This is a genomic window from Acidobacteriota bacterium (assembly GCA_012729555.1).
Taxonomy (GTDB): Bacteria; Acidobacteriota; UBA6911; order UBA6911; family UBA6911; genus UBA6911.
This window is the reverse complement of the sequence record JAAYCX010000015.1, coordinates 57,672-105,138: the sequence shown is the minus strand read 5'-3', so window position 1 is coordinate 105,138 and position 47,467 is coordinate 57,672. Positions and strand designations below refer to the sequence as shown.

Here is a 47,467-nt window from a genome sequence, read left to right as displayed (position 1 = left end):
GCAACTTCCTGCCCAACTCGCTCGCCGGCCCCGGCCGGTGGAGCCTGGACATGGCGATGGGCAAATCGATCGAGTTCATGGAAGGGAAGAGGATCGACCTGCGCGTCGACGCGCAGAACATCTTCAATCACCCGACTCCGTCGAACAGCTCGATGCAGTGGAACGCCCGCTTCACCTCCATCGGCAACCCGGACTTCGGTCTCAACAGCATCAACCCGTTGGGTTACCTGTCGACCAAGGGCGGGCACCGGACGTTCCAGGCCAAGATCCGGATCAGCTTCTAGCTTTCGGGCTGAACTGAAAGTGTAAACCAGGGGGGCTTCATGCAGGCGCATGAAGCCCCCCTCCTACTTTTCAGGGCACGGTATCCGGTACTTCCCCATCTTCTCGCGCAGGGTCTTCCGGTGGATCCCCAGGTACCCGGCCGCCCGGGTGCGGTTCCCCCCGAAGCGATCGAGGGCGGCGAGGATCTCGCCCCGCTCCACCCGTGCCAGGCGGCCCTCCGGGGCGCCCGGTTCGGGGGTTTCCGGGGGGATGTCCGCCGGCTGCAGGGTCGCGGCGGGAGAGGCCTCCAGCGCGTGCTCGAGCAGGCGGATCAGTTCCCGCACATTGCCCGGCCAGGCGCGCCGCGCGAGCAGATCCAGGGCGGCGCTCGAAAGCGCGCGCGGTCCGCGCCCCTTTTCCCCGGACCGGGTGCGGAGGACGTAATCGGCCAGCGCGGGGATGTCCGCCGGGCGGTCGCGCAGCGGCGGCACCGCGATATGGACGCCCCGGAGCCTCTCGTGGAGCTCTCCGAGGAACGTTCCTTTCCTTACCGCCGGCTGGAGATCGCCCCGCGCGGAGGCGATGAGGCGCACATCGGCCCGGCCGACGCTCCCGGCGCCCGCGCGTTCGCCTTCCATGATGAAGCGCAGCAGGTTCCGCTGCAGCGCCAGGCCGAGACCGGTGATGCCGCCCAGGAAAAGGGTGCCCCCCTCGGCCAGCTCGACCCTTCCCGGGCCGCGTTCCCGCGCGGTGGAAAGGGTTCCGGCGCCGAACACTCCGCTTTCGAAGACGCCTTCCGCGGGTGCGGCGCAATCGACCTTGACGAAGCGGCGGCTGGAGCGGCGGCTCATGCGGTGGATGGTCCGGGCGACCACCTCCTTGCCGACTCCCGGCTCCCCCGTGATCAGCACCGCGGCGTCTCCCGCCGCCGCCTTCTGGATGAGGCGGATGACGGGGGCCATGGCCGGGGAACGCGCGATCAGGGCGGGCAGGGGCGGTTCGCGCTCGAGTTCCCGGCCGATGCAGGCGTCTTCCAGGGCCCGGCGGGAGGAGCGGACCGCCCGGTCCACCGCCGCCGTCACCGTCTCGGGGTCCAGGGGTTCCGGAAGGTAATCGAAGGCCCCCGCCTTGATGGCCGCGACCGCCGCGGGGAAGGACGGCTGCCCGGCGAGGACGATGACGGGGAGGCGGGGCGATTCCGTGCGCAGGTTCGCGAGCGTTTCGAGCCCCGCGGGGCCCGGGAGTCTCAGCCCGAGCAGGGCGGCGTCGAACGATTCCCGGCGCAGGCGGTCCAGGGCGCGGGCCGGGTCTTCGGCGGCCACGGCCCGGTACCCGGCGGCCTCGAGCGCCCTGCGGCAGAGGGTCGAGGCGGCGCCCGCGGCGCCGATGATGAGAACCTTCCCGCTGATGTCGGGCATCCGCTCTCCGCGATGAGGCGTTTCGCCGTGCTCTTTTTTCCGTTATCCTAACCCGTCCGGCGCATTCGTCAATCGCAAATCGTCAGCCGAGCAGCCTCGCGGGAGCCAGCGCCGGCGCGGCCGGGTGGGCGCTCCCCCCCTCGGCGATCCATTCCGCCGCCAGGCGGCCGATGACGGGGGCGCAGGTGATGCCGTGCCCGCCGAGCCCGGCGACCCAGAAGAGCCCCTCGAGGCGCGGATCGGCGCCGATGACGAAGAGGTCGTCAGGCACGAAGGTACGCATTCCCGCCCAGGAGCGGGCGATCCGGGCGTCCGCCAGCCCCGGGAGCCAGCGGGCGGCCTTGACCGCGGTCTTTTCCAGTTCGGCGGGATCGCTGACCTCCCCCTGTTCGGGCGCCACCTTCACCGCGTCGCACCCGCACAGAAGGAGCCCGCCGCTTTCCGGCCGGAAATAGAACTCCTCCCCCACGATCCAGACGACGGGCCAGTGGGGATCGACCTCCGGGAGGGGCGAGGTCACCATCAGGTGCCGGCGGTAGGGGGCGAACGGAAGCGCATAGGGGCCGAAGGTGTCCGCGGCCGCCGCCCACCCGCCGTTGGCGACCACGACCTTGTCCGCCTCGAGGAATCCCTCGCTGGTTTCCACTCCCGCGAGCCGGCCGTCCGCCACCCGCAGGCCCAGGAATTCACGCCCCAGGAGGAGTTCGGCCCCGTTGCGGGAGGCGCCGCGGAGGAAGCCCTGCAGGATGGCGTGCACGTCGAGCACCCCGTCGTCGGCCTTGTGGGTCACGTGCGTGAGCCCCGGTGCCAGGATGGGGATCCGGCCGTACATCACGGAGGGGTCGACCGGCGCCTGCCCGTTTTCGGGATTCGCTTCGCACCACGACCGGAGCGTCGCCGCGTGGTTCGGGCCGGCGGCCAGGTAGACCCCCACCTTTTCGACCAGCGGTTCGGTAGAAAAGCCCGCAGGCGGGTCGAGGTAAAACCGAGCGGAGGTGCAGGCGATCCGGTTCAGCAGCGGTGCGGGGATCATCGTGCGCAGGATGGCGGCGTTGCGGCCGGTCGACTGGGTCCCGGCGATCTTCTCCTTCTCGAGCAGGCGGATGTGGCGCCGGCCCCTCCGGGCCAGGAAGTAGGCGGTCGCGGCACCCGCCATGCCGGCTCCGATAATCACAATGCGGTCATTGCTCATCAGGGACTCCCACTGTCAGTTTTCCCGTCCGGCGCGACCGGCGCCGCCTATCCCGGAATCGGGCATAATACCACCGGCGGGGAAACGCGTAAACTCCGGGAATGAAACCTTCAGGCATTTCCGTGGCGGCCGGCATTCGGGCTGATACAATAGCGGTATGGATGTTCTGAAGGAGTTTCTGCGGCATTTCGGCATAGCGGGGGACGGGCGGCCGCGGCGGGTCCTGGGGGAGACGACCGCCGCCTTTGCCCGGCTCCCCTATGAAAACATCACCAAGATCCTCAAGCACGCCGCATGCGGGACTCCTGAAGAGGCGCGGCGCTCGCCTGCGGAGGTGCTGGCCGACCACCGGGCCTGGGGGGCCGGCGGCACCTGCTTCGCGCTGACGTCGACCCTTCTCCGCCTGGTGCGCGCCCTCGGCTGGCGGGCGGAGGCGATCCTGGCCGACCGTCCCTACGGACCCGACACCCACTGCGCCCTCGTCGTATGGATCGAAGGCGTGCCGCACCTGCTCGACCCGGGGTACCTGATCGTCGATCCCCTCCCGCTCGAGCCGGGCGGGGACCGCGCTTTCACGACGGGGAGGGGGCGCCTGGTCCTCTCGCCCGACCCCGCGGGGGAGCGGATCGGACTCGGCACGATCCGGGGCGGCACGCGGACCCATCGGCTGACGTACAAGCGCGTGCCCGTGGACCGCGCGCGGTTTCACCGGGCCTGGGACGCCTCCTTCGGATGGGAGATGATGCGCTACCCCCTGCTCGTTCGCGCGACGGAGTCCGGGCATGTCTACGTGCGCGGGTCGATGCTGCAGGTCACCCGCGGCGAAGCGACCGAGCGCAGCCGCGTGCCGGAGGGGGAGTGGGCCGCCCGCGTCGCCGCGGAGTTCCGGATGGCGCCGGCGCTGCTTGCCCGCGCGCTTTCCATTCTCGGGGAACGGGGGGGAGCCGATGGCACGGCCGCGCGACGTTGACCCGGTCAAGCTTTTCGTCGCCGTCCTATGGGCGGGCGAGGAGGCGCTCGGCGCGGCGCTCGAGCGTTTGCGCGCCCTGTGGGGGGGTACCGACTTCATCGGGGCGGACCGGCCTTTCGATCTGACCGACTACTACGAACCGGAGATGGGGCCGGGCCTCAAGCGCCGCCTGGTGTCGTTCGAACCGCTGGTTCCCCCCGGCCGGCTGGTCCGGGCCAAGCACGAGTCCAGCGCCGTCGAGGAGGAACTGGCCGCGGGGAAGGGGCGGCGGGTGAACCTGGACGCGGGCTACCTCGATCACCACAAGATCGTCCTGGCCAGCTTCAAGGGGGCGGGGCAGAAGATCTACCTCGGCGACGGCGTCTGGGCCGACCTGACCGCCCGCTACCGCGCCGGCCGCTACCACCCCTTCGAATGGACCTTCCCAGATTTCAGCGACGGGCGCTACGACGGGGACCTCGCGGAGATCCGCGCCCTCTACCGCCGGCAGCTGGCGGCGGTGCGGCGCCTGCGCCCATCTCCGCCTTGACAGGGCGTGACGCCCGATGGAACAATGGGACTGCAGCGCCGGGAATGCGGATCCCGGCATCGTTTGTGTTCTGTCTTGAACCTGGAAAATTCACCGGATGAACTTCCTGCGCGGATCGGGCAAGGAGATTTTCAACCTATCCAGATTCGTTCTGCCCGTGGGGCTCGTGTCGGTGCTCGGGGTCTCCCTGGGGGTCGGCTGGGTCACGCAGCCGGACCGGCTCGCGCGGGGGTATCAGCCGGAGCAGCCCGTGGCCTATTCCCACCTGCTGCATGCCGGGAGTCTCAGGATCCCCTGCCGGTACTGCCACACGGGGGCGGCCAAATCGAGGGTGGCCGGGATCCCGCCGGTCGAGAAGTGCCTGAACTGCCACCGGGTGACGCGCACCGAAGCGCCCGACATCCGCAGGATCCACACCGTCTACGATAGAGGGGAGCCCCTCCACTGGGCGCGGGTCCACGCGCTCCCCGATCATGTCTTTTTCGACCACCGGCCGCACGTGAACGGAGGGGTCGCGTGCCAGACGTGCCACGGGGAGGTGGAGTCGATGCAGCTCGTGCGGCAGGTCATGTCGATGCGGATGTCGAACTGCCTGGCGTGCCATCGCGACCCGGAGGGGGCGCGGGATCCGCGGGAGGCGATCGTCGCCGAGAGCGGTTTCGCACAAGGTCCGGAGCACTGCGCCGCCTGCCACCGCTAGCGCGGGCGTCGGGGTTTCATCGGGGGGTGGGGTGAAAGAGGCATACACGCACGACCGGACACCGGCGCCGGAAGCCTGGGACCCGCTGGAGGGGCTCGACGCCATTTCGCGCCGGCGTTTCCTGGCGCTCCTGGCCGCCTCGGCCGCCCTCCTGCCGGGCGTTTCCTGTTCGAGGGCCGACCGGGGGAGCGTCGTTCCGTATACCCGGACCCCGGGGGAGATCGTCCCGGGGGTTCCCGTCTTCTATTCGAGCACCTTCCAGGAAGGGACCACGGCGCAGGCGCTCACCATCCGCACCCGGGAAGGGAGGCCCATCCATCTCGAGCCGAACCCCCTTTCCCCCGCGCCCGGGTGGCAGGCGGGATTGCGGGCGATGGGGGACCTGCTGGGGCTCTACGACCCCGACCGGCTGCGGGCCCCCTCCCGCCTGGGAATTCCGGCAACCCGGGAAGAGGCGCTCGGGGCGCTCGGGTCCGCCTTCGAGGACGCGCGCCTTCACGACAGGCCGGTCCTCCTGCTGACCGGGGCCGTCATCTCCCCCACCCTGAGGGGACTCCTCGACGATCTCGGCTTCGCCCTCCCCGGCCTCCGGCACGCGGCGTGGGAACCGTGCCGGGCAGGGGCGGAGGCGGGCGCCTTCGGGGCCCTCTACGGCAGGCCCCTGGCCCCCCGCATCCGCGTGGAGCGTGCCGACGTCATCCTGGCGCTCGAGGCCGATTTCCTGGGGGCGGACCCCGGCTCCGCCGAGCATGTCCGAGCCTTCGCCCGGCGCCGCGCCCCCGCCCCGCACGGGGAGGGGATGAACCGCCTCTGGGCCCTGGAGGGGGCGATGACGCTGACGGGGGCCAATGCCGACGAGCGCCGGCGGATGCGGCCGACCCGGATGGCGCGCCTGGTCTTCACCCTCATCCGCCTGCTCCACGAGGCGCACGCGTTCCCGCTCCCCGGGGGGCTCGAGCCGGGAGACCTCGAACCCTTCGGCCCGGAGACGGCCCCCCCGCGCCTCGGCCTGGCGGCGCCGGACCTCGGGCGCCTGGCCGCGGACCTGGCCCGGTCCGGGGCGTCGTCGCTGGCGATTGCGGGCCCCGCCCTCCCCCGGGAGGCGCACGTGGCCTGTCATCTCCTGAACCTCATGCTGGGGGGGGCGGGGCGCACGGTGGAGCTCCGTCCCGCCCCCGGGGGGCTGATCGGGCTCGGGCAGCTCCGGGAACTGCTCGAGGAGGCGGCGGCGGGGAAGTTCGCGGCGGCCGTTTTCTGGGGCGCCAACCCCGCCTACGCCTTCCCCGACACCGAGCTCTGGAAGCGGGCGGTCGCCCGCGTTCCGGCCACCTTCCGGATCGGCCTGTACGAGGACGAAACCGCGCTGGACTGCACCTGGCGCCTCCCGGAGAGCCACTGGCTGGAGTCGTGGGGCGATTTCGATCCCGTCCCCGGGTTCGTCGGCCTGCGGCAGCCCGTGGTCTCCCCGCTCTACGGCACGCTTCAGGGGGAGGAGATCCTCATGGAGGGCATGCGCCGGATGAAGCTGCCGGTTGCGGAGAGCTGGCAGGAGCGGCTGAAATCGCGCTGGCTCCTCGAGCAGTTCCCCCTGGGAAGCCCGGCGTCCTTCGAATCGTTCTGGAATGCGGCGCTCGGCGAAGGGGGCGTCGGGAGGAAGCCGGAACCCTTCGATCCGCCCGCGGCGGACGCGGCGGAGATCCGGAGGGCGGCGGCCGCGGCGGAACGGTCCCTTCCGGACGGCGGGGAGGAAATGGAACTGGTCCTCTCCCCGGGGACGGGGGTGTATGACGGCCGCTACGGCAACAACGGCTGGCTGCAGGAACTGCCCGACCCGGTCACCAAGGTGACCTGGGGAAACCCGGTCCTCCTTTCCGCCGAGGATGCGGACCGGCTTCGGCTCAAGGAGGGGGCGCTCGTGGAGCTCTCCTCGGGCGGCGCCGCGCTCGAGGCCCCGGTCATCGTCCAGCCGGGGCAGGCCCCGGGGGTCGCTTCCATCGCTTTGGGCTACGGCCGGCGCACGGGGAGCGTGGCCGCCGGGATCGGGGTCAACGCGTTCCGCCTGACCGATTCCCGGTCCGGGGCTCCCTGCCTGGTCCCCGCGATCCGCATCCTCCCGGCGGGGAAGCGGAAAAGGGGCGCCGTCATCCGCCGGCAGACGCACCCGCGCATGGAGCCGAGGAGCCCCGTGCGGTCCTGGACCCTGGCCGAATTCGCCGCCGGGGCGGGCCGGGCGGGACACCACGGTGAGGCCCACGCCACGGCGTCGCTGATCCCGAAGCGCGACTACCCGGGGCGGAAGTGGGGCATGGCCATCGATCTCTCCGCCTGCGTCGGCTGCAGCGCCTGCGTCGTCGCCTGCCAGAGCGAAAACAACGTGCCGGTGGTCGGCCCGGAGCAGGTGGCGCTCGGCCGGGACATGCAGTGGCTCCGTATCGACCGCTACTACCAGGGGGACCCGAAAACCCCCCGGGTGCTCCACCAGCCGATGTTGTGCCAGCAGTGCGAAAACGCCCCCTGCGAGATCGTCTGCCCCGTCAACGCGACGACCCACAGTCCCGACGGGCTGAACCAGATGGCGTACAACCGGTGCGTGGGCACGCGCTACTGCTCCAACAACTGCCCCTTCAAGGTCCGGCGCTTCAATTTCTTCGACTACACCTCGATGAAGAGGGAGCCGGAAACCCTGGTGCACAACCCGGAGGTCACGGTCCGTCCGCGGGGGGTGATGGAAAAATGCACCTTCTGCGTGCAGCGGATCCAGGAGGCGAAGCAGCGGGCGAAGGGGGAGGGGCGCCCCCTGGCCGACGGCGATATCCGTCCCGCCTGCGCCGCCGCCTGCCCCGCCTCCGCCATCGTGTTCGGCGACCTCAACGACCCCGGAAGCGGGGTCTCGCGCCTCGCGGCGTCCGGGCGCGGCTACCGGCTGCTCGAGGACCTGGGGATCGGGCCCAAGGTGACCTACCTGGCGGATTTGAGCAACCCTGCCGGGAAGGGGGAATCATGACGGGACCGGCGGCGGGCGCGCGCGCGTCGATCCTGGAGTCCCTGAAGCCCCCCCCGGTGCTCGAGGGCCCGGTCCGCATCGGGGACCTCGACGACCAGCTGCTCACCCCCGTGGGCCGGCGCCCCCCGCTTGCCTGGTTCATCGCCTTCGGCGTCACCTCGACGGCGGCGCTCCTGGGGATCGTCCTCATCCTCTACACGATCGCCACCGGGATCGGGGTCTGGGGGAACAACATCCCGGTCGCCTGGGCGTTCGACATCATCAATTTCGTGTTCTGGGTCGGGATCGGCCACGCCGGCACCCTGATATCGGCCATCCTCCTCCTCTTCCGCGCCCGCTGGCGCAACTCGATTTCGCGCTTCGCCGAGGCGATGACGATCTTCGCGGTGATCTGCGCCACCCTCTTCCCCCTCATCCACGTGGGGCGGCCGTGGCTCGCGTTCTGGCTCGCCCCCTACCCCAACCAGCGCGGGATGTGGCCCAACTTCCGCTCCCCCCTCCTCTGGGACGTTTTCGCCGTCAACACCTACTTCCTCATCTCCCTCCTCTTCTGGTACATCGGCCTCATCCCCGACCTGGCCTCGCTCCGGGACCGGACCGCGCCCGGCGTCCGCCGCTTCGTCTATTCCGTGCTCTCCCTCGGGTGGCGCGGGGCTTCCTCGCACTGGCACCATTACGAGCGGGCCTACCTCGTCATCGCCGGCCTGGCCACCGGCCTGGTCCTCTCCGTGCACAGCGTGGTTTCCTTCGATTTCGCCGTTTCCCTGGTGCCCGGCTGGCACATGACCATCTTCCCCCCCTATTTCGTGGCGGGCGCCGTCTTCGCCGGCTTCGCCATGGTGGTCATGGCCATGGTCGTGGTGCGCTCCACCATGCACCTCGAGCACCTCATCACCGCCTACCACCTCGACATGATGAACCGGGTGATCCTCACCTGCTCCTGCCTGATGGGGTACGCCTACCTCCTCGAGGGGTTCACCGCCTGGTACAGCATGAACCCGAGCATCCATCACACCTTCAGGCAGTACATCGGCGGGACCTACGGCCTGGCGGGCTGGATCACCATCGCCTGCAACGTCGCCATCCCCCAGCTCCTCTGGCTGCGCCGGTTCCGCCGCAGCATCCCGGGGATGGTCTTCGTCTCCCTGGCGGTGACCGTCGGGATGTGGTTCGAGCGCTTCGTCATCATCGTCAGCTCGCTGCACCAGGACTTCCTCTCCTCCTCGTGGCACGTCTACCGCCCGACGCTGGTGGACTACGGCATCCTCGTGGGGTCGTTCGGCCTCTTCTTCACCCTGGTGCTGCTGTTTGCCCGGGTGCTCCCCGTGATCGCCACCACGGAGATGAAAATGGTTCTGCCCGGGGCCCAGCCCCGTTCCGGGAAGGAGGAGCGATGAATCCCGCGCAGGGGCCCTTCTCGGTCCTGGGCCTGTTCGACACCCCCGACGCGCTCCTCGAGGCGATCGGGAAGGTGAAGGGGAGGACGGGCCACCGCCTGGAGGCCTACACCCCCTACCCCGTGCACGGCCTCGACCGGGCGCTGGGCTACCGGAAATCCCCGATCGGGGGGATGGTGTTCGTCATGGGCCTCATCGGGGCGCTTTCGGCCCTGGTGCTCGAGCTCTGGACCAGCGGGCGGGACTACCCGCTGGTGACGGCGGGCAAGCCGGTGTTTTCCTGGGAGGCCTTCGTCCCGATCCTGTTCGAGATCACCGTCCTGTTCGCCGCCCTCACCGCGGGACTGGGGATGCTGCTGCTGCTCAACCGCCTGCCCGGGCTCGGACACCCCATGCTCCGCTCGAGGTCGATGGCGCTCTTGACCCGGGACCGGTTCGGCCTGGCGGTGGAATCGGCCGGGGAACCGCTCGACGCGCAGGCGCTCGCCCTCCTCCTCGAGGAGGCGGGGGCCGCGGCGGTCGAGGTGGTGGAGCGCCCTCCCGCGCCCGGTCCCGCTTCCCCGAAACTCCTGGCGGCCACGCTCGGGGCCATCCTCCTGGCGTGCCTCGCCGCGGCGGGGACGACCTACTGGGGGATCAAGCTCTTTCCCCGCCTGATCCCCATGGTGCACATGCTCGATCAGCCGCGGCTCGACCCGCAGTCGGGGAACCCGTTTTTTGCGGACGGTTCCGGTATGCGGCCCCCGGTGGCGGGCACCGTCAGCCAGGGGGCGCCTCCCGGGCCGCTCCCGAACGAGGAGGAGGCCTCGCGGCTGGTGAACCCGCTGCCGGGGAGCGCCGCGGTCTTCCGGCGGGGACGCGCGGTCTACGACACCCACTGCGCCGTATGCCACGGCCTCCTGGGGAACGGGGAGGGTTTCCTCACGGACGCTTACGGGGCCAGTCCGACCCGTCTCACGGCCGGGGCCGGGCGGGAACTCTCCGACGGCGCGATCTATCACGTCATCGTCACCGGCAAGAACGCCATGCCCCCCTACTCGTCCGATCTCGCCGAGGAGGAGCGCTGGGCGGCGGTGCATTATGTCCGGGTGCTCGAGCGGGCGCTCAACGCGCTCGACACCGATTTCGAGGGGGGGGCGCGGTGAGGGGGGACTCCAGACAGGTGACGATGACGGCGGCCGCCCTGGGGCTCGCGGGGGTGGCCGCGGCCTTCTTCCTCTGCGAGCGGGAGCGGTTCTGGATCAACTGGGTCCTCTGGTTCCTGTTCCTGCTCACGACGGGGCTCGGGAGCCTCTTCCTGGTGGCCCTGGAGCACGTGGTGGGGGCGCGCTGGAGCGTGCCGCTGCGGCGGGTGCCGGAGACGATCGCGGGCCTGGTCCCGCCGATGGGGGGGGCGGCGCTCGTGGGCCTGCTCTCGCTCGGGACCCTCTACCCCTGGGCGTCGGCCGAGGGGCTCCGCGATCCCCTGGTCGCGGGGAAGAGCGCGTGGCTCAACGAACCGTTTTTCGCCCTCCGGGTCGCGGCCTGCGTCCTCCTCTGGACGGTCTCCTACGCGGTCCTGGTGCGCGGGTCGCGGCGTCAGGACAAGACGGGGGACCCCAGGTTCAACCGCCGCGCCCGCCGCTTCGCCCCCCTCTTCATGGTGATCCTGGGGCTCACCGTCACGGTGACGGCCTTCGACTGGATCTCGAGCCTCGAGCCGGTGTGGTACAGCGACATCTTCGGGGTGTATGTCTTCGCCGGCGCCTTCCTCGCCGGGCTGGCGGCCACCACCCTCTTCACCCTTCACCTGAGGGAGGTGGGGCGGCTCGCCGGCGTCGGGCCGGACCACCTTCACAATCTCGGCGGGTTCCTCTTCGCCTTCACGGTGTTCTGGGCCTACATCGGCTTCGCGCAGTACCTGCTCATGTGGTACGCCAACATCCCCGAGGAGGTCTTCTGGTACGGGGAACGCCTCCACGGCGCCTGGGGGGGGATGCTGCTGGCCCTGGCGCTGCTCCATTTCCTGGTGCCGTTCCTGGTCCTGATCCCGCGTGACGCCAAGAGCCGTCCCCGGCTCCTCTTCGGGGTTTCGCTCCTCATGCTGGCCATGCACTGGCTCGACCTCTACTGGATGCTCTTCCCCTCCGTCGCGGGGGCGCCTCTTTTCGGCTGGCCCGAACTTGCCTTCGCCCTGCTCTTTCTCTCCGGGGGGGTCTGGCGGGTGCGCCGCCTGATGGGGCGCGGCGAGGCGATGCCGGTCGGCGACCCCTTCCTGCGCGAAGGCCTGGAGTTCCGGCTATGATCGAGCGATACCTGGACCGGGAGGAACTCCGGCGGCTGCTCGCGGCCCTGGCCGTCGTGCTGGCGGGGCTGTCGGTGGCCGCGCTCTTCGCCATCCTCGTCGTGCCCGGGATGCGCAGCGCCGCCAAACCCGCGACCGAGGCGGCGGTGCGTCCGGTCGCCGGAAATTCGGGCTGGCTCGATCCCACCGAATTCCCCCCGGCCCGGGGGAGGGTCATCCCCCCCGTCGATCCCGACTCCCTGATGGAGCCGACGCCCGAACTGCGCGCGCGCGGAGAGGAGCTCTACGCCGCCCAATGCGTCACCTGTCACGGCCCGCGCGGGGAGGGGGACGGGCCGGCCGCCGGAACGATGAACCCGCGCCCGCGCAACCTCGCGGGGTCGGAAGGTTGGGTCCACGGACGTCATCTTCCCGGCCTTTTCCGGACGCTGGAGGAGGGGATCCCGAAGACGTCGATGACGCCCTACGATTTCCTCTCCCGGAAGGACCGCATGGCCCTTGCCCACCATGTCCTGGCGCTCGGAGGCGCGCCGGCCGAACCGGCCGACCCCGCGGCGGTCGAGGCGCTCGGGGGGGCGCTCGCCTCGGCGGGGGAGCGGGTGCCGAACCGGATCCCGGTCAGCCTGGCGATGGCGCGGCTTGAGGCCGAATTCGGGGCTGCGGAGGGCGGGAACCCGCCGATCGACCTTTCGGTCCCCGGGGGGGAGCTCCTCGGGCGGGTGGTGGCCGACCCGTCCCGGGCTTCCCTGGTCCTCGCGCGCTCCGACCGGTGGCGGGGGAGCGAGGCCGATCTCGCGGAGTTTCTGCTCCCCGGGGTTCCGGGCAACGGGTTTGCGCCCCGCCTGGCCACTCTGACGACGGAGGAGTGGGAGCGCCTCCACCGGGAACTGCTGCGACGGCTCGCGTCCGGGCCGGGGGGTGTGAAATAATGGAGGAGGGGGGGACGGGATGAGGAAGACGGCGGTGTTGCTGGTGCCGTGCCTGCTGTGGATGCTGAGCGTCCCGGCCGGTCGCGGCCAGGTGGAGGAGGGGGGCGAGGTCGGCATCGACGAGAAGCTCGGCGCCCTCGTCGCCCTGGACGTGCCGCTCCGGGACGAAAGCGGCGCGGAGGTCACGCTCGGGCAGTTCGTCGGGCGGCCGGTGATCCTGATCTTCAACTATTTCAGCTGTCCCGGGATCTGTCCCACGATGCTCAACAACATGGTCAGCGTGGTGAACCGGCTCGAGGCGGAGCCGGGGAAGGATTACGACATCGTCGCCGTCAGCTTCGACCCCGCCGATACCCCCGCGCTGGCACGCGAGAAGAAGGCCAACTACCTGAACCGGATGCGCCGCCCTTTCCCCCCGGGAGCCTGGCGCTTCCTGACCGGCACGGGCGGGAACACCCGGAAGGTGGCCGATTCGGCCGGTTACCGATACCTGCGGCAGGGGGAGATGTTCGCCCACCCGGGCGCCATCATCCTGCTGACGCCCGACGGTGTCATCAGCCGCTATATCTACGGCACCAGCTATGTCCCGGCGGACGTGGAGATGGCCATAAGGGAAGCGGCCGGCGGGCGGGTGCGCCCGACCATTTCCCGGGTGCTGGCTTTCTGCTACACCTACGATCCCGAGGGGCGGACCTACGTCCTCAGCGTGACGCGCCTGGCGGGGGGCATCATCCTCCTCCTCGCCGCGCTGTTCGTCGTCCTGATCCTCCGGCGGTCCAGGAGGGGGAAGCGCTCCGCTTCCCGGGGCGGAGACTCTGAATGAGGGCGGGAAACGACCGCAGAGAGGCCTGAGATGTCGAACTATCTGGATACGGGCGGGCGCGGGGGGATCGCGGGCTGGGTCCTTTCCACCGACCACAAGAGGATCGGGATTCTGTACCTGGCCACCATGACGGGCCTCTTCTTCGTCGCCGTCGTCATCGGGGTGCTCATGCGGGTGGAGCAGCTGGTGCTCGACCCGCCGCTCTTCGCGCCGCAGGTGTACAACGCCTTCTTCACGGTCCACGGCGTCATCATGATCTTCATGTTCGTCCTGCCGGGGCTCGGGGCCGTGTTCGGGAACTTTTTCCTCCCCATCATGATCGGCGCCCGCGACGTCTCCTTCCCGCGCCTGAACCTGATGTCGTGGTACGCCTTCGTCGCCGGCACCGTCATCGTCTTCGTCTCCCTTTTCACGGGGGACGGGGCCCCCGACACCGGGTGGACGTTCTACGTCCCCTTCAGCGTCCGCACCGGCACGAACGTCACCCTGGGGCTTTTCGGCGTCTTCATGCTGGGGTTCAGCTCGATCCTGACCGGGCTCAATTTCATCACCACCATCCACCGGCTGAGGGCCCCGGGGATGACGTGGCACCGGATGCCCCTGTTCGCCTGGTCGCTGTACGGGACCGCCTGGGTCCAGCTCCTGGCCACCCCCATCGTCGGCATCACCCTGCTGCTCGTCATCGCCGAGCGGGTGTTCGGCATCGGCGTGTTCGACCCGGCCAAGGGGGGGGATCCGATCCTGTACCAGCACCTGTTCTGGACCTATTCCCACCCGGCGGTCTACATCATGATCCTCCCCGCCATGGGGGCCATCACCGAAATCCTCCCCACCTTCGCCCACCGCACGGTCTTCGGCTACCGGGCCATCGCCTGGTCCTCGATGGCGATCGCGTTCCTGGGCTCGCTGGTCTGGGGCCACCACATGTTCACGAGCGGGATGTCGGAGCAGGCCAACCTCCTCTTTTCCCTCTTCACCTTCCTCGTGGCCGTGCCGAGCGCCATCAAGGTCTTCAACTGGACCTCCACCCTCTACAAGGGGGCCATCGAGGTCCGGCCCCCGATGCTGTACGCGCTGACGTTCGTGTTCCTCTTCGCCATCGGCGGGCTGACGGGGCTGATGCAGGGGGCCCTGGCGGTGAACGTCCACCTGCACGACACCTATTTCATCGTCGGCCATTTCCATTACGTGATGTTCGGGGGGACGGGCATCGCCTTCTTCGCCGCGCTCCTCTACTGGTTCCCCAAGATGTTCGGGAGGACCTACAACGAGAGGATCGCAAACCTCGCCTGGGCCCCCATCTTCGTCGGCTTCAACCTCCTCTATTTCGGCATGCTGGTGCTGGGGTACATGGGGATGCCGCGGCGCTATTTCACCCACCTGCCGCAGTACCACACGGGCCACGTCCTCGCGAGCGTGGGGGGCTTCATCCTGGCGGCGGGGCTGGTGCTTTTCTTCGCCAACCTGGTCGCGGCGCTCCGGAGGGGGAAGAGGGCTGAAGCCAACCCGTGGGGGGGCGTGACGCTCGAGTGGCGCATCGCCTCCCCCCCGCCGGCGGAGAATTTCGACGTCATCCCCGAGATCCGGGGGCGCCCCTACCGCTTCAACCCGGAGGTTTCCGAATGACCACGGCCGCGGCGGCCCATGGCGGGCATGTGGACCACGAAGGCGCCAGGTTCGGGATGTGGCTCTTTCTCTTCACCGAGATTCTGCTCTTCGGGGGGCTCTTCATCCTCTATTCCGCCTACCGGGCGCGCTACCCGAACGAATTCCACGAGGCGGGCGGCCACCTCGACGCCGTGCTCGGCGTCGCGAACACCGTCGTCCTGCTGACGAGCAGCCTCACGATGGCCGTCGCGATCACGGCCCTTCGGAAGGGGCGGCGGCGCGGGGCACTGGCGAGCCTCGCCGGCACGATCGCGCTGGGAGCCCTCTTCCTCGTCAACAAGTACTTCGAGTGGAGCGGGGAGATCGCGCGGGGATTCTACCCCGATTCCCCCCTGCTGGCCGAAAGGCCCCAGGGGGAGCAGATCTTCTTCGGGCTCTACTACAGCATGACGGGGCTGCACGGGCTCCACGTCATGGCCGGCATCGTGCTGCTGGCCGTCATGCTGGCGCTCGTGCTCCGGAACCGGATCACGGGCGGGGATTACCACAAGCTGGAAAACGCCGGGCTCTACTGGCACCTGGTCGACGTGATCTGGGTGTTTCTGCTGCCCCTGTTCTACCTGGCGGCCTGAGGGGGGAGGATGGACCGGACCGGATCGGAAACCCGCGTCATGCCTTACCGGACCCTGGTGCGCGTCTGGCTCGTGCTCCTCGGCCTGACGGGAGCGCTGGTCGCGGCGGGCACGCTGCTGCCTCCCTCCCTGTCGGTGTGGGCCATGCTGGTGATCACACCGGTCAAGGCGGCGCTGATCTTCTACTTTTTCATGCACCTGAAGTATGAAAAACCGCTGCTGACGGGGCTGGTCTTCGTCACCCTGGGGCTGCTGGTCCTGGTCATCGGGCTGCTCTTTTCCGACCTTCTCTACAGGTGAAGCCATGCCGTTCATTCCACAAGCCTCAAGCGCCGCGGGAAGGGTGGATGCGGTCTTTCTCTTCATCCTCGTGCTCAGCGCGGTCTTCCTCCTCTTCATCACCGCCACCCTCGTCTGGTTCGTCATCCGGTACAACCGGAAGCGCCACCCCCGGGGAGTGGACATCGAGGGGAACGGCTGGCTGGAGTTCGCCTGGACGGCGATCCCGACCCTGATTTTCATCACGATGTTCCTCTACGGGTGGACCAACTACAGCTACATGCGCGAGGTCCCGCGCGACGCCATGGTGATCGAGGTCACGGGGAGGCAGTGGGCGTGGTCCTTCCGGTATCCCAACGGGAAGCGCACCTCCCACCTCCTGCTGGCGGCCGACCGGCCGGTGAAGCTCGAACTCCACTCCCTGGACGTGATTCACGGGTTTTTCATCGCCGCTTTCCGGATCAAGCAGGACGTGGTGCCCGGAAAGGTGAATTACACCTGGTTCGTCCCGACGCAGCTGGGAACCTTCGACATCGAGTGCACCGTCATCTGCGGCGTGAGCCACGCGATCATGAACGCCAAGGCCGTGGTCGTCCCGGTCGAGGACTTCGAAGCCTGGTACTTCGGCGAGGAGGACGACATTCCCGCGCGCTTCCTCAAACCCGCTTCCCCCGCTCCCGCCCCGGCCCCGGACCCGGCCATGGCACTGCTCGAGCGCAAGTCCTGCACCGCCTGTCATTCGGTGGACGGAAGCCCCATGGTCGGCCCCACCCTGAAGGGGATCTACGGCATGGAGGGGACGGTCCTGGACCGGGACGGCCGTGAGCGCACCGTGAGGATCGACGACGATTACCTCAGGCGGGCGATCCTGGACCCTGCCGCCGAGATCACCAGGGGATACCCCCCCGCCATGCCCGAAACCGTGATGACGGAGGACGAACTCCGGCGGATGGTGGACTACATCCGGAATCTGCGGTAATGCCCGTTGCTGACCCGCTGCTTAAAAGAAGAGGGCCCCGGCCTGGCGGCCGGGGCCCCATGTTCGCAGCAGGTTCATCAGGCGGGAACGGTCCTGCGGGGACAGGACCGCCGGTTGAGGGGGTGGGTTGGTTCGCGCTTCCTTCATGGGTCACATGCGTGACCTTCGCGTGGGGATGGTTCCCGTGCCCGGCCCCCCCCCCAGGAAAACCGGACCCGGGAACCGTATCCCCACAACCCTGTCCCGGCGGCGATGGAGCCCTCCGGAACAGTTGTTCTTCCCCGGTCTGCGTTTCCATTACACTCCGGAAGGGGGGGCGGGTTCAATTCGTGCAATTACCCATTTTCGTGATGGTAGAAATACCCAGGCAAGGGACGTAAGGGGCGGCGCGCGGGGGGCTTGGAATCCGGCGCGGCGGCATAATCCCCGCTGACGTCCGGTCCGTCCTGTGTTATGCTCGCAGTTTCCAATGAAGGAGAACGTGTCATGACCGATACCAAGATCACTCTTCCGGAATCCGAGATACCTACGCATTTTTACAATATCCAGGCGGATCTCCCGACTCCGCTGGCCCCGGCGCTGCATCCCGGCACCCGGGAGCCGATCGGCCCCCAGGACCTGGCCCCGATCTTTCCCATGGGCCTGATCCAGCAGGAAGTCACCCTGGAGCCTGCGATCGAGATTCCCGACCAGGTGAGGGACATCTACCGCCTCTACCGTCCGAGCCCGGTCTATCGCGCGCGCGCCCTGGAAGTGGCGCTGGATACCCCGGCGCACATCTACTACAAGTCGGAGCACGTCAGCCCGGTGGGGAGCCACAAGCTCAACACGGCCCTCATGCAGGCCTACGTCAACAAGCAGGAGGGGGTCAAGCGCCTGGCCACCGAGACGGGCGCCGGGCAGTGGGGGTGCGCGCTGGCGTGCGCCTGCAAGCTGATGGGGCTGGAGTGCATGGTCTACATGGTGCGCGTCAGCTACGATCAGAAGCCGTACCGCCGGATCATGGTCAACGCCTACGGTGGGACCATCGTCCCCAGCCCCTCCGAACTGACGGAGGCGGGACGTCAGGCGCTGGCCGAAAGACCCGATTCCCCCGGAAGCCTCGGTCTGGCCATCTCCGAGGCGGTCGAGGACGCCGTCAAGCGGGACGACACCAAGTACGCCCTCGGGAGCGTGCTGAACCATGTCCTGCTCCACCAGACCATCATCGGCCAGGAAGCGATGAAGCAGTTGGAGATGGCGGGGGAATACCCGGATTACGTGATCGGGTGTCACGGGGGGGGGAGCAATTTCGCCGGCCTGGCGTTCCCGTTCCTCAAGGGCCGCCTGAAAGGGACGGAGTCGAAGCTGAGGGTGATCGCCGTGGAGCCGCTCTCCTGCCCCACCCTGACCAAGGGGCCGCGCGAGTACGATTTCGGCGACGTGGCGGGCAACACCCCGCTGATGATGATGCACACGCTGGGGCACAAATTCATCCCCCCCCCGGTTCACGCCGGCGGATTGCGTTACCACGGTTCCGCCCCACTGGTGAGCCACCTGCTGGCCGGGAAGTTCATCGAGGCGGAAGCCTACAACCAGGGGGACTGCTTCGCGAGCGCCCTCCGGTTCGCCCAGTGCGAGGGGACCATCCCCGCGCCCGAAAGCGCCCATGCCATCCATAGCGCCGTCGTGCACGCCCTCGAGGCGCGCGAAGCCGGGGAAAAGAAGGTCATTCTCTTCAACCTCTCCGGGCATGGCCACTTCGACCTGGCGGCCTACGAATCCTACCTTTCCGGCAAGATGGACCTGAAGGCCTGATGTTTCGACCCCGGGATCCGGGCCGCGGCCCGGATCCCGGTTCATCCCCTAGATATGACGTTCCGGTTTCCGGCTGTTGCCGTCCTCTCTACTCTCCTGCTGGCCCCCCCCTTTTTCGATGCCGCCCTGATGGGCGCCGGGAATCTTCCCGACGAAGAGGTGGTGGTGACGGCCAACGCCTCCCCGGTCCCGTTCGGGAACCTGTCGAGGTCGGTGGCCGTGCTGACCCGGGAGGACATCGCCCGTCTCCCGGTCCACTCCATCCCCGACATCCTGGCGCACGCGGGAGCCGATGTCGGCGCCCGCGCCCCCTCCGGCATGCAGGCGGACATCCGGCTGCGTGGATCTTCGTTTTCCCAGGTCCTGGTCCTGGTCGACGGGGTGCGGCTCAACGACTCCCAGACGGGGCACCACAACGCCGACATTCCCGTCCCCATGGAGGATATCGAGCGGATCGAGGTCCTGCTGGGGCCCGGTTCCTCGATTTACGGGGCGGACGCCTTCGGCGGCACCGTGCACATCATCACGCGCGCCCCGGCCCCGGGGGTGCGAGCGGCGGTCGGCGCCGGGGCTCACGGCTTCGCCGAGGGCTCCCTCTCCGCCGGGTTTGAAAAGGGTACGCTCCGGCAGTCCTTCAGCGTCACCGCGGGCCGTTCCTCGGGATTTCGGCACGACCGGGATTTCCGCGCCGTAACGTTCGCCGCGCGTTCACAGATCGGGAAGTCCACGACCCTGGCGGTGTCCCACGCCGACAGGGAATTCGGGGCGGACGGCTTCTACGGGCCGGCCCCTTCCAGGGAATGGACGAACCAGACGCTGGTCTCCCTTTCCCGAAGCCACGGGATCGCCCGGGGCGTCCACGCCGATTTCCGGGGCTGGTACCGGACCCACGGGGACCGGTTCCTGTACGACGTCCGCACCCCCGGCCTTTTCGAGAGCCGGCACCGCACCCATGCCGCGGGAGCCTCGGCCAGGGCCCGGGTGCCGCTGGGCGACGCGGCCGCCCTCACGCTGGGGGGGGAGGCGGGTGCGGACTGGATCGCTTCCGGCACTCTCGGAGACCACTCCTTCTCGAGATCGAGCCTGTCCGCCGAACTCGAGTGGAGCGCGCCGAAGCGGGCGGCGGTCTACCCGGGGATCCGCTTCGATCACTACTCCAACTTCGGTTCCGCGGTGAGCCCCTCCCTGAGCGCCAGCCTGTGGGCCACCCCGCGCATCCGGCTTCGTTCCTCCATCGGCCGCGCGTTCCGGATCCCCACCTTCACCGAACTCCACTACCGCGACCCGAATCACGAGGCCAGCCCCCGGCTCGGGCCCGAACGGGCCTGGTCGGCCGAGCTGGGCGCCGATTTCATCCCCGCCGCGGACTGGCTCGGTTCCCTCACCCTCTTCTCCCGCCGGGAGACCGACGTCATCGACTGGGTCCGCTCGACGCCCGGGGAGAAATGGCGCACCGCCAACATCCGCCGCCTTCGCACCGGGGGGATCGAAATCGGGCTCCGGCATGCCCTGGGCCCGCACGCGGGCCTCGAGACGCGCTACAGCCTGATCGTGTCCGATGCGGGCTCCGTGGATTACGTTTCCAAGTACGTGCTCGACTACGCGCGGCACGGCTGGGTCTCCGCCGCTCATTTCCCCCTCCCGCTCGGGCTTCGTTCCCGGCAGTCGCTCGGCTACAAGCGGCGGGCCGACGGCCGAGGATACTGGATCCTCGACGGTGCGGTGGAGAGGGTGTTCCCCCATTTCATTCTCGGGGTCGAGGGGACCAACCTGCTCGACAACGCCTACCAGGAAATCCGGGGGGTCGACATGCCCGGGCGTTGGCTGGGCATCAGCGTGCGCCCGCGCTGACCCCTCCGCCGCCCCCGCTTTCCCCCCTCCGGGAATGCGCTTGTTGCCCTCGTCGGCCGTTTGCTATACTGGCCCCACTTCTGAACCCTGACCGGAAACCAGTGCGAGGGTGCCTATGTATCGGATCGTCAAGCGCGAGCAATTCGGGCCCGTTACCTTTCTGTGGGAAGTCGAGGCCCCGGACGTGGCGAGAGCGTGCCAGCCGGGGCATTTCGTCATGGTGCGCATCGACGACACCGGCGAACGGATCCCCCTGACCGTCGCCGATTTCGATCGCGGTCGGGGGACCGTCACGGTGGTGGTGCAGGCGGTGGGCAAGACCACCCACCAGATGATGGCCCTCCCTGAGGGCTCCTCCGTCATCGATTTCATCGGACCGCTGGGGGTGGAGTCCCATCTCGAGCGGCGGAAGAAGGCGGTGCTCGTGGGCGGGGGGCTGGGGGTGGCCCCCGTCTTTCCCCAGCTGCGCCGGCACAAGGAACTGGGGTCCGCCACCATTTCCATCATCGGCTTCCGCAGCCGGGACCTGATGTTCTGGGCCGACCGCTTTTCGGCCTGGTCGGACGAGTTCCGGGTGGCGACCGATGACGGTTCCTACGGGACCAGGGGCTTCGTCACCGTCGTGCTCGCCCAGGTCCTCGAGGAGCACAGGGACATCGAGGAGGTGATCGCCATCGGGCCGCTGCCGATGATGAAGGCGTGCTCGGAACTGACCCGGCCATACGGCATCCGCACCATGGTGAGCCTCAATTCCATCATGGTGGACGGGACCGGCATGTGCGGCTCCTGCAGGGTCACCGTAGGGGGGCGGATGAAATTCGCCTGCGTCGACGGGCCCGATTTCGACGGGCACCAGGTCAATTTCGACGAGCTGATGCTGCGGCAGAAGCGCTTCGAATGCGAGGAGAAGGGGTGCCTGGCGCGCTACGAGGAGGAGCGCCGGAAGCTTGCGGCGCTCGGCCAGGGCGGGGAGAATCCGGCGGTGCCCGTATCGCGCAGCCGGCCGCCGATCGCCGAAGCCCCCCCCACCCCCGTGCCCGCGGAGGCGGCCGAGGCCCGGGTGCCCAGGAACATCAAGACGATCGCTCCCGCGCGCACCCCGATGCCGGAACAGGACCCCGTGGTACGCGCCGGCAATTTCGAGGAGGTGGCCCGGGGGTACACCCTGGAGATGGCGCTCTGCGAGGCCGACCGCTGCCTGCAGTGCAAGAAGCCGCAATGCGTGCCCGGCTGCCCGGTGGAGATCGACATCCCGGGCTTCATCGGCGCCCTGGCCCGCCGGGACATCGGGGAATCGTACCGGATCCTGAAGGACTCCAACGCGCTCCCCGCCGTGTGCGGCCGGGTCTGTCCGCAGGAGGTGCAGTGCGAAGCCACCTGCATCATCGGCCGGAAGCTGGAACCGGTCGCCATCGGCCGGCTGGAGCGCTTCGTCGCCGATTTCGCCGCGGGCCGGGGGTGGGACAAGCCGCCGCAATTCGTGAAGACGGGGAAGAAGGCGGCCGTTATCGGTTCGGGTCCCGCGAGCCTGGCCTGCGCCGGCGACCTCGTCAAGGCGGGGGTGGACGTCACCGTCTACGAAGCCCTGCACGTGGCCGGCGGCGTGCTCAAGTACGGCATCCCCGAGTTCCGCCTTCCGAACGACATCATCGACATCGAGATCGAAAACCTCGCCCGGCTGGGGGTCAAGTTCGAGCTCGATTGCATCATCGGCAAGCTGTTCACGATTCCCCAGCTCCTGGGTGAAATGGGCTGCGACTCGGCCTTCATCGCCACCGGCGCGGGCAGCCCCAAGTTCATGGGAATCCCGGGCGAGGCTTTCAACGGGGTGGTCAGCGCCAACGAACTGCTGACGCGCGTCAACCTCATGCAGGGTTTCCGGCAGCCCCTGTACGACACGCCGGTGGGGATGGGCCGGCGCGTGGCCGTGATCGGCGCCGGAAACACGGCCATGGACGCGATGAGGGTCTCCCTGCGCATGGGGGCCGAGAAGGTGTACCTGGTCTACCGCCGGAGCATCAAGGAATCCCCGGCCCGGGCCGAGGAACTGCACCACGCCCTGGAGGAGGGCATCATCGCCAAGTGGCTGACCAACCCGGTGCGCATCCTCGGCAACGACCAGGGGTGGGTTATCGGCATGGAGGTCATCGAGATGGAGCTGGGAGAACCCGACGCCTCGGGCCGCCGGAGCCCCGTCCCGAAAAAGGGGTCCGAGTACATGCTCGACGTGGACATGGTCGTTTACGCGCTGGGGACCACGGCCAACCCCATCATCGCCCAGAGCACGCCGGGGCTGGCGGTGAACCGCTGGGGGTATATCGAGGTGGACGAGCGGACGGGGATGACGAGCGTGCCCGGGGTCTTCGCCGGGGGGGATATCGTAACCGGCTCGGCCACGGTGATCCTGGCGATGGGCGCCGGACGGCGCGCTGCGCGCGGCATGCTCGAGTACATGGGGCTCCGCCCGCCTCCCCCCGCCGAATCCCGGTCGGAATGAGGCGACCGTTTCCGCATTCCCGGGCCCCTTCCGGGCCGGCTCCCATGCCGGCCCGGGGCCCGCAGGGGGCCCCACGGGAGGGCCTTGCATTCCCCCGCGGCGCGATAGTATTGTGATAAAGGGAAATTATCCCGATACATCATCCGATTAATAAATTTAATGGGGATGTGTGCGCGCCGGGCACCGTTCGACCGCGGCGCGCCTGCACCCCGCCGCATGAGGGAGGACCCAGAACCATGAACGACCGATCGCCCGGGGATGCAGCGGAAGCGCCGGAACCGAGACGCATGACCAAGGAGGAGCTGCTGGCCAAAGCCTACAAGCCGGCGGAGGACGCCATGAAGCTGCACCCCTATTACAGGGGGAAGCTGGAGACCTCGCCGAAGTGCTGCATCCGCGACTTCGATGATTTTGCCATCTGGTACACCCCGGGCGTCGCGGAAGTCTGCAAGGATATCCATCGAAACCCCGAAAAGGTCTACGAGCACACGAACAAGGGGAACATGGTCGCGGTGGTGAGCGACGGCACCCGCGTCCTGGGCCTGGGCGACATCGGGCCGGAAGCGGGCCTCCCCGTCATGGAAGGGAAGGGGATCCTGTTCAAATACCTGGGCGGTGTGGACGCGTTCCCGATCTGCATCGACACCAAGGACCCCAAGGAGATCATCCGCACGGTGGAGGTGCTGCAGCCCTCCTTCGGGGGGATCAACCTCGAGGACATCGCCCAGCCGAAGTGCTTCGAGATCCTCGCGGAGCTGCGCCGTCGCTGCAGGATCCCGGTGTGGCACGACGACCAGCAGGGGACGGCGACCGTGTGCCTGGCGGGGTTGATCAACGCGCTGAAAATAGTCGGCAAGCGGATCGAGGACGTCAAAATCACCCTGGTCGGGTCGGGGGCGGCCAACATCCGGATCGGGGCGCTCTACATGGCTTACGGCGCCAAGCCGGGGAACCTGATCTTCGTGGACCGCAAGGGCACCTTGCACAAGGGTCGCACCGAGCTCAGGGGGGTCTACCGGGAGAAATGGGAGATGTGCCAGATCACCAACCGCGACCAGCTGGTCGGCGGGGCGGCGGAAGCGATCGCCGGGGCGGATGTGCTCTCGGCCGCCTCCACCCCCGGGCCGGACACCATCCGGAAGGAATGGGTCGCCGGCATGGCCAGGGACGCCATCGTGTTCACGACCGCCAACCCGATCCCGGAGATGTGGCCATGGGACGCCCATGAGGCGGGCGCCCGCGTGGTGGGGACCGGGAGAAGCGATTTTCCCAACCAGATCAACAATTCCCTCGGATTTCCCGGGATCTTCCGCGGCGCGCTCGATGTCGCCGCCACGACCATCACCGACGGGATGTGCATCGCCGCGGCCACGGAACTGGCGAAATGCGCGGAGGACCGGGGGCTGCGGGAGGATTCCATCGTCCCCAAGATGGACGAACCCAACGTTTTCGTCCGGGAGGCGGTGGCCGTCGGCCTGAAGGCGATCGAACAGGGGGTCGCCCGCAAGATCCTGACCCGCGACCAGCTCTACCGGCAGGCCGACCTCATGATCAGCCGTGCGCGCCGGGAGACCGAAGTCAAGATGAGGGAGGGCATCATCCGCCCGGTGGACCTGTAGCGGGGACCCGAAGACCGGGTTCTACGCGAAGGTGATCCTGGGCGCTTTCCGCTCCGGGGTGCGGAAGAACCTGACGTCCGGGTACCCCAGCATCAGGGCGTAGTGGTGGGGATAGCCCTCGGGAATGCCCACGGCCGCCCTGGTTTCCGGGGCGTTCGCCATGGCCCCCTGGAGCAGGCCCGCCCAGCAGGTCCCCAGCCCCAGGACGGGAGCGTAGAGATCGAGGTAGGCCTGGGCGATCGTCACGTCGACCGTCCCCGTCATCACTTCCGCCGGCGCCATGGCGACCACCAGCGCCGGGGCGCCCCGGAGCACCGTGTCCTCCCCCGCATCCCAGGCGGCGATGGTCGGCAGCAGGTAGGGGGCGGCGGCGACGGCGCGCGGGTCCTCGACCACCTTGCGGAGCCAGGCCACGGTGAGCGCCCCGATCTCGCGGAGCCGGGGCCCGTCGTCGAGCACGAGCCACTCCACCTCCTGCCTGTTCCCTCCGGTGGGCGCGTAACGCGCCGTCTCGATGAGCTTCAGGATCTTATCCTTTTCCACCGGCCTCTCGGCGAAGTGGCGGATCGACCGGCGGGCACGCAGGAACTGCGCCGCCTGGGCTTCGCCGATGCGGAGATCGTCCCGCAGGGCCGGGGAGCCCGCCCGCGGGATCCGCTCGTGACGGAGCGCGTCGTGGGGGCAGACGGCCACGCAATGGCCGCAATCCATGCACCCCTCCTCCTGGCCGGGCTTGATGCGGGGCCACCCGTCCCCCGGAAGCTCGATTATGGCCGACGGGCATTCCCACGCGCAGAAGCCGTCCTTCCGGCACCTGTCTTCATCGATGGTTATGAGTTCCATGCTGTCGGTTGTCTCCCTTCCGTCGATGTGATAAAAGACTTCTTTTCCGCGGAGCCCCCGACCGGGGGCCTTGCGGCACAGGATACTGGGCCGCGGCGTCGTTGTCAAACGGGCCGGGGCCGCTGGAGCCGGGCTTTTCCTTAAGGGGAGGGATGCCGGCCGCCGATTGAGCCATCATGAACAGACGAACCCGGACGCGCTTCAAAACGGACCTGACGGTGAATGTGACCTGCGTGGACCCTCCCGGTTCCACCGGCCGTGCGCGCCTGTCGGACCTGTCGGTCCACGGTCTCAGTCTCATCCTGGGCGAGGCTCTTCCCGAGGGCGCCCTGGTCAGGGTGGATTGGGGCGACGTTACCTTCACCGGGGAGCTGGTGTACTGCAAGCCCCAGGCCGGGGGGTTCGTGGTCGGGCTGAAGGTGGAGGATCCTGTCTACGAGACGGCGCGCAAATGCGCCATGCAGTAACGGATGCCCGCCCCTTCGGTGCCGCCGCCGGTCGAAACAACCTCCCCAACCGGGCGTATTTCAAAGAGTTGACCGTCGGGCGTCCGGCGTTGCTGCAACCGTGGCCCCGCCGGGGGGAAACCATCCCCGGCCGACCGGGTGCGATCCTGCGTGGTTCATGGATAAAATGCCTTTTTTCAATGATATGCCCTGGTCCGTCCCCGTTTTCAGGAGGTTGCGATGATTGAGAGATTCCGTCGGCCGGCGCTCGTGGCGGCGCTCGCCCTGGTCTGGATGCCGCCCCGGGCGCCCCTCGGCGCCCAGCCCGCTCCGGAACGGTTTTCCTTTTCCGGGGCCGAAGGGGAGAATACGGGAGCCCGTGCCAACCCCCTGGGGATTTTTCGTGCGCGTCCCGTTTCCGCCCCGGTCCTGGAAAATTCCCCGCGGATCGAGGGGCTGATGCGTGACGGGTCGCTCGAGCTGACCCTGTCCGACGCGCTCGCGCTGGCGCTCGAGAACAGTCTCGACATCGCCGTGCAGCGCTTCGTACCGGAGTACTCCGCCACCGACCTGCTGCGGAGCAGGGCGGGGCAGTCGCCGCGCGGGTTTACGGGGGGATCGACCCCCGGGGGATTGACCTCGGGCGCCCTGGGCGCCGGGATCAGCGGCTCGGGGGCGGGGTCCGGAGTGGGGAGCGCCGGGGGGATCACCGGGGGCGGCGGGTCGGTCCAGGTCGGCTCGGCGGGGAATTTCGACCCGACCCTGAGCGTGAATTTCAGCTACGACCACGTGACCTCGCCCCTGAATTCGAGCGTCGTTTCCGGGATCTACAACGTGACCGGGAAGAACGCGGCCTTCAGTGCCAGCTACGCGCAGCTCTTCGGCCTGGGCACCAGCTATTCCCTGACCCTGACGGGCCAGCGCCAGAGTTCGACCCAGCGCAACCTGCTCTACAATCCGGCCTCCGTCACCCGCTTCGCGGTGGGGGTCAACCAGCCGCTCCTGAACGGGTTCGGGCGGCTGCCCAACGAACGCTACATCATGGTGGCCCGCAACAACACCCGCGTGGCCGAAAACGTGTTCCGGCTCCAGCTCATCGCCACGGTGGTCGCGGTGGAGAACGCCTACTGGGACCTGGCGGCCCTCGAGGAGAGCGTGAAGGTGGCGGAACAGTCCCTGGCGGTGGCCCAACGGCTCCTCGAAGACAACCGGATACGGCTGGATGTCGGCACCATGTCGCCCCTCGACGTGACCTCCGCGGAGTCCGAGGTCGCCGCCCGGACGCGCGACCTGACCGTGGCCCGGACGAACCTCCAGTTCCAGGAGGCCACGCTCAAGAACATGCTGGTGAAACGGGTCACCCCGGAACTGGACGCCGCCCGGGTCGTGCTCCGCGACCGCATGCCGCAGCATGGCGACCCGGACATCCCCGACGTGAAGGACGCGCTCGCCGTCGCCCTCGAGAAGCGGCTCGAGCTCGAGCAGGCGGACATCAACCTCAAAAACCAGGATATCTCCGTCCGCTTCACCCGGAACGCGCTCAAGCCCAGCCTGGCCGTTTTCGGCTTCTATGCCGGGGCCGGACTCCAGGGGACCTCCGTGGAGTCCGAGTCGGGCCTCATCGACGCCTTCTCCCAGAGCTTCCGGGGCACGTACCCGGAATATGCCGGGGGGTTCAGCCTGAACATCCCGCTGCGCAACCGCACGGCGCAGGCGGATAACCTCCGTTCGCAGCTCGAGCGGAACCAGCTGCTGATCAGCCGGCAGCGCTCCCGCAACTCCATCGAACTGGAGGTGCGCAAGGCCGTCATCGGGCTGATCCAGGGGAAGGCCCAGGTCGAGGCCGCGCGCAAGGCGTCCGAACTGGCGCGTGAAATCTGGGAGGGGGAGAAGATACGGCTGGAGGCGGGAGCCTCCACCTCCTACCAGGTGATTCTGCGGGAACGGGATTACACCGCGGCGCGGCAGGCGGAGGTCGCCGCGCAGATCGCGTGGGTGAAGGCCATGGTGGAAATGGACCGCGCCCGCGGGCTGGTCCTGGACCGCAACGGGATCGAGTACGCCGAGGCGCTCCGCGGCGAGATCTCGCGGGCTCCCCTGACCCCCTTCACCCCTTCCGGCGCCCGGGAGGTCGAGTGATGTCGGTCCTCGTGCGCCTCTTCGGCCGCCCGGCGCGGGTGGCGCTGCTCCTCGGCGTCCTCCCGGCGGCCGCCCCGGCGGAGGAGCCCGCGAGCGACCTTTCCCGGAACACGGAGTGGTTCCCGAGGGTCTACCGGCCCTACGTCATGCGGCCGATTCCGGAGCCGGAGTTCGCCAACCCCGAAGGGCTGCCGCGGCCCGGAGAGGGGGGGACGCTGCGCCTTTCCCTGGACCGGCTCGAAACGTCGGTCAGGGAGAACAACCTGGACATCCTCTTCTCCAGGAACGCGGCCCGGTACGCCGAGACCGACACGCTGCGGGTCAAGGGGGGCGGGGCGCCCCGCGGCGGGGCCGGGGTCCAGATCCCAAGCGGTCTTTTTGCCGGGGCGATCGGGGCCGGGGTCGGGGGCGCCGGGGGCCTGGGGGGATTCGGAGGGGTGGGCGGCATTACGGGGGGCGCCCGCCAGGTCTTCGGCTTCCCGCGCGGCAGCTACGATCCGACCCTGGCCCTCGGGTTCAGCGTCGACCGCACGACCAGCCCGCTGAATTCGGTCGTCGTCTCCGGCATCCCCGAGGTTTCGACCCGCTCGACCGCGCTGCTGGCGCGCTACTCGCAGGCCTTCACCACGGGGAGCAGCCTCAGCGTCTCCTTCAACAACATGCGCCAGAGTTCGACCCAGCGTTTCCTCCTCTACAACCCCGCCGTCGTTTCCCAGCTGTCCGTCAGCGTGACGCAGCAGCTGCTGAGCGGGTCCGGCCGGCGCATCGGCCGGCGTTTCCTCGATGTCGTGAAAAACGAGAAGGCCGTCATGAAGGAAGGGGTGCGGCTCCAGGTCAGCACCACCCTGGCCCGGGCACAGGGGGCCTACTGGGACCTGGTCGCCGCGCGGGAGAGCCTCCGGGTTGCCGAGCAGTCCCTGGCCGTGGCCGAGCGTCTGCTCGGGGACACCCGGATCAAGGACGAATTCGGGGCGGCGTCGGGGCTGGACGTGGTGACGGCGGAAAGCGAGGTGGCCGCGCGCCGGCGCGACCTGGTGACGGCCCGCACGACGCTCGAGATGCGGGAGATGGACCTGAAGAACCTGGTCAGCCGGGACCCCGGCCAGTGGGACTCCGTGCGCATCGAGCCCTCCGCCGCCCTCCCCGATCCGCGGGACGGGGACATCCCGGTACTGGACGAGGCGCTCGAACTGGCCATGCGCCACCGGCCGGAAATCCTGCAGGCCGAGACCGGCCTCCGCACCCAGGAAATCGCCGTCCGCTACGGCAAGGACCTCCTCCGGCCGAGCCTCCTGGTCTTCGCGAACTTCAACAGCTCCGGCCTCTACGGCGACCGGAGGATCCCCGATATCGACGGGGTCCCGGTACTCTACCCGGGGGGGCTGTCCCAGGCGCTCAGGCAGGTACGCGGCTGGACCTACCCCGAATACGCCGTCGGGTTCTCCTTTTCCATCAACATCCGGAACCGGGCGGCCGAGGCGGACTATTACCGGGCCCGGCGGGAGAAGGCCCAGAACGAGACGGCGCTCGAGCGTACGCGCAACGCCATCGCCCTGGAAGTGCGCCGGGTGCTGATCGATTTGGCCCAGTCCCGGGCCCGGGTCGAGGCCGCCCTCGAGGCGGAGCGGCTGAGCGGGGATGTGCTGGCGGCCGAGGAGGCGCGGCTCGAGGAAGGGGCGGCGGTGCCTTACGACGTCATTCGACGTCAGCGGGAGCACCGCGCCGCCCGGCTGGCCGCCGTCGAGGCCCGGGCCGCCTATGCCAAGGCCCTGGTGGAACTGAAACGAGCGACCGGAACCCTGGACTGAGGCGGCGGACTCAGCCCATCGTCTGCAGCAGTTTGTAACGGATCCCGTCGGCCAGGGCGATATAGCTCGCTTCCAGGATGTTTTCCGACACCCCCACGGTCGTCCAGGTTTCCTCCCCGTCCGTCTGCTGGATGTGCACGCGCACCCGCGAGCCCGTGCCGTGCGTCCCGGTCAGGACCCGGACCTTGTAGTCGATGAGCGTGACCGAACGCAGCGGTTCGAAGAACTGGTTCAGGGCGAGGCGCAGGGCCTTGTCCAGGGCGTGCACGGGGCCGTCCCCCTCGGCCACCGTGTGCACGGACTGATCCCCCACGCGCACCTTGACCGTGGCCTCGGACGTCACCTCCCCGCTCCGGTGCATGTCGGTGAACACGCGGAAATTGTCGATCCTGAAGAACTCCCGTTCGCCGTTGATGGCCGTTTCCAGCAGCACGCGCACGGAAGCCTCCGCCGCCTCGAATTCGTATCCCTGGCTCTCCAGTTTCTTGATCCGGTTGAGGGCGGGTTTCAGCTTCTCCTCATGTTCGGCGATGTCCAGCTTCATCTCCCGGGCCTTGAACAGGAGGTTGCTCCTGCCGGAGAGTTCCGAGACCAGGACGCGGCGCACGTTCCCGATTTTTTCCGGGACCACATGCTCGTAGGTGGCGGCATCCCGGATGACGGCGCTGACGTGGACCCCCCCCTTGTGGGCGAAGGCGCTCTCCCCGACGAAGGCGAGATCCTTGCGGTGCCGCAGGTTGGCGATCTGGCTGACGAACCGGGAGGCGCTGGTGAGAAGCTGGAGCCGCTCCCCGCCGATGACGGTCATCCCCATCTTCAGTTCGAGATTGGGGATGATGGAGCAGAGGTTCGCGTTCCCGCACCGTTCGCCGTAGCCGTTCATGGTCCCCTGGACCTGGACGGCGCCGCATTCCACCGCGGCGAGGGTGTTGGCCACCGCGAGCTCGGAATCGTTGTGGCAGTGGATGCCGAGCGGCAGCCCGACCACCGCCTGGACCCGGCCGACGGCCTCCTTTATGCGGGAGGGGAGGGAACCCCCGTTGGTGTCGCACAGGGTGATCAGGTCGGCCCCCCCCTCGGCTGCGGCGCGGAGGGTCTCCAGCGCGTATTCGGGGTTGGCGCCGAAGCCGTCGAAGAAATGTTCGGCGTCGAAGACCACCTCCCGGCCCCTGGATTTGAGGTAGGCGACCGAGGCGCGGATCAGTTCGCAGTTCCGGGCCAGGGGGATCCTCAGGGCCGCATGCACGTGGAAGTCCCAGGTTTTACCGAAGATGGTGACCACGGGGGTCGCGGCCTCGAGCAGCGCCTCGAGGTTGGGGTCTTCGCTCGGCTGGTTCCGGGCCAGGGCGGTGCTGCCGAAGGCGGCGATTCTGGCCGTCCGCCAGTTCTGGCGGGCGGCGATCCTGAAGAATTCCACATCCTTTTCGTTCGAGCCGGGCCACCCCCCCTCGATGTAGTGGAATCCCAGTTCGTCCAGTCTTCGCGCCACCCTCAGCTTGTCCTGCACCGAGAAGGCCACGCTTTCGCCCTGGGTCCCGTCCCTCAGGGTGGTGTCGTAAACGAATATTTTCACGCCTGCCTCCGCGGGCCCGCGGCGCCGGCGCGCCGGGCCCAAAAAAAAAGCCCTCACCCGTTCGGCGGATGAGGGCAGGGTGCATGCACCTTTACATGCCTCTATCCGCCGGGCGTCCCCCCGGTAATGCTGATAATGGCGATGCCTGTGACTGCGGTGCGGTCCGGGTGATTCATGTTCCGTGCGAAGCCCCCCAACCCGTTTAAATTGCCACAGCGCGGGGCCGTTTGCAAGGCCCGGGCGCAACGGGGCGCAGGCGGGCTGCGGGAAAGGGTGGGGTCAGTGCCGGAACACCACCAGCTTCGATTCGATCCCCTCGATCCGGTCGAGCGCCTGCTTGAGCTCCTTCGCCCGAGCCTCGCCGGCGATGTCCAGCACCAGCACCCCCTCGGGCGAGCTGTACCCCTCCCCTATCTCGTGGAGCCCGAGTCGCGTCCGGATCGCGTCTCCGAAGTTCGAGAGCGATTTCTGAACGGAAGGGGCCTTTTTCAGGCGATCGGTGACATGGACCAGAAGGAGCGCGTGCGCCGGTTTCCTGACGGCCATGGGAGAACCTCCAATTTCCTTTCCCGGGGGCGGTGAATCCGCCCGCAGCCGGTGCGTCCATCATAGAGCCAAAAGCCCGGTCCCATCAATCCGGAAATGGGGCCCGGTAACGGAATCGATGGGCCCGCCGCGGTGGTCTACGGGAAGTGGAGCCGGATCCGCACGATTTCCGGGCGGTTCCCGATGCGCAGGGGCGGCCCCCAGGTCCCGACCCCGCAGGACACGTAATAATGGGTGTCCCCGGAGCGCCGGTACCCCCACGGGACCTCGTACAGCATCCTGACGACGAGGTGCAGCGGCCACAGCTGCCCGTAGTGGGTGTGCCCCGAGAGCTGGAGCGTGACTCCGTGCCTGGCCGCTTCCTCCAGTTCGAAGGGCTGGTGGTCGAGGAGGATGACGGGGCAGCCGTCGTCGATCCCGTCCATGAGAGCGTCGAGCCCCTTCCGGCGCAGCCCGGTGAACCGTCCGATCGATCGGTCCTCGCGCCCCACGAGATGGAACGCGTCCCCGATCCGGACCTTTTCGTCCCGCAGCAGGGTGACGCCGTGGGCACGGAGGTAGGCGGCGGCTTCCTCCACCCCCCCGATATATTCGTGGTTTCCGGTCACGGCGTAGGTTCCGAAGCGGGAGCGGATGTTCTCGATCGCCGCCCCCAGGTCCTGCCGGATGACGGGGGCGAGATCCTCGTCCACGATGTCGCCCGGCAGCAGCACGATATCGGGGTGCAGGCGGTTGATCCGGTCGACGATGCCGTCCAGCCGGGCGCGCCCCACGATGGTTCCCAGGTGAATGTCGGACGCGGCCACGATGTCGAGGCTTTCCATCCCCCCGCACCGGCGCGCCACCTCGATGTCGAGCGTCCGGACCACCGGGAAGAGCGAGTTCACGTACCCCCCGGCCAGGCAGAGGGCCGTCGCCGCCAGGACCGTCGCGAGGGTCGCGAGCTTGGCCCGGGCGAGATCGCGCGTGACGGCGGCGGGGAAGAAGGGGAGGAACCGGTGCACCAGCCGCAGCAGGTCGACAGTGAGGGCGGCGAGCAGGAGGTAGACGACGGCGCCCAGCCAGAAGGAGCCGATCCAGATGAGGATGGTGGCCGGCGGGGAAGGGAGGAGGTTCTCGAAGACGCGCCCGCCGACGAAGGAGAGGGTCAGAAACCAGAAGAGGACGATGTAGGGGCGCCGCAGCGCCGAGCCGCGGGGGAGGGCGGCGAGCCCGCGGATGAAGAGGTACCAGCTGATCAGCCCCAGCGTGGCGAGGAACAGGGTGAAGAAAACGAGCATCATCATCATTCTCATGGCGCGGCCGCGGGTTCCGGCGGAAGGGTCCTCCCCGTCCGGGGCCTGCCGGTCACGGCGGGCCGTCGGCATCATAAAACAGATCGCCGCCCGCCGGAAGCGATAAAGATTGCGCCCTCCCCGCCGCGCTTCTGTTAGAATGGCATGCGGCGCGGGAAGATTTCGCCTTGAACCCGGATCCCGGATGACTTATATAAATCTTCCCGTGCGAGGACGTGGATGCCGGCAGCCGGGAACTTACCCTGAAGGAGGGACGCAATCATGGCGCTCATCGATTTTGGAGGCGTTAAGGAAGAGGTCGTTACGCGGAAGGAATTTCCCATGAGCCGCGCGCGCAAGGTGCTCAAGGGGGAGACGATCGCCGTCATCGGATACGGCGTTCAGGGCCCGGCGCAGGCCTTGAACATGAAGGACAACGGTTTCAACGTCATCATCGGGCAGTCGAAAAAGTACCCGAAGGACTGGGATCGCGCCCGGAAGGACGGGTGGGTGCCCGGGAAGACCCTCTTTACCATCGAAGAGGCCTGCGAGCGGGGGACCATCATCGAGATGCTGGTGTCGGACGCCGCCCAGCGGGCGATCTGGCCCGTGGTCGAGGAGAGGCTGGCCCCGGGCAAGGCTCTCTATTTCTCCCACGGCTTTTCCATCGCCTACAGCAAGCAGACGGGCGTCGTCCCCCCCAAGGACGTCGATGTCATCATGGTGGCCCCCAAGGGGTCCGGGACGTCGCTGCGGCGGAATTTTCTCTCCGGCGCGGGCATCAACTCCAGCTTCGCCGTGGAACAGGACGCCACCGGCCGCGCCCGTGAAAGGTGCATGGCGCTCGGGATCGCGGTGGGATCGGGATATCTCTTCCCGACGACGTTCAAAAAGGAAGTCTTCAGCGACCTGACCGGGGAGCGGGGCATCCTGATGGGCGCGCTGGCGGGGGTGATGGAGGCCCAGTACGACGTGCTCCGGCGCCACGGCCACAGCCCCAGCGAGGCGTTCAACGAAACGGTCGAGGAGCTGACCGAAAGCCTGATCCGCCTGGTCGCCGAAAACGGGATGGACTGGATGTACGCCAACTGCTCCGCCACCGCCCAGCGCGGCGCCCTGGACTGGCTGCCGAAATTCAAGAAGGCGGTGAAGCCCGTCTTCGCGGAACTCTACAAGCGGGTGGCCAGCGGGGAGGAGACCAAACGGGTCCTCCAGTCCTGCGGCAAGGCCGATTACCAGAAGCAGCTGGGCAAGGAACTGAAGGCCATGGCGGACTCCGAGATGTGGCGGGCCGGGAAGGCGACGCGCGCCCTGCGGCCGAAGGAGCCGGCCAAGAAGAACATCGGCGTGGCCAAGGGGACGGTCGGAAGGGCGTCCAACTAGCGCTTTGCTCGAACTGCAGGTGTACGGGAGCCCCCCGGAGATTCCGGGGGGCGTCCCTTTTTAGGCCCGCGTTGCGGGTCATATTCGGGAGGCGACGATGGGCGAGGTCAAACTGCCCCGGAAGTTCGTGAGCAGGTATCCGCACAAATTCTCCAAGGGGAAACAGCAGTTTCTGCGGGGGCGCCGCATCCTCCCCTCGCCGGTCACGGGGAAGGAGACGCTGCCCGAACTGATCGACGGCGCCTTCCTGGCCTACAACGGGGGACGGCTCCAGGAAGCCTGCCGCCTCTTCACCGAGAAGATGGCCCGGCCGAAAGTGACCGTGGGCATGAGCCTGGCGGGGGCGATGACGCCGGCCGGGCTGGGCGCCGCGGTGGTGGTCCCCCTGATCAAGGCCGGGCTGGTGGACTGGATCGTGGCCACGGGGGCCAACCTCTACCACGACATGCACTACGCGATGAACCTCCCGCTCTACCGCGGGTCCCCCTTCTCCCCCGACCCGGAGCTCCGGCGCCTGGGCGTCGTGCGCATCTACGACATCCTGCTCGACTACAACGACGTCCTCATGGCCACCGACCACGTCCTGCGCCAGGTGCTGATGCAGCCCGAATTCCAGAAGGAGATGGGGACCACCGAGCTGCACTACCTCCTGGGGAAATACTGCGCGGAATTCGAGGAGCAGACCGGGCGCAAGGACAGTTCGCTCCTGGCCGCCGCCTACCGCGCCGGGGTCCCGTGCTTCTGCCCCTCCCCGGGCGATTCCACCATCGGCATGAACGTGGCCGGGCTGGAATTGCGCAAGAACGCGCTGCGCATCAACCCCTCGCGCGACGTCAACGAGAGCACCGGCATCGTGCTGGCCGCCAAGCGCGCGGGGCACAAGACCGGGACGCTGCTGATCGGCGGCGGTTCGCCCAAGAACTTCACCCTCCAGACGGAGCCGCAGATCCAGGAAATCCTCCGGGTCAAGGAGGAGGGGCACGATTACTTCATCCAGTTCACCGACGCGCGCCCCGACACGGGGGGCCTTTCCGGGGCCACCCCGCAGGAGGCGGTCACCTGGGGCAAGGTGGACCCGACGCAGCTCCCCGACGCCGTCGTCTGCTACGTCGACTCGACCGTGGCCTTCCCCCTCCTCGCGCACTACGCCCTCGCCCGCTCCAAACCGCGGAAGCTCAAGCGCCTCTACGACCGGCTTCCCGAAATCATGGAGCTGGTGACCGAGGAGTACTGGAAGCACAACAAGACCCTGTAACCGGAGGATGGCGGCGGGGCCCGCCCCGCCGCCGGTCCGCGCGGCCGACCATGATCAAGACATCGCAACTGAAAGAGCTGGCGCGGAAGCACGGGACGCCCCTGTTCGTCGTGGACCACGAGGCCCTGCGGGGGAATTTCCAGGCGTTCCGGCGCTGCCTGCCGCGGGTGCAGCCGTACTACGCGGTCAAGGCCAACCCCGACCCGGAGATCGTGCGGACCCTCTACCGGATCGGGTCCAGCTTCGACGTGGCCTCCATCGCCGAGTTCAACCTCGTCTACGAAAACATCCGTGCCCTCCCGGCCGACGAGCGACAGAACTTCATCTGGGACAAGATCATCTATTCCAATCCCATCAAGGACCGCCGCACGCTCGAGGAACTCGACTGCTACCGCCCCCTGGTGGTCTACGACAACGCCGAGGAGATCGGGAAGATCCGCCGGCACGCGCCCAACGCCGGGCTGGCGTTGCGCATCCGGGTTCCGAACACCGGCTCGATGGTGGAGCTGTCGAGCAAGTTCGGGGCCGCCCCCGGGGAAGCCGTGGACCTCATGGAGCAGGCGGCCGATGCGGGCCTCGCGGTGGAGGGGCTGGCGTTCCACGTGGGAAGCCAGTGCACGAATTTCGAGAACTACGTCCAGGCGCTGGGGACGTCGGCCGCCATCATGGAGGAAGCGGACTCCCGGGGGCTCCGGCTGAAGCTCCTGGACATCGGGGGCGGCTTCCCCGCCCGCTACGACCGGCACGTGCGCCCGTTCCGGGACCTGGCCAAGATCCTGGGCGCCGAAATCCGCAGGTTGTTCCCGAAGGACCTGGAAGTCATCGCGGAACCGGGACGGTACATGGTGGGCACCGCCGCCACGGCGGTGGCCGAGGTGATCGGCAAATCGGAACGCGACGGGAAGCGCTGCTACTACATCAACGACGGGATCTACCACACCTTTTCAGGCATCCTGTTCGATCACTGCCAGTACCACCTGAAGGCGTTCAGGCGGGGACCCACGCGGATTTCGGCCGTCTTCGGCCCCACCTGCGACGCCCTGGACACCGTGTCCCAGGCGGAGGACCTCCCCGAGCTCGACCTGGGCGATTGGGTCTACTCGGAGAACATCGGGGCCTACAGCCACGCGTCTTCCACCTGGTTCAACGGCTTCCCGCCCGCGAAGGTGGTTCACGTCAACGTCTGATCCGCCCGGGGTCCCGATTCCCCGCGGGCGACTACCCGTTTTTCCGCTCGAATTCGCGCATGAACTCCGCCAGCGCCTCGACCGAAGCCGCCGGTACGGCGTTGTAGATGCTGGCCCGGATGCCGCCGACCGACCGGTGCCCCTTGAGGCCCACCATCCCCGCCGCCTTGGTTTCGGCGATGAAGCGCGCCTCCAGCTCCTCCGTGCCGAGACGCCAGACGACGTTCATGATGGAGCGGCTCTCCGCCTCGACGGGGGAGTTCCAGAAGTCGCTGGAATCGAGCACCTGGTAGAGGGTGGCCGCCTTCCGTTCGTTTTCCCGCTCCATCGCCGCCACCCCTCCCCGCGCTTCCATCCATTCGCACGTTAGCTTGAGCATGTAGATGGCCCACGTGTTCGGGGTGTTGTACAGGCTGCCGTCGGCGATGTGGGTCGTGTAGCGGAAGAAGAGGGGGACGTTCTCCGGCACGCGCTGGGCGAGGTCCCGGCGGAGGATCACGACCGCGAGGCCCGACGGCCCCAGGTTCTTCTGGGCGCCTGCGTAGGCGACGGCCATCCGGGTGATGTCGACCTCGCGCGAGAGGATGTCGCTCGACATGTCCACGACGAGCGGGGCTTCCGTTTCGGGAAACCGGGTCCAGCGGATGCCGCCTATGGTTTCGTTGGAGCAGATGTGGACGTACTCCGCGTCCGGGAGGAGCCGCAGCTCCGCGGGGCCGGGGATCCGGGCATAGCGGTCGGCTTTCCCGCTCCAGGCCACGTTGACGGGTCCCGTGATCCGGGCTTCCTTGACGGCGCGGGTGGCCCAGCTCCCGGTGTCGACGTAGTCGGCGCTTTTCCCCGGCCTGCGCAGGTTCAGCGGGAGCATGGCGAACTGGAGGCTGGCCCCCCCCTGGAGGAAGAGCACGGCGTAGTCTTCGGGCACCTTCATCAGGCGTCGGATCCCGGCCTCGGCGCCGTCCACGATGGCCTGGAACTCCCTGGAGCGGTGGGAGATCTCCATGACCGACATGCCGATGCCCCCCAGGTCGGTCAGTTCCTCCCGGGCCTTCTCGATGACTTCCAGCGGCATCGCCGCCGGGCCTGCGTTGAAATTATGTATGCGCGCCATCTGTCGTCTCCTCCACGAAAACCAGATCGTATTCCATTTTGAGCCGGGATCCAAACCCCGGCGCGAAATTCCAATGATGCCACTAACCCCTTCCGGGAAACAGGCGAGAAATCGATTTTTCGGCCGCCGGCGTTTCCCGGCCGGGCGGCGGGGCCGGTTTGGCCTTGACTTGGGGGCCGGGCCGGGTACAATTCGGCCGGTGACGGTTTGGGAGACAGGCGCCCGCCGGAGCCCGCGGCCGGCGATGGGCCGGGCCGCGAGGGTGTGCTTGAGGTCCCGTTCCGCCCGGCTTTATACCTCAGCCAGAATGTGAGATACTCATGTTTCGGAACAGGACGGCGCCCGGCTGCGGGCCGCCTCCTTCCAGGGGCGGTTCCGACCGTTTCCGCCTCCGCCGGAAGGGCCGCGTTTCCGTCGCGTGGGGAATTCGTTGGAGCAGATCATGTCACTACTGACCGAGCGTGTGCAGTGCAGGGAGTTGCTGGATAAGCTGATGCCGGTGGAAGAGGCGGTCAGGTTCGTCGGGGACCGCTCGAAAATCGCCATCAGCGGGTTCACCAAGACGGGGGAACCCAAAACCTTCATCCCCGCCCTGGCCCGCCACCTGGCGCAGTACGCGCCCAAGACCAGGATCGGCCTCTTCAGCGGGGCCTCGCTTTCGGAGGACGTGGAGGGACCGATCTCCTCGTACGTGGGAAAGCGCGGCCCGTACATGTCCTCCAAGGCCTCCCGGAAGCTGATCCATTCCGGGGAGATGGACTTCACCGACGTCCACCTCTCCTCCTTCGCCCGGAACCTGATCTACGGGTTTTACGGCGGGATCGATCTCGCGGTGGTGGAGGTCTCCCGTATCCGTCCCGACGGCAGCGTGGTCCTGTCCGGTTCTGTCGGGGTGTCGGCGGAAGCCCTGACCATCGCGAAGAAGATCATCCTCGAGGTGAACACGGCGATCCCCGATTACACCGGGTTTCACGATATCGCTCTCCCGAGCGTCCACCCGAAGGTGGGCTGGCCCATCCCCATCGTCAACGTGGGCGACCGCGTCGGCCTTCCCTACGTGGAGATCGACAAGAGCAGGGTGGCGGCCATCATCCATTCCGAGAAGCCCGATTTCCCGGTCAGCTTCAAGCCGACGACCGAAACCGAGACCCGGATCGCCCAGAACGTCATCGAGTTCCTCATGTACTGCCACAAGACGTTCCACTGGGGCAGCCGCCTCCCCCCCATCCAATCGGGGGTCGGCAACGTGGCCAATGCCATCGTCGGGGAACTCTACAAATCCCCGTTCAAGAAGATCCGCTTCTGGACCGAGGTGTTCCAGGACGGGATGATGCGCTACGTCGAGGACGACGAGAAATTCGATCACGCGTCGGCGACCGCCGTCTCCTTCTCGGAGGACAAGCGCCAGGAGTTCATGCGCCTCTTCACCCGGTGCCGGGAAAAGGTGGTCCTGCGCCCGATGTGGATGTCGAACAACGCGGAGATGATCACGCGCCTGTTCGTGATCGCCATGAACACCCCGATCGAGGTCGATATCTACGGTCACGTCAATTCGACCCATATCGACGGCTCCCGGGTGGTCAACGGCCTCGGCGGAAGCGGCGATTTCTTCCGGCACGCCTATCTCAGCATCGTCCACACCCCCTCGGTCCGGCGCCTGAGGGACGGGAGGGTCGTCAGCTGCGTGCTCCCCTACGTGCGCCACATCGACCACACGGAGCATGACATCCATTGCGTGGTGACCGAGCAGGGGTTCGCCCTGAACACCGAGATCCGTTCGGCGCGGCGCCGCGCGGAGGACATCATTTCAAAGTGCGCGCACCCCCATTTCCAGCCGGTGCTGCGCGAATACATGAAAATCGCCGGCGATGGAGACCAGCCCCGGCTGGCCAACATGGATCTGCTCGAAGGCTGGTGGAAGGATTACGACGCCGCCTGCCGCTCCTTTCCCGACCCGGCCGCCTGAGCGGAATCGGGTGACGCCCCGGGGGCGAGGCCCCCGGGTGCGCTCCCCGGTCAGCGCCTGCCCGTGAGCCGCCCGAGGTAGCGGTCGACGGCCTCGGCCGCGCGGCGCCCCTCCGCGATGGCCCGGACCACCAGGGACTGCCCGCCCTGCATGTCCCCCGCGGCGAAGATTCCGGGGACGGTCGTCATGAGGGCCTCATTCGTTGCGATGCTTCCCCGACCGTCCAGTCCGATGCCGGTTTCCTCGAACATCGGGTTGGGCGCCGCCCCCGTGAACCCCAGCGCCAGCAGGACGAGATCCGCCTCGAGGGTGAAGTCGGAGCCCGCGACCGGATCGAACCGGGGGGGCGCCCCCACCCGGACGGCGTGCAGGTGCGTCACCTTTCCCCGGGAGTCCCCGCTGAAACGGGTGGTGGCGGCGCCCCAAAGGCGCACCCCCCCCTCCTCGTGCGAGCTTTCGGTGCGCAGCATCCGGGGCCAGAGGGGCCAGGGGGTCTCGGGCGCCCTTTCCACCGGGGGTTCCGGGAGAATTTCGATCTGGTGGACGGAGAGCGCCCGCTGGCGGTGGCAGGTCCCGAGGCAGTCCGCGCCCGTGTCCCCTCCTCCCAGGATCACCACCCGCTTCCCGGTGGCCTGGATGTCGTCCCCCGGGTCGACGCGGTCGCCGGCCGAGCGGCGGTTCTGCCGGACGAGGAAGTCCATGGCGAAATGGATCCCCCCGAGTTCCCGGCCGGGAAGCGTGAGGTCCCTCGGCCGCTCCGCCCCCCCGGCGAGCAGGAGCGCGTCGAATTTCCGGCGCAGCCCCTCGAGCGGCACGTCCACGCCGACATGGACGCCGGTCTCGAACGCAATCCCCTCCTCCCGGAGCTGTTCCAGCCGGCGGTCGATGATGTCCTTGTCCAGCTTGAAGTCGGGGATCCCGTAGCGCAGCAGGCCGCCGATGCGGTCCGCCTTCTCGAAGACGACGACGGCGTGCCCCGCGCGGTTGAGTTGCTGCGCCGCCGCGAGCCCCGCCGGCCCCGACCCGATGACGGCCACGCGCCGTCCGCTCCGGATTTCCGGGGGTTCCGGGCGGATCCACCCCTCCCGGAACGCGCGTTCGACGATGGCGTTCTCGATCGTCTTGATGCTCACCGCCGGTTCGTTGATCCCCAGCACGCAGGCGGCCTCGCACGGGGCGGGGCAGACCGTTCCGGTGAATTCGGGGAAGTTGTTCGTGCTGTGGAGCGCGCGGATGGAGTCCCGCCAGCGGCCGCGGTAGACCGTGTCGTTCCAGTCGGGGATGAGGTTGCCCAGGGGGCACCCCCAGTGGCAGAAGGGAACGCCGCAATCCATGCAGCGCGCCCCCTGGATCTCCAGTTCCTCCTCGGGGAGGCCCTGGTAGACGGGAAAGAAGTCCCGGACGCGCTCCGCGACCGGCCGCCTCGGGGCGGTAGTGCGTTCATATTCCAGGAATCCCGTTGCCTTACCCATGGATCTCCTCCCTTTGCCCGTCCTGCGCTTCGGCCCCCCCGGCGAGGGCCCTCCTGTACTCGTGCGGGAACACCTTGACGAATTTCGGGGCGAGCGAGTCCCACTCCCCGAGGATGCGCCCGGCGCGCGGGCTTCCGGTCAATTCCCGGTGCCGCTCGACGAGGCCCCGGACAAGCTCCGTGTCCGCCGCGTCCATGGGGACCAGGTCCACGCCCGCGCGGTTGCAGCGGGTGGCGCCGAAGGTGCCGTTTTCATCGAGCACGTAGGCGAGGCCGCCCGTCATGCCGGCGGCGAAATTCCTCCCGGTCTCCCCCAGGACGACGACGGTCCCGCGCGTCATGTATTCGCAGGCGTGGTCGCCGACCCCCTCCACCACGGCGACGGCGCCCGAATTGCGGACCGCGAAGCGTTCCCCCGCCATGCCGTTGAAAAAAGCCTCCCCCCCGGTGGCCCCGTACAGGGCCACGTTGCCGATGATGATGCTCTCCTCCGGGGCGAACGCGGACCCCCCGGGGGGGTAGACGACGATCCTCCCGCCGGAGAGCCCCTTGCCGACGTAATCGTTGGCGTCCCCTTCGAGCGTGAGGGTGATCCCGTGGGCCAGGAAGGCCCCGAAACTCTGTCCCGCGGAGCCGGAGAAATGGACGCGGATCGTGTCGTCCGGGAGTCCCGCCGACCCGTGGCGCCGGGCGATTTCGCCGCTCAGCATGGCGCCCACGGTGCGGTGGGTGTTGCGGACCGGCAGCTTCATCCCTACGGGAACGCCGGTTTCGAGAGCCTCGCGCGCATGGTCGATCAGGGTGTAGTCCAGCGCCTGGTCCAGGCCGTGATCCTGCCGGGAGAGGCAGCGACGGCCGACCCTCCCCGGGACCGGCGGGTTGTAGAAGATGGAGGAGAAATCGAGCCCCTTCGCCTTCCAGTGGTCGATCGATTCCTGGATGTCGAGCATGTCCACGCGGCCGATCATCTCGTCCAGGGTGGCGAACCCCATTTCGGCCATCAGCTCCCGCACCTCCTCCGCCACGAAGAAGAAGTAGTTGATGACGTGCTCCGGCTGACCCTTGAATTTCCGGCGCAGCCGGGGGTCCTGGGTGGCGATGCCGACGGGGCAGGTGTTGAGGTGGCACTTGCGCATCATGACGCAGCCCAGGGCCACCAGGGGCGCGGTCGAGAAGCCGAATTCCTCGGCCCCGAGCAGGGCGGCGACGACCACGTCCCGCCCCGTCTGCAGCTTGCCGTCGGTCTGCAGCCTTACGCGGCTGCGCAGGTCGTTGATGACCAGGACCTGCTGGGCTTCCGCCAGCCCCAGTTCCCACGGGATTCCCGAATGCCGGATGGAGGTCAGAGGGGAGGCCCCCGTGCCGCCGTCGTGGCCGCTGATCAGGATGACGTCGGCGTGCGCCTTGGCCACCCCCGCCGCGACCACGCCGACCCCGACCTCGGCCACCAGCTTCACCGAGATGCGCGCCTGCGGGTTGACGTTCTTCAGGTCGTAGATCAGCTGTGCGAGGTCCTCGATGGAGTAGATGTCGTGGTGCGGGGGGGGGGAGATCAGCTGCACCCCGGGGGTGGAGTGGCGCACCCGGGCGATCACCTCGTCGACCTTGTGCCCCGGGAGTTGTCCCCCTTCGCCGGGCTTGGCCCCCTGGGCCACCTTGATCTGGAGCTCCTCGGCGTTGACCAGGTAATGGGCGGTGACGCCGAAACGGCCCGAGGCCACCTGCTTGATGGCGCTCCGGCGCCAGTCGCCGTCCGGGTCCTTGAGGAAGCGGGCTTCGTCCTCCCCCCCCTCCCCCGTGTTGGAGCGGGCGCCGATCCGGTTCATGGCGATGGCCAGGGTTTCGTGGGTTTCCTTGCTGATGGAGCCGTAGGACATGGCTCCCGTGGCGAAGCGACGGACGATCTCGCTCGCCGGCTCGACCTTTTCGATGGGGAGCGCGTGCGCCGCCTTCCTGAGCTTCATCAGCCCCCGCAGCGTCGAGCGCCGGCGGCTCTGATCGTTGATGAGGCGGGAGAACTCCCGGTATTTTTCATAATTCGACGAGCGCACCGAGTGCTGCAGGCTGGAGATGGTCTCGGGGTTGAAAGAATGGTATTCCCCCCCGGTCCTGTAGTGGTATTCCCCGCCCATTTCGAGCTCCGCCTCGGAGTCGGAGGTGGCCCGGAAGGCGAAATCGTGCCTGGTCTTGACCTCGTCGGCGAGCACGTCGAGCCCGACCCCCTCGATTCTCGAAGGGGTGCCGGTGAAATAGCGCTCGATGACCGACCGGTCGAGCCCGATCGCCTCGAAAGCCTGGGCCCCCTGGTAACTCTGCAGCGTCGAGATCCCCATCTTGGACAGGACCTTCAGCAGCCCCTTGTTCACGGCCTTTTCGTACCGGGCGATCGCCGCCGCGGGCTGGAGCCCCTCCGGCAGCCATCCGCGCCGGTGGAGATCCTCGATCGATTCCAGCGCCAGGTAGGGGTTCACGGCGCTGGCGCCGTATCCCAGCAGGAGGGCGAAATGCATCACCTCCCGGGGCTCCCCCGATTCCACGATGAGGGCCACCTGGGTCCGGGTCTTTTCGCGGATCAGGTGGTTGTGGACCGCGGTCAGGGCGAGCAGGCTGGGGATGGGGGCATAGTCTTCCTCGATCCCGCGGTCGGAGAGGATCAGCATCGTGTACCCGGACTCGATCGCCAGGGAAGCGCGCCGGCACAACCCGGTCAGGGCCCTTTCGAGTTCCCCCCCCCCGCCGCCGACGCGGAAGAACATCGGGAGGGTGGTGGCCAGGAAATCACCCCAGGAAAGGCGGCGCAGTTTTTCGAGATCGTGGTTGGTCAGGATCGGGTGGCCGAGCTTCAGGGTATGGCAGTGCCGGGGGGTTTCCTCGAGGAGGTTGCGCTCGACCCCGATGAAGCTCGTGAGCGACATCACCAGTTCCTCCCGGATCGGATCGATGGCGGGGTTGGTCACCTGGGCGAACTGCTGCTTGAAGTAGTTGAACAGCAGCTGGGGCCGGTCGGACAGGCAGGCCAGCGGGGTGTCGATTCCCATCGAGCCCACGGGCTCCTGCCCCTCGGACGCCATCGGCGAGAGGATCCTGCGGAGCTCCTCGTGGGTGTATCCGAACTCCCGCTGCCTCTGGAGGATCGATGCGAACTCGGTGGGATGCCACCGCGGCGGATCGGGAAGGTCGTCGATCGTCGTCTGGTTCTCCCGGAGCCACTCGGCGTAGGGGCGCCGGCGGGCCAGCCGGTCCTTGAGTTCGGCGTCGGGGATGATGCGCCCCTCCTCCATGTCCACGAGCAGCATCCGGCCGGGCTGGAGCCGGCCCTTGAGCCGGGTCTCCTCGGGCCGGGCGGGGAGCACCCCCGCCTCCGAAGCCATGACCACCATGTCGTCGCTCGTGACGACGTAGCGGGCGGGCCGCAGGCCGTTGCGGTCGAGCGTCGCCCCGATCACGCGGCCGTCGGTGAAGGCGATGGCCGCGGGCCCGTCCCACGGTTCCATCAGGGAGGCGTGGTATTCGTAGAAGGCCTTTTTGTGCGCCGGCATGGTGTCGTCCCCGTCCCAGGCCTCGGGCACCAGCATCGCCATGGCGTGGGGCAGGCTGCGCCCGGACATCACCAGCAGTTCCAGCACGTTGTCCAGGATGGCCGAGTCGCTCCCCCCGGGCATCGCCACCGGGAACAGCTTCCCGATCTCCTCCCCGAACAGGGGGGAGGCCAGGATCGACTGCCGCGCCTCCATCCACCCCAGGTTCCCCTTCAGGGTGTTGATCTCCCCGTTGTGGCAGAGCATGTGGAACGGGTGGGCCAGCTTCCAGGCGGGGAAGGTGTTGGTGCTGAAGCGCTGGTGCACCAGGCAGAGGGCGCTCTCGGTGAGGGGATCGGCCAGTTCCCGGTAGAAATCGCCGATCTGGGTGGCCAGCAGGAGTCCCTTGTAGACGATGGTCCTCGAGGAGAGGGACGGGATCCCGAAAGAGTGCCGGTCGCGCAGGTCCGACCGGTCCACCTCGGCTTCGATCCGCTTGCGGACGATGTACAGCCGGCGCTCCAGCGACCCGGGGTCCATCCCGGGGGCGCGCCGGATGAAAACCTGCTCGATGTAGGGCTGGGTGGCGCGGGCGACTCGGCCGATGGCGCCGGCCGACAGGGGGGTGTCTCTCCACCCCAGGAGGTGGAGCCCCTCCTCGCGGATGACGCGCTCGACGATTCCCTCGCACATCAGCCTCTGGTGCCGCTCCACCGGGAGGAACATCATGCCGACGCCGTATTCGCCCGGCAGGGGAAGGGTGAACCCGCAGGAGGCGCACTCGCGCTCGAAAAACGCGTGCGGGATCTGGATCAGGAGCCCGGCCCCGTCCCCGGTCACGGGGTCGCTGCCGCTGGCCCCCCGGTGCTGCAGGTTGACCAGAATCTGGATCCCCTTCAGGATGATGTCGTGCGACGGCACCCCCTTGATGCTGGCGATGAATCCGAGGCCGCAGGCGTCCCGTTCAAACGCCGGGTCGTACAGCCCCTGCTTTTCCGGAGTGCCCCCGCTGCCGTAAGGCTCTTTCATTGGAGCGAACCCTTTCTGTCCAGTAAGACACAGGACCGCCGGAACCCGGGTCCTCCCCGGCCCTCCCGGTCCCCCATAAAAAATTACTTGCGGAACCGACCGCAATCAATCGCGTATTTTTTGACCTTGTAATTCAGGACGCGCTCCGTCGTGCTCATCAAGCGGGCGGCGCGGCTGCAGTTGCCCCGTGTCGTCTTCAGGGCGTCCAGGATGAGGTCCTTCTCGTAGGAGGCGACGGCGTCTCCGAGCGACACCTTGACTACGGTTTCGCTGGCCTCGGCGGTCTGGAGCGTCGGGGGGAGGTGATGCGCGTGGATGACGTTGCCGTCGCAGACCAGCACCGCCCGTTCGATGGTGTTTTCCAGTTCGCGGACGTTTCCGGGCCAATGGTAGCTCATCAGCATGTCGATGGCCGGGGTGGAGATGCGCCGGATGTTCTTGGTGTGTTCCTTGGTGTACTTCTCCAGGAAGAAATCGGTGAGCGCCATGACGTCGGGCTTGCGCTCCCTCAGCGGGGGGATGAAGATGCTGAATACGTTCAGGCGGTAGTAGAGGTCTTCGCGGAAAGTCCCCTCGGAGATCGCCTTCTCGAGGTCCTTGTTGGTCGCCGTGATCAGCCGGGCCTTGATCTTGATGGTTTCCGTGCCGCCGAGCCGCTCGAACTCCCGTTCCTGGATGACGCGCAGGAGCTTCACCTGGGTCGTCGGGTTCAGGTCGCCGATCTCGTCGAGAAAGAGGGTGCCTCCCTCCGCCATCTCCAGGCGCCCCGGCTTGCGCGCGTGGGCCCCGGTGAAGGCGCCTTTTTCATAGCCGAAAAGCTCCGATTCGATCAGCGTGTCGGGCAGGGCGGCGCAGCTGACCTTGATGAAGGGCTTCTTGGCCCGGGGCGAATTGTAGTGAATGGCGTGGGCGATCAGCTCCTTCCCGGTGCCCGATTCGCCCCGGATCAGCACCGAGGTGCTCGTTCCCGCGACCTGGACGATCTGCTCGTAGACCTGGCGCATGCTGCCGCTGCTCCCCACCATGTTGGAGAAATCGTAGCGCTCGCGCAGTTCCTCCCGCAGCTGGGTGTTTTCCGCCACGAGCTTCCGGGTTTCGGCCTGCACGAGCCCTTCCACCCTCACGGCCTGTCCGATGATGCCCGCG

35 protein-coding genes (1 of these 35 running past the window's edge) are annotated in these 47,467 nt (G+C 68.2%); 25 read left to right on the top strand and 10 right to left on the bottom strand.

Features of this window, described 5'->3' with window-relative positions:
* On the top strand, positions 1-284 hold a 284-nt coding region (locus tag GXY47_04695), incomplete at its 5' end, for a hypothetical protein (GenBank protein ID NLV30435.1).
* A gap of 63 nt (positions 285-347) precedes the next feature.
* Here the strand turns inward: GXY47_04695 and GXY47_04690 are convergent.
* Together GXY47_04690 and GXY47_04685 are read right to left on the bottom strand one after the other, a co-directional pair.
* Positions 348-1,682, bottom strand: coding sequence for a sigma-54-dependent Fis family transcriptional regulator (locus GXY47_04690; GenBank protein NLV30434.1), 1,335 nt, complete (start codon positions 1,680-1,682; stop codon positions 348-350).
* Positions 1,683-1,764: 82 nt separating this feature from the next.
* Positions 1,765-2,838 carry an FAD-binding oxidoreductase gene (locus GXY47_04685; GenBank protein NLV30433.1) on the bottom strand — a complete coding sequence of 358 codons (1,074 nt, stop codon included), beginning with the start codon at positions 2,836-2,838 and terminating at the stop codon, positions 1,765-1,767.
* Positions 2,839-3,031: 193 nt separating this feature from the next.
* On the opposite strand from GXY47_04685, the gene GXY47_04680 reads away from it, so the two are divergent.
* The 17 genes from GXY47_04680 (at position 3,032) to GXY47_04600 (ending at position 24,772) form a co-directional block, all read left to right on the top strand.
* The gene (locus GXY47_04680) at positions 3,032-3,844 is read left to right on the top strand and encodes a hypothetical protein (GenBank protein NLV30432.1); all 813 of its coding nucleotides are present in this window, start codon (positions 3,032-3,034) and stop codon (positions 3,842-3,844) included.
* A complete protein-coding gene (locus tag GXY47_04675) occupies positions 3,822-4,373 on the top strand; it encodes a DUF4416 family protein (GenBank protein NLV30431.1) in 552 nt (183 codons plus the stop codon). Before GXY47_04680 ends, GXY47_04675 begins: the two co-directional genes overlap by 23 nt.
* 97 nt (positions 4,374-4,470) lie before the next feature.
* The gene (locus tag GXY47_04670; protein NLV30430.1) at positions 4,471-5,073 is read left to right on the top strand and encodes a cytochrome c3 family protein; all 603 of its coding nucleotides are present in this window, start codon (positions 4,471-4,473) and stop codon (positions 5,071-5,073) included.
* Positions 5,074-5,104: 31 nt separating this feature from the next.
* Entirely contained in the window at positions 5,105-8,077 is a 2,973-nt protein-coding gene (locus tag GXY47_04665; GenBank protein NLV30429.1) for a 4Fe-4S dicluster domain-containing protein, read from the top strand.
* Complete coding sequence (nrfD, locus tag GXY47_04660) at positions 8,074-9,474, top strand: polysulfide reductase NrfD (protein NLV30428.1); 1,401 nt, start codon at positions 8,074-8,076, stop codon at positions 9,472-9,474. The genes GXY47_04665 and nrfD overlap by 4 nt, the downstream gene beginning before the upstream one ends.
* Positions 9,471-10,619 (top strand): DUF3341 domain-containing protein, encoded by a 1,149-nt coding sequence (locus tag GXY47_04655; GenBank protein ID NLV30427.1) that lies wholly within the window; start codon positions 9,471-9,473, stop codon positions 10,617-10,619. Before nrfD ends, GXY47_04655 begins: the two co-directional genes overlap by 4 nt.
* A gap of 17 nt (positions 10,620-10,636) precedes the next feature.
* Positions 10,637-11,758: a quinol:cytochrome C oxidoreductase gene (locus tag GXY47_04650; protein ID NLV30426.1), complete on the top strand. Its 1,122-nt coding sequence runs from the start codon at positions 10,637-10,639 to the stop codon at positions 11,756-11,758.
* Positions 11,755-12,687: a cytochrome c gene (locus GXY47_04645; GenBank protein ID NLV30425.1), complete on the top strand. Its 933-nt coding sequence runs from the start codon at positions 11,755-11,757 to the stop codon at positions 12,685-12,687. Before GXY47_04650 ends, GXY47_04645 begins: the two co-directional genes overlap by 4 nt.
* Positions 12,688-12,706: 19 nt before the next feature.
* On the top strand, positions 12,707-13,510 hold the full coding sequence (locus GXY47_04640; GenBank protein NLV30424.1) for an SCO family protein: 804 nt from the start codon (positions 12,707-12,709) through the stop codon (positions 13,508-13,510).
* 30 nt (positions 13,511-13,540) lie between these two features.
* Positions 13,541-15,136 (top strand): cytochrome c oxidase subunit I, encoded by a 1,596-nt coding sequence (locus GXY47_04635; GenBank protein ID NLV30423.1) that lies wholly within the window; start codon positions 13,541-13,543, stop codon positions 15,134-15,136.
* Positions 15,133-15,750 carry a cytochrome c oxidase subunit 3 family protein gene (locus GXY47_04630; GenBank protein ID NLV30422.1) on the top strand — a complete coding sequence of 206 codons (618 nt, stop codon included), beginning with the start codon at positions 15,133-15,135 and terminating at the stop codon, positions 15,748-15,750. Before GXY47_04635 ends, GXY47_04630 begins: the two co-directional genes overlap by 4 nt.
* A 9-nt stretch (positions 15,751-15,759) precedes the next feature.
* Positions 15,760-16,050 (top strand): cytochrome C oxidase subunit IV family protein, encoded by a 291-nt coding sequence (locus GXY47_04625; GenBank protein ID NLV30421.1) that lies wholly within the window; start codon positions 15,760-15,762, stop codon positions 16,048-16,050.
* A 4-nt stretch (positions 16,051-16,054) separates the two neighbouring features.
* Positions 16,055-17,008 (top strand): cytochrome c oxidase subunit II, encoded by a 954-nt coding sequence (gene coxB / locus GXY47_04620; GenBank protein NLV30420.1) that lies wholly within the window; start codon positions 16,055-16,057, stop codon positions 17,006-17,008.
* 486 nt (positions 17,009-17,494) lie between these two features.
* Entirely contained in the window at positions 17,495-18,805 is a 1,311-nt protein-coding gene (locus GXY47_04615) for a TrpB-like pyridoxal phosphate-dependent enzyme (protein ID NLV30419.1), read from the top strand.
* 54 nt (positions 18,806-18,859) lie between these two features.
* Positions 18,860-20,656 (top strand): TonB-dependent receptor, encoded by a 1,797-nt coding sequence (locus tag GXY47_04610; GenBank protein ID NLV30418.1) that lies wholly within the window; start codon positions 18,860-18,862, stop codon positions 20,654-20,656.
* 115 nt (positions 20,657-20,771) lie between these two features.
* Positions 20,772-23,153 (top strand): NADPH-dependent glutamate synthase, encoded by a 2,382-nt coding sequence (gene gltA / locus GXY47_04605; protein NLV30417.1) that lies wholly within the window; start codon positions 20,772-20,774, stop codon positions 23,151-23,153.
* A 287-nt stretch (positions 23,154-23,440) separates the two neighbouring features.
* Positions 23,441-24,772: an NADP-dependent malic enzyme gene (locus tag GXY47_04600; protein NLV30416.1), complete on the top strand. Its 1,332-nt coding sequence runs from the start codon at positions 23,441-23,443 to the stop codon at positions 24,770-24,772.
* 21 nt (positions 24,773-24,793) lie between these two features.
* On the opposite strand, the gene GXY47_04595 is transcribed toward GXY47_04600, so the two are convergent.
* Positions 24,794-25,615 (bottom strand): 4Fe-4S binding protein, encoded by an 822-nt coding sequence (locus tag GXY47_04595; protein ID NLV30415.1) that lies wholly within the window; start codon positions 25,613-25,615, stop codon positions 24,794-24,796.
* Between the two features lie 176 nt (positions 25,616-25,791).
* On the opposite strand from GXY47_04595, the gene GXY47_04590 reads away from it, so the two are divergent.
* The 3 genes from GXY47_04590 (at position 25,792) to GXY47_04580 (ending at position 30,008) form a co-directional block, all read left to right on the top strand.
* Positions 25,792-26,082 (top strand): PilZ domain-containing protein, encoded by a 291-nt coding sequence (locus tag GXY47_04590; GenBank protein ID NLV30414.1) that lies wholly within the window; start codon positions 25,792-25,794, stop codon positions 26,080-26,082.
* Between the two features lie 219 nt (positions 26,083-26,301).
* On the top strand, positions 26,302-28,200 hold the full coding sequence (locus tag GXY47_04585) for a TolC family protein (GenBank protein ID NLV30413.1): 1,899 nt from the start codon (positions 26,302-26,304) through the stop codon (positions 28,198-28,200).
* A complete protein-coding gene (locus tag GXY47_04580) occupies positions 28,197-30,008 on the top strand; it encodes a TolC family protein (protein NLV30412.1) in 1,812 nt (603 codons plus the stop codon). Before GXY47_04585 ends, GXY47_04580 begins: the two co-directional genes overlap by 4 nt.
* Positions 30,009-30,018: 10 nt before the next feature.
* Here the strand turns inward: GXY47_04580 and GXY47_04575 are convergent, their stop codons facing one another.
* The 3 genes from GXY47_04575 to GXY47_04565 form a co-directional block, all read right to left on the bottom strand.
* Entirely contained in the window at positions 30,019-31,581 is a 1,563-nt protein-coding gene (locus GXY47_04575; protein ID NLV30411.1) for a citramalate synthase, read from the bottom strand.
* A 279-nt stretch (positions 31,582-31,860) separates the two neighbouring features.
* The gene (locus GXY47_04570) at positions 31,861-32,127 is read right to left on the bottom strand and encodes a hypothetical protein (GenBank protein NLV30410.1); all 267 of its coding nucleotides are present in this window, start codon (positions 32,125-32,127) and stop codon (positions 31,861-31,863) included.
* Positions 32,128-32,264: 137 nt separating this feature from the next.
* Complete coding sequence (locus GXY47_04565; GenBank protein ID NLV30409.1) at positions 32,265-33,497, bottom strand: metallophosphoesterase; 1,233 nt, start codon at positions 33,495-33,497, stop codon at positions 32,265-32,267.
* Positions 33,498-33,683: 186 nt separating this feature from the next.
* On the opposite strand from GXY47_04565, the gene ilvC reads away from it, so the two are divergent.
* From ilvC to GXY47_04550, 3 genes are all read left to right on the top strand, one after another.
* Complete coding sequence (gene ilvC / locus GXY47_04560; protein ID NLV30408.1) at positions 33,684-34,784, top strand: ketol-acid reductoisomerase; 1,101 nt, start codon at positions 33,684-33,686, stop codon at positions 34,782-34,784.
* Between the two features lie 97 nt (positions 34,785-34,881).
* Complete coding sequence (locus GXY47_04555; protein ID NLV30407.1) at positions 34,882-36,039, top strand: deoxyhypusine synthase; 1,158 nt, start codon at positions 34,882-34,884, stop codon at positions 36,037-36,039.
* Between the two features lie 50 nt (positions 36,040-36,089).
* Entirely contained in the window at positions 36,090-37,226 is a 1,137-nt protein-coding gene (locus GXY47_04550) for a type III PLP-dependent enzyme (protein ID NLV30406.1), read from the top strand.
* 31 nt (positions 37,227-37,257) lie between these two features.
* Here GXY47_04550 and serC read toward each other — a convergent pair whose 3' ends face one another.
* Positions 37,258-38,337: a 3-phosphoserine/phosphohydroxythreonine transaminase gene (gene serC / locus GXY47_04545; protein NLV30405.1), complete on the bottom strand. Its 1,080-nt coding sequence runs from the start codon at positions 38,335-38,337 to the stop codon at positions 37,258-37,260.
* Positions 38,338-38,776: 439 nt separating this feature from the next.
* Here serC and GXY47_04540 point away from each other — a divergent pair, with 439 nt between their 5' ends.
* Positions 38,777-40,303 (top strand): acetyl-CoA hydrolase, encoded by a 1,527-nt coding sequence (locus GXY47_04540; GenBank protein NLV30404.1) that lies wholly within the window; start codon positions 38,777-38,779, stop codon positions 40,301-40,303.
* Positions 40,304-40,353: 50 nt separating this feature from the next.
* Here the strand turns inward: GXY47_04540 and GXY47_04535 are convergent, their stop codons facing one another.
* From GXY47_04535 to GXY47_04525, 3 genes are all read right to left on the bottom strand, one after another.
* Complete coding sequence (locus tag GXY47_04535; GenBank protein NLV30403.1) at positions 40,354-41,775, bottom strand: glutamate synthase subunit beta; 1,422 nt, start codon at positions 41,773-41,775, stop codon at positions 40,354-40,356.
* Positions 41,768-46,321, bottom strand: a complete 4,554-nt coding sequence (gene gltB / locus GXY47_04530; GenBank protein NLV30402.1) for a glutamate synthase large subunit — start codon at positions 46,319-46,321, stop codon at positions 41,768-41,770. Before gltB ends, GXY47_04535 begins: the two co-directional genes overlap by 8 nt.
* Before the next feature lie 83 nt (positions 46,322-46,404).
* Positions 46,405-47,467: the 3' portion of a sigma 54-interacting transcriptional regulator gene (locus GXY47_04525; protein ID NLV30401.1), read on the bottom strand. 470 nt of this gene lie beyond the right edge of the window; the window shows 1,063 of its 1,533 coding nt (coding positions 471-1,533); its start codon lies beyond the right edge, outside the window — the gene reads right to left on this strand; the stop codon is at positions 46,405-46,407.

Excerpts from the sequence above, each read along its gene's own strand:
- GXY47_04535 (NLV30403.1), bottom strand. The coding sequence starts at position 41,775 with ATGGGTAAGGCAACGGGATTCCTGGAATATGAACGCACTACCGCCCCG.
- serC (NLV30405.1), bottom strand. The coding sequence starts at position 38,337 with ATGGCGCGCATACATAATTTCAACGCAGGCCCGGCGGCGATGCCGCTG.
- coxB (NLV30420.1), top strand. The coding sequence starts at position 16,055 with ATGCCGTTCATTCCACAAGCCTCAAGCGCCGCGGGAAGGGTGGATGCG.
- GXY47_04625 (NLV30421.1), top strand. The coding sequence starts at position 15,760 with ATGGACCGGACCGGATCGGAAACCCGCGTCATGCCTTACCGGACCCTG.
- GXY47_04590 (NLV30414.1), top strand. The coding sequence starts at position 25,792 with ATGAACAGACGAACCCGGACGCGCTTCAAAACGGACCTGACGGTGAAT.
- GXY47_04615 (NLV30419.1), top strand. The coding sequence starts at position 17,495 with ATGACCGATACCAAGATCACTCTTCCGGAATCCGAGATACCTACGCAT.
- ilvC (NLV30408.1), top strand. The coding sequence starts at position 33,684 with ATGGCGCTCATCGATTTTGGAGGCGTTAAGGAAGAGGTCGTTACGCGG.
- GXY47_04555 (NLV30407.1), top strand. The coding sequence starts at position 34,882 with ATGGGCGAGGTCAAACTGCCCCGGAAGTTCGTGAGCAGGTATCCGCAC.
- GXY47_04585 (NLV30413.1), top strand. The coding sequence starts at position 26,302 with ATGATTGAGAGATTCCGTCGGCCGGCGCTCGTGGCGGCGCTCGCCCTG.
- GXY47_04630 (NLV30422.1), top strand. The coding sequence starts at position 15,133 with ATGACCACGGCCGCGGCGGCCCATGGCGGGCATGTGGACCACGAAGGC.
- GXY47_04680 (NLV30432.1), top strand. The coding sequence starts at position 3,032 with ATGGATGTTCTGAAGGAGTTTCTGCGGCATTTCGGCATAGCGGGGGAC.
- nrfD (NLV30428.1), top strand. The coding sequence starts at position 8,074 with ATGACGGGACCGGCGGCGGGCGCGCGCGCGTCGATCCTGGAGTCCCTG.
- GXY47_04635 (NLV30423.1), top strand. The coding sequence starts at position 13,541 with ATGTCGAACTATCTGGATACGGGCGGGCGCGGGGGGATCGCGGGCTGG.
- GXY47_04655 (NLV30427.1), top strand. The coding sequence starts at position 9,471 with ATGAATCCCGCGCAGGGGCCCTTCTCGGTCCTGGGCCTGTTCGACACC.
- GXY47_04595 (NLV30415.1), bottom strand. The coding sequence starts at position 25,615 with ATGGAACTCATAACCATCGATGAAGACAGGTGCCGGAAGGACGGCTTC.
- GXY47_04685 (NLV30433.1), bottom strand. The coding sequence starts at position 2,838 with ATGGCGGGTGCCGCGACCGCCTACTTCCTGGCCCGGAGGGGCCGGCGC.
- GXY47_04570 (NLV30410.1), bottom strand. The coding sequence starts at position 32,127 with ATGGCCGTCAGGAAACCGGCGCACGCGCTCCTTCTGGTCCATGTCACC.
- GXY47_04550 (NLV30406.1), top strand. The coding sequence starts at position 36,090 with ATGATCAAGACATCGCAACTGAAAGAGCTGGCGCGGAAGCACGGGACG.
- GXY47_04610 (NLV30418.1), top strand. The coding sequence starts at position 18,860 with ATGACGTTCCGGTTTCCGGCTGTTGCCGTCCTCTCTACTCTCCTGCTG.
- GXY47_04675 (NLV30431.1), top strand. The coding sequence starts at position 3,822 with ATGGCACGGCCGCGCGACGTTGACCCGGTCAAGCTTTTCGTCGCCGTC.
- GXY47_04690 (NLV30434.1), bottom strand. The coding sequence starts at position 1,682 with ATGCCCGACATCAGCGGGAAGGTTCTCATCATCGGCGCCGCGGGCGCC.
- GXY47_04640 (NLV30424.1), top strand. The coding sequence starts at position 12,707 with ATGAGGAAGACGGCGGTGTTGCTGGTGCCGTGCCTGCTGTGGATGCTG.
- GXY47_04600 (NLV30416.1), top strand. The coding sequence starts at position 23,441 with ATGACCAAGGAGGAGCTGCTGGCCAAAGCCTACAAGCCGGCGGAGGAC.
- gltA (NLV30417.1), top strand. The coding sequence starts at position 20,772 with ATGTATCGGATCGTCAAGCGCGAGCAATTCGGGCCCGTTACCTTTCTG.
- GXY47_04670 (NLV30430.1), top strand. The coding sequence starts at position 4,471 with ATGAACTTCCTGCGCGGATCGGGCAAGGAGATTTTCAACCTATCCAGA.
- GXY47_04565 (NLV30409.1), bottom strand. The coding sequence starts at position 33,497 with ATGATGCCGACGGCCCGCCGTGACCGGCAGGCCCCGGACGGGGAGGAC.
- gltB (NLV30402.1), bottom strand. The coding sequence starts at position 46,321 with ATGAAAGAGCCTTACGGCAGCGGGGGCACTCCGGAAAAGCAGGGGCTG.
- GXY47_04645 (NLV30425.1), top strand. The coding sequence starts at position 11,755 with ATGATCGAGCGATACCTGGACCGGGAGGAACTCCGGCGGCTGCTCGCG.